Below are 57,671 nucleotides of genomic sequence, written 5' to 3' on the forward strand. Positions count from 1 at the left end.
CCGCAGGAAAGTTTTTGCTCGCGTCAGCGAGCCCGTTGATGTTTACCATGAGCCTCCGTTCGGCAGGAGGCAGGCCATGCAACTAAAGTTCAGTCACGTCGATGTACTCGTCAATAACCTCGAAGAAGCCTGTGCGTATTACGCGCAGATTTTAAAGGCGAGAATCTCCAGGACGCTGGTGTGGGAGCGGGGCGGCCTGCATGTGCGTTATGCGATTGCGTTGATCGGGCAGGAGCGTTTCATGCTGGTTCAGCCTTTGGCCGGGAATCTGCGGGAGCTCCTGGATAGCGCAGGCGAGGGCATGATCTACCGTCACTGCTATTCGACCCCCGACATCGAAAAAGCCTACGACGAACTGGTCGCCGAAGGCGTGCAGCCAGAAGATGAAAACGGTAAACCGCTGGCCCGCGAACACCTGCAATCGCCGGCAGGGGCGCGCATCATCTGGCTGCCCAAACGCTTTGGCCACTTCTCGATCGAAATCCTCGAAGAAAAAACGCTGGAGGCGTTTATCAAGGAGGCGTTTGCCTGACGTTTTTCCTCTTGTGATACGCCACGACTACCCCGTATAAGAGCGACTTTCACTTCCGATATAAGAAAAGGGTGCACGCATGAGCAATGCCTGGAACGAGGGATATTTCACGGACGAAGGCTACACCTACGGGTATAGCCGGGAAATCAATCCGGTTTTCCAGCGTTATTGTCTGCTGTTGCGCGGTTTCGCCACGCTGGAGAGCACCGACGGTTACCACTGTGAACTGGGCTTTGGTCAGGGCGTTTCGATCAACATCCATGCCGCAGGCAATCCGGGTTCTTATGTCGGCACCGACTTCCACCCGGGCCAGGCGTCCCATGCCATCGCACTGGCTAAAGACTGGGGCAGCGATGCGCGACTGTATGACGACAGCTTCGAGCAGTTGCTGGCCCGCCATGACTTACCTCAGTTCGACAGCATCAGCCTGCATGGCATCTGGACCTGGGTCAGCCGCGATAACCACAAGTTGATCGTCGAGTTCGTCCGTCGTCATCTCAAGCCTGGTGGTCTGCTCTACGTCAGCTACAACTGTTTCCCGGGCTGGTCGCCTCAGGCACCGTTGCGCCAGCTGTTTAGCCTGCACGACCGTTTCGCCAGTCAGGCCTCTGCGCGTCCTGATCAGCGTATTGACGCCGCGTTGCAATTTTCCGAAGCGCTGCTGGCTGCAAATCCTAAATATGCCAACTCCGCACCGGGTCTGGACGCCAAGCTCCAGAGCATCAAGGGTCAGGACCGCCAGTACGTCGCCCATGAGTATTTCAACCGCGACTGGAACTGCATGTATTTCACCGACGTGGTGGATGCCCTGGCGCCCGCCAAGCTCGATTACGCCACGACAGCGGTGCCGCTGGACTCCGTCGACCCGCTCAAACTGAGCGCCGAAGGCATGGACTTTCTGGAAGGTATCGACCATCCCGTCATGCGCGAGCAGGCGCGTGACTACTTTGTGAACCAGAGTTTCCGTCGTGATCTCTATGTGCGTGGCGCCAACAGGCTGTCCGCCTCCGAACACCGCGAGCGCATGCTCAGCACGCGCTTCGTCCTGTTACAGGCGGCTGAAAGCGTGCCGGCGAATGTCACCGGCCCGGCAGGCGCAGCCACGTTGCAGGCAGAGATCTATGGCCCGGTACTCGCAGCCCTGGCGGATGACGCCTATGTGCCGAAGACCTTGCGGCACTTGCTGGATCTCGTGCCCTCGTTGACGTACGGCGACGTGGAGCAGGCCCTCAATGTGTTGATCGGCATGGGGGCCGTAGCGCCCTGTCAGAGCGAAGCGAATGAAAAACTGGTGCAGGCCCGCTGCAATACCCTCAACCTGCAGCTGTGCAAGCGTTCGTTGTATGGCAACAAGATTCAGACCCTGGCGAGTCCGGTGACCGGTGGTGGCGTGACGGTCAGTCGCTTCCAGCAGTTGTTCCTGATATCGATCAAGCAAGGCAAAAAACACCCGGCTGAATGGGCGCAGCTGGCATGGAGCATCATCGGCGGCCAGGGCGAAGGTCTCCTCAAGGACGGCAGGGCCCTGACCACCGCGGAAGAAAACCTTGCCGAACTGACCTGGCAGGCTCAAGCGTTTGCCGAGAGCACGCTGATCATTCTCAAGGCGCTGAAAATCGTTTAGGCACGAGATTTGAAGCAAGACAGGCGACAGGACGGGATCCTGTCGCCTCTTGCTAATGACGGCGTTGCCATGGGCGGTGCCGATATGGGCTTTTGTCGGGTTTGTGTGGCAGTCAGGCTTGGATGGATCGAATGGAATTATCAGATCTTCGGCATGAGCAGGGCGCTTCGATCGACGAGCAAGTCAACACTGATCGATTGTATCAGTTGTTTCGCCAATCCGTTTCAGCCGTTATCGGCAGCTACCTGGCCGCGCTCATGCTCTGCGGGCTGTGTTGGGACCGTTTTGAGCAAGCCTGTATTTTCTGGTGGCTCGGCCTGCTGACGGCGTCTACGTTGTTGCGCGTCTCGATGTTTGTCGCCTGGTTTCGCAGCGATGAGAGCGAGCGGACACCCAAGCGCTGGGAGCGCAAATACTGGGCAACCCTGGTGTTGTCTGCCGGGATCTGGGGCGCGGGCGCGTTGATCATCATGCCGGCCGACGACCTGTTGGCGCAGGCATTGGTCATGCTCTTCACGGTCGGGATGTCGGTCAGCGCGGTGTCCTGTTATTCGGCCTATCGGTACATGACGCTGGTCTCCATGGCGCTGGTGTTGCTGCCGTGTACGTTCTGGCTGCTGTTTCAGCCGTCCACGCTTCAAGTGGGCATGGCGTTGGCCGTCCTGGTCTTCGCCTCTTTCGTCGCCCGTGCTACACGCAAAATGTCCGAAGCGCTGGAGGCCGCCTTTCGCCTGACCCGGGAAATGGAGCGGGCACACAATATCTCAAGGCTTGCCGCGCGGACCGACGAGCTGACCGGCTTGAACAACCGGCGGGCATTTTTCGAGCGGGCGCAGCAACTGTTCGATGAATGCCGACGGCGCCAGTCGAACCTGTGTGCCGTGATGCTGGACATGGATCATTTCAAACACATCAATGACACCTACGGCCACCAGGTCGGGGATCGTGTTCTGCAGCAGATGGGTAGCATCATCTGTACGTACTTTCGGGACACTGATGTGCATGGCCGGTTGGGTGGCGAAGAGTTCGCGATCCTGCTTCCGGACACCTCGATCGAGGTGGCGGTGGAGCTGCTGGAAAACCTGATCGTGACCATGCCCAGAAGCATGACGGGCCCGGTTCATCGCATCACCGCCAGCCTGGGCGTCGCTTCGATGCAGAACGAAGACTCGGACCTGCACAGCCTGATGAACAATGCCGACAAGGCCTTGTATCGAGCCAAGGCCCTGGGGCGCAACCAGATCGCGGTGGCCGAGCCGGTTTAGTCGATTCGCGTCAATGCGACGAAACATAAACCGAAGGCGAGGTCGGCGCAGGCAACGCATACGTTGCCTTCATCCACTCGATCTCCGCCTGCGGTGTCCTGCCGAAGAAACGTTTGAACTCACGACTGAACTGCGAAGCGCTTTCATAGCCGACACTGAACGCCGCCGCTGACGCGGTCATGGCGTGGCGCAACATCAACAGTCGCGCCTGATGCAGGCGTGTCGACTTCAGGTATTGCATGGGTGAGGCGTCCGTCACGCTGCGAAAGTGCAGGTGGAAACTGGGCACGCTCATGCTCGCTTCGCGGGCCAGTTGCTCGACGTCCAGGCGTTCCTGATAGCTGCTGTGGATCTTGCGGATCGCCCGCGTCACCTTGCCGAAGTGTCCCTGTCGATTGAGTGCGGCGCGCATCGAGCCGCCTTGTTCGCCGGTCAGGATGCGGTAATAGATTTCCCGCAACAGCGACGGCCCCAATATCTGCGCTTCGCCCGCATTGCTCATGGCTTCGAGAAAACGTAGCGTCGATGAGCGCAGGCGGTCGTCCATCGGCGAGGCGAACATGCCCTTGGGAGGCGCATCACTCGGGCCGTGAACTTCATCCACCTGCTGCATCAACTCGCTGGCCACCTGGAAATCAAGTTGCATATAGATCGCGAGCATCGGCTCGTCTTCAGAGGCATCGGTCTCCATGGTGAAGGGGATCGGAACCGACACCACCAGGTAATGCTGGGCGTCATAGACGTAGACGTCATCGCCCAGATACCCGCGCTTCCGGCCCTGACAGAGAATCACGATGCCGGGGTCGTACAGCACCGGCGTGCGGGTCAGTGGCCGGTTCGAGCGCAGGAAGCGCACGCCCTCCAGCGCGCTGAGGTTGTAGCCCTCGACCGGTGCCAGGGTTTCCATGAGCTGCACCATGCGCGAAGTGCTCGGGTCGGCCTGTTTCATTGCGTTCTCTCTGTGGGCCGTTCAATGGTCGGTGGAGCGGGTCAGCGCTTCCCATTGGTCGATCTCGCTGGCGGCACGTTTCAGCTTGTCGCGCACCAGGCTCAATGCATCGCTGCCCAGCAACAGATGCGCTGGCGGAGCAGGGCAGGCGATGATCTGCAACATCGCCTGCGCCGCTTTGCGCGGATCGCCGAGCTGCTTGCCGCTCTTGTCTTCGCGGGCCTTGCGCACCGGATCGAAGCTGGCGTCATAGTCGGCGATGCTGCGGGGAGTGCGCTGCATCGAGCGACCGGCCCAGTCGGTCCGAAATGAACCCGGTGCGACGGCGGTCACGAAGATATTGAACGGCGCCAGTTCCTTGCTCAGGGTATCGGAGATGCCTTCGAGCGCAAACTTGCTGCCGCAGTAGTACGCGATACCCGGCATCGTGATCGTGCCGCCCATCGACGTGATATTGAGAATATGACCCGCCCGCCGCTGACGAAAGAACGGCACAAACGCCTTGGTCACGGCGACCGCACCGAACACATTCACGTCGAACTGGCGGCGCATGTCCTCCAGCGGCGATTCTTCGAAAATGCCTTCGTGCCCGTAGCCGGCGTTGTTGATCAGCACATCGACCGGGCCGTGGGTCGCTTCGACGGTTGCCACGACGCTCTCGATCCGGTCGAAATCCGTGACATCCAGCAGCACGCCGTACGCATTGTCGATGGACAGCGCCTGAAAGGCTTGCAGGTCGGCTTCGCTGCGCACGGTGCCGATGACGCGGTGACCGGCAGCCAGCGCTTCCTTGGCCAGTGCGTGGCCGAAGCCGCTGCTGACGCCGGTAATGAAGAGGGTTTTGGTGTGGTGCATGACGTACTCCGCAAATCAGGTGTGCCGTCATGGTAGCCAGCGAGAAATCGTTCACCTATGCCGGTTTGTCTTCGACCCTTGCCTAATCCTCTCAGCGGCGATCAGCCCCGCGGTTGTTATCGCGGGGCTGATCAAAGGACTCACGCCTGATCCATCGCCTCGGCCACGCCCTGATCCTCACCCAGAAACCCGCCACTCTGATGCTGCCACAGCCGCGCATAGGTGCCGTTTTTCGCCAGCAGTTCGGTGTGGGTGCCTTGCTCGATGATCCGTCCCTCATCCATGACGATCAGTCGATCCATCGCCGCAATCGTCGACAGTCGATGGGCGATGGCGATCACGGTCTTGCCCTGCATCATTTCATCGAGGCTTTCCTGAATGGCGACTTCGACTTCGGAATCCAGCGCGCTGGTCGCTTCGTCCAGTAGAAGGATCGGAGCGTTCTTGAGCATCACCCGGGCGATGGCGATGCGTTGGCGCTGGCCACCGGAAAGCTTGATGCCGCGTTCGCCCACCAGCGTGTCGTAGCCGGTGTGGCCCTGGCGGTCGCTGAGCTGGTTGATGAAACCGTCGGCCTGGGCGTTGGCGGCAGCGCGCTGGATTTGTGCGTCAGTCGCGTCCGGTCGACCGTAGGCGATGTTGTCGCGAATCGACCGGTGCAGCAGGGACGTGTCCTGAGTGACCATGCCGATCGCGCTGCGCAGACTGTCCTGTGTCACCTGCGCGATGTTTTGCCCGTCGATGCGAATCTCGCCGCGATCGACGTCGTAGAAGCGCAGCAGCAGGTTGATCAGCGTGGACTTACCGGCACCGGAGCGGCCCACCAGACCGATTTTTTCCCCCGGCTGGATGCTCAGGCTCAAGCCGTCGAGCACTTGGCGTTCGCCGTTGTAATTGAAGCTCACGTTGTCGAATTCCACGGCGCCGCCGGAAGGTACCAGCACGCCGGCGTCCGGCGCGTCCTGCACCTTGGGGCCACGGGTCAGGGTGTCCATGCCGTCCTGCACGGTGCCGATGTTCTCGAACAGCGACGTCATCTGCCACATGATCCAGTGCGACATGCCATTGATGCGCAACGCCATCGCCGTGATCGCCGCCACGGCGCCGGTGCCGACTTCGCCCTGATGCCACAGCCACAAGGCGTAGCCGCCGGCGCCCATGATCAGCCCGACCACCAGCGCCTGATTGACGATCTCGAACTGACTGACCAGACGCATCTGACGGAAGCCGGTCTGTTTGAAGTCCTCCATCGCCGCCCGCGCAAAGTGCGCTTCACGTTTGGAGTGGGAGAACAGTTTCACCGTGGTGATGTTGGTGTAGGCATCCGAGACCCGCCCCGTCATCGATGACCGCGCATGTGCCTGTTCCTGCCCGACCTGGCCCAGGCGTGGCACGAAGTACAGCATCGCCAGCCCGAACAGCGCGACCCAGGCAATGAACGGCAGCATGAGTTTCAGGGCGAAACCGCCGGCCAGGGCGATGATCGCAATGAAGTAGACGCCGATGCCCGGTGCGATTTCGATAACGGTGAACAGCACCTCGCGCACGGCCAGCGCTGTCTGCATCACTTTGGTCGTGACCCGGCCGGAGAACTCGTCGGAGAAGAACGAAAGGCTCTGCCGCAGCATCAGTCGATGGAAGTCCCAGCGCAGGCGCAGCGGCAGATTGATCGCCAACACCTGGTGCTGAACCATGGTGCGCAGCGCTACCAGCCCGACGCTGGTCAGCAACACGATGCCGATGCCCCACAGCACGCGGCTCTCCTGGCCGTTCACATCGCCGCCGGCCTGCCAGGCCGAGAGCAGGTCCACGACCTGACCCAGAAAGGAAAACAACCAGGCTTCGTAGATCGACACACCGGCACTGAGCAGCGCGAGCGCGAGGATATAACCGCGAGCGCCGCGGGTGCAGGCCCACAGGAATCGCGCCAGACCGACCGGCGGTGGCGGCGCTTCGTCGGGCGGGAAGGGGTCGAGCCGTTGTTCAAACAGGCGAAGCATTGTGGGTCTCCGAAATGATCAATTGCGGGGATTCTGCCATTTAACGACGCTCTTGAGGGTTTGCAGGTTCCCGGGGATGTCCTCGTTGAGGGAAAACCCTCATTGCCGGAACACCGTCGCGTTACTAGCATGGGTCTCGGCAATCGACCCATTCGATGGAGAGCACCATGGCTACCACGCAGACTGACGACAAGCGCCCGACCCCCGATCCGGCCGAGGACAACGCGTTTTTCCCCTCGCCGTATTCCCTCAGCCAGTTCACTTCGCCCAAATCCGATCTCAGTGATGCCGAGTACCCCAACCGCTACAAGGGCGGACGCTGGAAGGTCCTGATGATCGGCGCGGACGAGCGCTATCTGTTGACCGACAACGGCACGATGTTCTCCACGGGCAATCACCCGGTTGAAACGCTGCTGCCGATGTATCACCTCGACAAGGCCGGTTTTGGCTTCGACGTCGCGACGCTGTCGGGCAATCCGGTCAAGTTCGAATTCTGGGCCATGCCCTCGGAAGACGCCGAAGTGAAAGGCTTCTACGAGCAATACCGCGATCAGTTCAAGCGCCCACTCAAGTTGTCGCAGGTGATCGAAGAAGCGCTGGGCGAGGACTCGGATTACATCGGTGTGTTCATTCCCGGCGGGCACGGTGCGTTGATCGGCCTGCCGGAAAGCGAGGACGTGAAGAAGGTCCTGCAATGGGCCGTCGCCAAGGACAAATTCGTCATTACCCTGTGCCACGGCCCGGCGGCGCTGCTGGCGGCTGGCCTCGGTGAAACAAAGGAGTCGTGCATCTTCAACGGCTACCGGATCTGCGCGTTTCCCGATGCGCTGGACGCTACAACCCCTGACATCGGTTACATGCCCGGCCACCTGACCTGGAAGTTCGGCGAGCAGTTGCAGGCGCTCGGAGTGGAAATCACCAACCAGGGTATTTCCGGGGCGACGCTTCAGGATCGCAAACTGTTGACCGGTGACAGTCCGCTGGCGGGCAATGCGCTGGGCAAACTGGCGGCGGCCGCGCTCCTGAAAGAGGTCACGTCGGGGTGAGCCCCGCACCTGCCGATGCACTCTTGCGCGCCGCCCTCGACATCGAGGCGGCGCCCACGCTGGTGGCGATCCAGAAGGCCGTCCGCAGTTTCGCCGGGGCCTATGGTTACGATCGATTCGTTCTGTTCTCCGCCACCTCGGCGTCGGAGGACGTGGTCGAGCGCATTTACTGGGTGGAAGGCGACTGGTTTGGCGACGGCATCGCTGTCGACGCCCAGACCTACGTTCAGCGCTGCCCCGTGACTCGCCACCTGCTGGACACCCGCGAATCGTTTTTCTGGAGCAAGGTGCAGGAGGAGAGCGGCGAACTGTATCGGGTGGTTCGCTTGCCAAGCGGCCCGGGCGTGCATGGCTTGCAGATTCCAGTCTTCGGCCCGCAGGGGCTTGAAGGCGCCATGAGCCTGGGTGGCGAGCAGATCGATGCGTCGGCGCGGGTTCGTCTGGCGCTGGGCATGCTCGCTAGCGTGGCGTTTTACTCTGCACGGCGCTTGCTCGAAGCGCCGCGGGACGAGACGGCCGGAAAACTCTCGACCCGCGAGCGCGAAGTGCTGGCGTGGGTCGCTGCCGGTCGCCGGCAGGCCGACATCGCTGCCACCCTCGGTCTGTCCGGGCGCACGGTGGAAAATCACCTGCGTTCGGCCCGTCGGCATCTGGGCGTGGCAACCACCGCCCAGGCCATCAAGATTGCCATTCGCAAGGGTGAAATAAAGGGGTGAGGTTCTCACTCTGCCGGTCCCGTGCTTGAACGGCGGTGCAAAACTTCTATGATGCAAAGGGCCTGCGCCGGCTGTCTGTAACCGGTGCCGCCCCCTACGTTTTTTAGAGAGATCGATCCTCGTGGAGTCTTTTCCGGACGCATTGCACGAATCCCTCACGACCCAATTCATTTTCGGTCCTTTCTGCGTCGTTCCAGGCAAACGGCTGCTGACCCGCAACGGGGTGGCGGTCGAGATCGGCGGGCGGGCGCTGGACCTGTTGATCGCCTTGCTTGAGCAACCGGGACGGGTGCTGTCCAAGTACGACCTGATCGACAAGGTGTGGCCCGACAGCGTGGTGGCCGAAGGCAGCCTGCGCTTTCATATGACTGGGCTGCGGCGGATTCTCGGCGATGGTGAGGAGCAGGCGCGTTACATCGCGACCCAGGTGGGCGTGGGTTATGCCTTTGTTGCGCCGCTGGAAAGAAAACAGACCGCTGTTCAACCGGCGCCCATCGTGACCCGAGCCATCGAGGGCGTGTGCAGTCTGCCGCCCCGGGCCAGACTGATCGGCCGCGAAACCGATCTGCAACTGGTCATTGACCACATGCAGCAACCGAGGTTGTTCACCATCGTCGGCCCCGGCGGCGTCGGCAAGACCAGCCTGGCCATCGAGGTGGCGCACCGCATCGCCGCCCAGGGCTATGAGCGCGTCAGCTTCGTCGATCTGGCGCAAGTGGAAGACTGCGCGCTGGTGCCGTCGGCACTGGCCCGATCACTGGACATCCCGGTGCAGGCGGAAGACCCGATGTTTGTCCTGCTCGCGCATTTGCGTGAACAGCGGTTGATGCTGGTGATCGACAACTGCGAACACCTGATCGACGCGGTATCGACCCTTCTGGAACAGATCAGCGATACCGCGCCGGATGTTGGTGTTCTGGCCACCAGTCGCGAACCGCTGCGGGTACGTGGCGAATACGTGCACTGGCTCAATCCGCTGGAATTTCCCCGTGAGCCGCAACACCTTTCCGTTGAGGAACTGCTGGCATTCCCGGCCATCAAGCTGTTTGTCGAACGTGCGTCTTCGAGCAATGCTGCGTTGCTGCTGGAAGCGGACGGAGGGCAAATGATTGCGGACATTTGCCAGCGGCTGGAGGGCATGGCGCTGCCGATCGAACTGGCGGCGATGCGGGTCGCCAGCCACGGATTGAAGGCCACCCACGCGCTGCTCGGCGAGCGTTTTTCGCTGGGCTGGTCGGGGCTCAGAACTGCCGTGCCGCGCCATCAGACACTGCGCGCCATGCTCGACTGGAGTTATGGCCTGCTGTCGCCGCAAGAGCGTCTGGCGCTGGAGCGGTTTTCGGTGTTCATCGGGCCGTTCTCCCAGGAAGCTGCCGCTCAGGTGGTTGCCGAATCGCAACACGAAAGCGCCACGGCGGCCGCGATCCTCGATGATCTGGTGTGCAAGGGACTGGTCACGGTCGATCACAGCGACTCGACGGATTCGTATCGCTTGCTGGAGATGACGCGCGCCTACGCCCGGGAGAAATTGACGGCGCGAGGCGAGACCGAAGTCAATGCGCTGGCGTTCCGGCACGCGGCGTTTTACATGGACCTGCTCGGGCATCTGGGGACTTCGCCCGAAGAAATTTTCCGTCATTCGGCGCGTCTGGCCAGCCAGTTGGGCAACGTTCGTGGTGCGCTGGAATGGAGCTTCGGCCCCCAGGGTGATCCGGGGCTGGCGTTGCCGCTGGCGGCCGCGAGTGCGCCGTTGTTCCTGCATTTTTCATTGCTGGTCGAGTGCCGCACCTGGTGTTCCCGGGCGGTGGAACTGCTGGAGCTGGGGTACTACGGCACGCCCACCGAAATGGAACTGCAAGCCGCGCTCGGTCTGGTGCTGATGTTCACCCGAGGCAACAGTGAAGCCGCCGAAAAAGCCTTGCTTCGGGCGCAGGATATTGCCGTCGCGCTGAACGACTACGGCTCACAATTGCGACTGCTGGGCCGCTTGCAGATCTTCTACGAGCGCATCGGTGATTTCCCTTCGTCGCTGGCCTGGGCAGAGCAGGCAGCGGTGGTCGGCAACATCCTCAACGAGCCCGCCGCCATCGCGATTGCTTCATCGCTGACCGGCATCTCCCATCATCTGCTCGGCAATCAGCGTCTGGCCCGCCAGGAACTGGAAAGCTCGCTGCGCAACAGCTTGCCGTCCCATCCCAGCAACACGATTTACTACGGCTTCGATCACCGCAATCGCACGGGGCTGGCGCTGGCGCGTTCACTCTGGCTGCAGGGCTATCCCGATCAGGCGCGGCGTTGGGCCGAGCAGATAGAGGCCGAAGCCTCGGCGCTGCAGCATCCGGTCACCTACTGCATCGCCATGGTCTGGATCTTGTGCATCTATATCTGGACCGGTGATCTGGCGAAGGCCACCGCGAGCCTCGAGCGGTTCAGCGCCATCGCCGAAACCAACGCTCTCGGCCCCTACATTGCCGCCTGCCACGGGTTGCGCGCGGCGATCGCCATCCGCGCCGAAGAGCCGGGGGAAGCAGTCGCCATGCTGGAAGAAAGTCTGGCGCGGTTGCGGGGCATGCGTTACGAACTGCTCACGACCTCATTCGAAATCGCACTGGCCGAAGGCCTGATGCTGGTGGGCCAACACCCCAAGGCACTGACCCTGGTCGACGGCACCATCGATCACTGCCGGCGAAGCGGTGATGCCTTTGCACTGCCAGAGTTGCTGCGAATCAAGGCCGGTATTCTCAAGGTCATCCAGGCCGATGATGTTCAGGCCATGCTGGCGGTTCTTGAGGATTCCATTGCGCTGAGCCGAGAGCAGGGCGCCCGGGCGTGGGAGTTGCGGTCATCGATGGATCTGGCCCGGTTCTGGCTTGAACAGGGTCAACCGGATCAGGCCCGGACGTTGCTCGGTGCTTGCCGCGAGCGGGCTTCGGAAGGCTTCGACAGCCTTGATCTGCGTCGGCTGGAAAGTTTCTGGCAGAGCCTGCCGGTCACGCCGGCGTAATCAGGGCGGCCATTTTCACCAGGTCCGCCAGCGAACGGGCCTTCATCTTGCGCATCACCTTGCCGCGATGGGCCTTGACGGTGATTTCGCTGATGTTGAGGTCAGCGGCAATCAGTTTGTTCAGCCGCCCGCTGACCACCGAAGCCATGATCTCCTGCTCGCGCGGCGTCAGGGTCTTGTACGCCTCGAGCAGTGAGCGCAGGTTCTTTTCTCCCTCCAGCGCCATGCGACTGCTTTGCAGCGCATCGGCCATCGCTGTGAGGATCACTTCGTCGTTGAACGGTTTGGTCAGAAACTCCACCGCGCCGGCCTTCAAGGCCCGTACCGTGCGCGGAATATCGCCGTAGCCGGTGATGAAAATGATCGGCATGTTGTGGCGTTCATCGGCAAGGGCGGTCTGCAGATCGAGGCCGCTCAGGTCGGGCAGGTTGATGTCCAGCACCAGACAACTGGGCACCAGCGCCCGGGGCGCGTCGAGAAAATCCTGCGCGGACTCGAACAGCCGTGGCTGCCATCCGGCGAAGCGGATCATCAGCTCCAGCGACTCGCGCACGGAAATGTCGTCATCGACAACGAATACGACGGGCGTGACATCACTCATCGGTAATGCTCCACGGGAAGGGGCGATTGCGTTGTTCGCGTTCAACATGTCGATTCCTTGTTCTGGTCGGCTTCACGCTCAGTCGAGGGGCAGGGCGGCGCTCAGGGCCTTGAGCAATTGGGCTTCGCTGAACGGTTTGAACAGGCACTCCACGGCGCCACTGTTCAGCAGCTTCGCCTGTTCGCTGGCGTCGCCGTGCGCGGTGATGAAAATCACCGGAATGCGATAGTCACGGCGCAGCAGCTCCCGTTGCAGTTCCGGGCCCGACATCCCCGGCATGGCCACGTCGAGAATCAGGCAATGGGTCAGATCCAGATAGGGCGATGCCAGAAACGCCTGCGCCGAGGCGAATGCCTGGACGGCAAAGCCGAATTCCTTGATCAGGTCAGGCAGTGATTCACGAACCGATTCGTCGTCATCGACCACCGATACGAGCAAATGCGTACCCATCAATCATCCTCCACGGTGCGATCGGCGAGGTCGCGGTTATCGGTTTGCGGCAAGTCCGTCGAATTCGGGATAGCAAAGGTAAACGTCGTACCCGGGCCGTCGTTGGCGGTGGCCCAGAGTTTGCCGTCGTGGCGCTCGATGATCGAGCGACTGATGGACAGACCGACGCCCATGCCCGAGCTTTTGGTGGTGTAGAACGCATTGAAAATGCGCTCGATGTCCTGCGGATCGACGCCGTTGCCGCTGTCCTTCACCGCCAGGTAAACGCTCTCGCCCGCCCCAAGGCCGGTGCTGACGATCAATTGCCGGGGCCGACCGTGGATCGCACTCATGGCCTCGGCGGCATTCATGATCAGGTTGAGGATCACCTGCTGAAGCTGGACCCGGTCACCCCTGACCAGCGGCAGCGCTTCGGCAAATTGCGGATGCAGCACCACGCCGTTGCGTTGCAGCTCGCCCAGCAGCATGGCGATGACTTCCCGTGCCGCGTCATTCAGATTGACGTCTTCAATGGTGATGCTTTTTTTCGAGAACAACGCTCGCAATCGGTTGATGACGTCGGCCGCGCGGTTACCGTCGCGAATGGTGCGGCGCGCGGTTTCCCTGGCGCCGTCGACATTCGGCGGATCCGCACCAAGCATGCGCAGGCAGGTGCTGGCGTTGGTGATGATGCCGGCCAGCGGTTGATTGACCTCGTGGGCGATCGACGCCGTGACCGCGCCGAGGCTGGCGACTCTGGCTAGGTGCGTCAGTTCCGAGCGCGCCTTGCTCAAGAGGACCTCCGCCCGCTTGCGGTCTTCGATGTCGGTGTTCTCGCCGTACCAGCGCACGAGCAGCCCGGTGTCATCGCGCTGGGGCACGGCGCGGATCAGAAACCAGCGGTAAATGCCGTCGAAGCGTTTCAGCCGGGCCTCGTACTCACCCGCGTTGCCCGATTGCAGAATCCCTTGCCAATAGACTGCCAGGCCCGGTGCGTCGTCCGGGTGGATGGACGCCGTCCAGCCATGGCCGCAGGCCTGTTCGAGGGACATGCCGGTGTAGTCGCACCAGCGTCGATTGACGAAGCCGACGCTGCCTTCCGGCGAAGCACTCCAGACAAAACCGGGAACGGCATCGATGATCCCGCGCAGACGTTCTTCCGAAGCGCTGACTTCGGCGAGGGCACTGGCGATCAAGGCCTTGTCCCGCCGGCGCTCATCGATATCGACCTGCAAAACGCACCAGCGTGTGATGGTGCCTTCGCTGTCTCTGATCGGCAGGCCGCGCACATGGAACCAGCGATAGACACCGTCGGCGCGTCGGATGCGATGTTCGACTTCATAGGGCGTGCCGGTGTCGACTGAATGCATCCACGCGGCGATGACCGAGGGCAGGTCGTCCGGGTGCACGGTCTCGCTGGCCTGCCAGTTTTTCAGCTCGTGGAGCGGGGCGCCGATGTAATCCAGGATGGGCCGGTTGACCTGTTCCAGCTCACCGGAAGGCGTCATGAAGGCGACCATGGCCGGGATGCTGTCGATGATGGCTTCGACCCCGGGCATGGGCATGATTGCGTCACTGGCGCGGTCTGGACCGTCCTCGATGACGCGCTCCTGCTCGTTCGTCATACCGATTCTCATTGTGTGCAGTCACCGTTGAACAAAGATGCGCCTTCTGCTGGCACTCGCCCATCATACTTTGGTGTCGCCCGTAGCGAATATCGACCGCCACCGCACACTGCGACGGGCATCACAGTGGCGCTTTTGTAAGCCACTGTATCTACGGGCCCTCAAGCCATACAAGCATGCAAATGAGCCTGTTCGCGAAACGGCGCGGATACACCACCCGCTCACTCTTGGCCCTGGTTTCAACGTCCTTCGATGTTGAATGAAAGCAACGTGACGTCCGCGCTCCTGCCACCCGAAAGGCAGCAGGACTGGTCGTCCCGATGACAGGGCAGAACATTATGAAAGCAGTGGTCATCCAGGCCTTTGGCGGGCCTGAAGTCTTGACGGTGCAAGACATTCAGCTGGCAGAAACGGGGCCCGGACAGGTCTTGGTCAAGGTCATGGCGGCGGGCATCAATTTCATGGACACCGGTGTCCGGCGCGGGCTCGGCGGCGCCTGGGCGTTGCCTCTGACGCCGGGTGCGGAAGGCGCCGGCATCGTCCTCGCCACCGGTCCGCAGGTGACGGAGTTCGGAGTCGGCGACCGCGTGGCCTGGCATTACGTGCCGGGCAGCTACGCCGAACAGGTGATCGCCCCGGTCAGCCAGTTGGTGCCGTTGCCCGATGAGATCGACTTCGCCACCGCCGCCAGCCTGATGATGCAAGGCCTGACTGCCAGCAATCTGGTGGACAAGGTGCATGCGATCCAGCCGGGTGACGTGGCATTTGTGCACGCGGCGGCGGGTGGCGTGGGGCTGATGCTGACCCAGTTGATCAAACTGCGGGGCGGCAGGGTCATTGGCCGGGTGTCTCACGCCGACAAGGTGGAGGCGGTGCTCGCGGCCGGGGCTGACTATGTGGTGATCGGGCGGGCGCACAACATTGCCGGACAGGTCATGCGCCTGACCGACGGGCAGCGGGTGAATGCGGTGTACGACGGCACGGGCGCGGAAGGCTTCGCCGACTCGCTGGAGCTGCTGGATTATTTCGGCACCCTGGCCTTGTACGGGCCGTTCATGAACCCGATCCCGCCGATCGATATCTTCAGCGTGCCGCGCAGCATCAAGCTGACGTATCCCTCGGTCATGCACTACGTGCGCAACCGCGAGGTGCTGCTGGAAAAGTCCCGGCAACTGTTCGCGTGGGTCAGCACCGGCAAACTGAAAAGCTTTATCGGCCAGCGTTATTCACTGGAAGACGCGCAACAGGCCCATCGCGATATCGAGTCGCGCAGCACGACGGGCAAGCTGATCATTGTTCCCTAGTGCCACGCCAGATCAGCAGGGCCGCCAAGAGCTGACTACTGGCGAAGAAAGTGAACAGCTCTTGTGCGGTCCATCGGGCATCCAGCAGCAAACCGGCGACCACCGGCGAAATGATCGCTCCCAGACGTCCCATCGCCAGCACCACGCCGACGCCGGTCGTACGGACCGATGTGCAGAATGCTTGCGGGGCCAGAACATACAGGGCGGCGACCGCACCATTGAGCATCAGGCCAAGGGTGACGGCCACGAGTGCCGCCAGACCGGGCACGTGCGAGGACGGCACCATCAGCGGCAGCAGTGCTGCGTTGAGCAGTAGAAAACCCGACAACAATCGGCGGCAGCCGAAACGATTGGCCGCCAGTCCCAGCAGCAGGGCGCCGAGCATGCCGCCAAACGCCAATAACATTCCGACTTGGGCGCCTTGCCGATCGGTAAAACCGTTGTGGACCAGCAGAGTCGGGGTCCAGCTCATCACGAAGTAAAAGCAGAACATCAGCAGAAAGAGTGCCAGCGCCAGTGATGTGGTCTGTTGCCGCTGACCGGGCGCAAACGGTCGGCTGGCGTTGTCAGGCGACGCAGGAGCGACAGGCGCGCGGTGCTTGAGTGCCAGGAATGACGGCGACTCTCGCAGCCAGAAGACGCCGGCCAGCGCGGCCGTCAGCGTGATGCAACCACCACCCAGAAAGACAAACCGCCAGCCCGCGAAGTCATTGAGCAAATGTGCCAGCACTCCGCCCAGACTGGCGCCCATGGCAAAGGCGAGGGATTGCAGGGCGATCGCCAGATTGCGCCGCTGCGGACTGGCGTGTTCGAACGTCAGCACGTTCGCCCCCACCAGCACCGCCCCGGTGCCGATGCCGGTCAGCAGACGCAGGAACATCAGCACGTGATGATCCGGACTCCAGAACGACAGCAACATACCCAGGCCACTGAGCAGCAGGCCGGCGAGCAGTAACGGCCTGCGCCCGAAGCGGTCGGCCCTGGGCGCGGCGAGCAGCGAACCGAGCGCCATCCCGACCAGGCTTGCGCTCAACAACAGGCCCAGTTGCGCGCCGTTCAACGCCCACTCCGCCGCAACCCGGCTGGCGGTGAAGGCCATGGCCATCACGTCCAGCCCGTCGATCACGTTGAACAGCATGCACAGCCCGATCACCCACCACTGCGAAGTGGTTGATGGCGTGCCGCTCAGGCGTTCGAGCGCTGTTTCCCCACGCATCCGCAATCCTTGTTCCGTTTTGTCATTCAAATGGGCCGTTTCCCCGCCGCATTCTGCCCGTTAACCGCTGCTGAATTCGAGCGCGATTTTGCGCGCCAGGCAGCGCGTCATACCAAGGTATCGACCGACACCATCGTGTAATCGCCCCGGTGCCAGTCCAGTGGTCTGATCCGATTGGCGATGCCTTTCGAATAATGACTACAAGGAGATCCATCATGGTTGCGCTTTCGTCCGGTCTTACCTGGCGCCATTGCCTGGCGTCATCCATCAGGGGCGGTGTGCTCGGCCTTGCCGTACTCGCGGGCAGCAGCGGCGTCTGGGCCGCGACCCCGGCAGCCGATCCGTCGCAAGCCATTCGCCCGTACACCATCCATGTGGACGAAGCGAAACTGAGCGATCTGCGCAAACGCATCGCCGACACTCGCTGGCCGGACAAGGAAACGGTCAGCGACGTGTCCCAGGGTGTGCAACTGGCGCAGGTCGAAGCACTGGTCAAGTACTGGGGCAGTGGCTATGACTGGCGCAAGGCCGAAGCGAAGCTCAACGCCTTGCCCGAGTTTGTGACCACCATCGACGGCGTCGACATCCAGTTCATCCATGTGCGCTCGCGCAATCCCAATGCGATGCCGCTGATCCTCACCCACGGCTGGCCGGGTTCGCAGTTCGAATTCCTAAAGACCATCGGCCCGTTGACCGATCCCGTGGCGTATGGCGGCAAGGTCGAGGACTCGTTCGATGTGGTGATCCCGTCGATTCCCGGCCATGGATTTTCCGGCAAACCGACCGAACTCGGCTGGGGCCCTGACCGGGTGGCGAAGGCCTGGGATGTGCTGATGAAACGTCTGGGTTACAGCCATTACGTGTCCCAGGGTGGCGATCATGGTTCGGTGATTTCCGATGCACTGGGTCGTCTGGCGCCGCCCGGTTTGCTGGGCATCCACCTGAACATGCCGGCCACCGTGCCACCGGAACTGGTCAAACCGATCAACAGCGGCGACCCGGCCCCGGCCGCGCTGACCGCGCCGGAAGTGACGGCCTTCAACTCGCTCAGCCAGTTCTTCGGTCGCAACGCCGCCTACGGCGCGATGATGGTGACCCGGCCGCAGACCATCGGTTATCTGCTGGCCGATTCGCCTGCCGGCACGGCAGCGTGGATGTACGAAAAATTCGCCGCATGGACCGACAGCGATGGTCAGCCCGAGAAAGTCCTGAGCCGTGATGAAATGCTCGACGACATCAGCCTGTACTGGCTGACCGACAGCGGGGCGTCGTCCTCCCGTTTCTACTGGGAGAACAACAACAATAACTTCAGCGCCGCCGCGCAGAAGACTGCCGACATCAAAGTCCCGGTGGCGATCACCGTGTTCCCCCACGAAATCTACCGCGCGCCGAAAGTCTGGTCGCAACGCGCCTACCCATCGCTGGCCTACTTCAGCGAAGTCAGCAAGGGCGGTCACTTCGCAGCATGGGAGCAACCGCAACTGTTCAGCGAAGAACTGCGCGAAGCCTTCCGGCCACTGCGTGCTGATGCGCAGAAAACCGCTGCTCAGGCAGTGCGCTAGTCCTTCAATCCGCAAGCACTTCAACCCCAAGCCCGGAACCACCGCCCGGCGGTTCACGAGGGAGACTCGGCATGACTGACTCTAACGCTGTAACTCAATCCCGGCGCGTGCTCGCCGTTTCGATGCTGGCGCTTGCGCTGGGCATTACCTCGGCATACGCAAACGCAGCCGAAGTGCCCGCCGGCAAGATCGACGCCATTACCGCCGGCACCAATGTTTCGTTCGGCGCGCTGAAACACGTCAAGGCCGGATTGCTGGACGTGTCCTACGCCGAAGTCGGGCCCGCCGACGGTCCGGTGGTCATCCTGCTGCACGGCTGGCCCTACGACATTCACAGCTACACCGACGTGGCGCCAGCTCTGGCGCAGAAGGGCTATCGGGTGCTGATTCCTTACGCGCGCGGCTATGGCGACACGCGTTTCCTGTCTGCCAAAACCGTGCGCAACGGACAGCCGGCGGCGCTGGCGAAAGATCTGATCGACTTCATGGACGCCCTGAAGATCAAGCAGGCCGTACTTGGCGGCTACGACTGGGGCGCGCGCACCGCCGACATCGTCGCGGCGCTCTGGCCCGAGCGGGTGAAGGCACTGGTGGCGGTGAGCGGTTACCTGATCGGCAGCCAGGACGCCGGCAAGACGCCGCTGCCGCCGGCTGCAGAGTTGCAGTGGTGGTATCAGTTCTACTTCGCGACCGAGCGCGGCCGTCTGGGTTACGAAAAGAACACCCATGACTTCGCCAAACTGATCTGGCAACTGGCCTCGCCGAAGTGGAGCTTCGACGACGCGACCTACGACCGCAGCGCCGCCGCGTTGCAGAATCCGGATCACGTCGCCGTGTCGATCTTCAACTACCGCTGGCGCCTGGGCCTGATCAAAGGGGAAGCGCAATACGATCCGCTGGAGAAAAAACTGGCGGCATTCCCCTCCATCGGCGTGCCGACCATCACCCTCGAAGGCGACGCCAACGGTGCGCCGCACCCACCGGCCGAGGCCTACGCCAAACGCTTCACCGGCAAATACGAGTATCGGCTGATCAGCGGCGGCATCGGCCACAACCTGCCGCAGGAAGCGCCACAGGCGTTCGCTCAGGCGGTGATCGATGCCGATCATCTCTGACTGCTGGCCTGAGGGGATCCGACGATGAAACTCAACCATTGGGCCGTGTTGCCGGCGGCCATTGCGCTCGCGGCACTGGCGGCCACCGGTGTCGCGTTGGGCGAGGCCGATGACGGCGATGCCTCGCCGATCTACGGCGTGAAACTGCCGAAAAACTATCGCCAGTGGGCGCTGATTGCCCCGGCCCAGGAAGCCGCGCCGCTGGATGAACTGCGTGCGGTGCTGGGCAATGACCGGGCGATCAAGGCTTACCAGAGCAAGACGCTGCCGTTTCCCGACGGAACGGTGCTGGTGAAGCTGGCGTGGAAGCACGTGCAGTCGCCGGAGTTCGAGCCGGCCTCGATTCCGGGGGCGGCCACCACCGTTCAGGTGATGGTCAAGGACTCGCGCAAATACGCTTCGACCGGTGGCTGGGGATTCGGCCGGTTCATCAACGGCAAACCCGCCGATGAAGCCCAGCACCAGACCTGCTTTGCCTGCCATCAGGCGCGGGTGCAGAACCACGATTTTGTCTTCACCCGATACGCCCCCTGAATCCGTCATACGAGGAACATCCAAATGAAAAAAACACTGACTGCACTGAGCATTGCCGTTGGCCTGTGCCTGGGTGCCAATGCCTTCGCCCAAACCGCCAAACCCACGGTCGTGCTGGTGCACGGCGCGTTTGCCGACGCATCGAGCTGGAACGGCGTGGCGAAGATTCTCGAGAAGGATGGCTACACGGTGATCGCCGCCGCCAACCCGTTGCGCGGCGTCAAAAGCGATGGCGCGGCGGTATCGGCGTTGCTGAGCAGCATCCAGTCGCCGGTGGTGCTGGTCGGTCACTCCTATGGCGGCAACGTCATCAGTGATGCGGCAAACGATCATGCCAATGTCAAAGCGCTGGTGTATGTCAGCGCCTTTGCCCCCGAAGCCGGTGAAACCGTCGCCGGGCTGGCCGGCAAGTTTCCCGGCAGCACCCTCGGGCCAACGCTGGCGCCACCCGTTGCGCTGGCCGATGGCGGCAAGGACTTGTATATCCAGCAGAGCAAGTTCCACGACCAGTTCGCCGCTGACGTCCCCGCTGCACAAGCGGCCCTGATGGCCGCGACCCAGCGCCCGGTCACCGAAGCGGCGCTGAACGAGCAGTCCGGCACGCCGGCCTGGAAGCACATTCCGTCGTGGTACATCTACGGCGACAAGGACAAGAACATCCCGCCTCAGGCGATGGCGTTCATGGCCAAGCGTGCAGATGCCAAGGCGGTTGAAGTGGTCAAGGGCGGCTCTCACGTGGTGATGGTGTCGAACCCGGCACCGGTGGCGCGGCTGATTGAAAAGGCCGCTGCGGCCAACTGAAAGCCTGCGACGTGCCGAGGCGCGTCGCAGGTCGGTCACCCCCGGCTCAGGCAACGGACACCTGCGGCGATGTTGCCGGTGCCAGTCTGAGCAGGGGGGTGATGCCGAGCATCAACAGCAGTACCGCGAACAGCAAGGTGTACGCCGGGCCATAGTGTCCGGCGTATTCGCGCAGGGCACCGAACAGCAGCGGCCCGAGCGCGGCGATCAGGTAACCGATGAACAACATGAACACCGTCCACAATCCGGCCTGTTCGCTGGTGCTGGCGTGATCCAGCGGCAAGGTCATGGCCACGGTGAAACCCATGCCCAGGCCGATGGCCGCGAGCACCACGTAGAGCATCGGCCAGTACGCTGGCAGGAACGCCATGCCGCCCACCCCGAGCAGGGCCAGCAACGCCGACAGCCCGAGCAAACCGCGCCGGTCGTGGGCCTTGCCCGGAATCAGCCCCGCACCCACGCTGGCCACGGCGAACACCGCCGTAAAAATGCCCAGCAGGACGCCCGGGGAAACACTCGATGTAGCCGCTTCCACCGACGCTGGCGCCATCCAGGCGAAGAGGGCGTAGACCACGAATTGACCGGCACCGAAATTCAACGCGATCAGCCACGCCTGCGGATTGCCCCAGGGCAGGCGTTTGCTCTGGTTCGACGGCGATTTCACCGCTGGCACCGGGGTCGTAAAACGCCGCGCCATCCATACCCAACTGGCGATGGCGGTGAGGCACAGCACGCTCCAGAACCCGGCGCTGACCCGCCAGTCCTGCGCCAGCTCGGCAATCGGCGCGCTGAGCACCGCCGCGAGAGTCGCTCCCAGACTCAGGCCACCGGCGTAGATGCCCATGAACAGTGCCGGGCGTTGCGCAAAGTGGGTCTTGATCCACGCGCCGGTCATCGCGCCGGCAACCGCAATGCCGATGCTGGCGAAGAACGTACTGCCGAGCAGGAAAAATGCATTCGGCGAGATTGCCCGCAGCAAGGTCGAGGCGCCCAACAACGTCAGTGCGACCACCACACTGCGATCGATCCCGTAGCGTCGGGCCAGGCTCGGAACCACCAGCGCGAACACGCCCATGCAGATGTCGGGAATTGAAGTCAGCAGCGCGGCCTGGGTGTAGCTCAACTGGAAGTGCTGCTGGATCAGCAACAGAATCGGCCCCACCGAAATGATCGGCGGACGCAGGGCGATGGACAGGATCAGCAGGCCGATCACCGCCGTGACGCTCTGCTGGTGGCCGGAGAGATTGCGGGTGATTGCCATGGGGAAGGCCTCATTGATGAACAATGAGCGCAAGGCTAACAATGGGCTGGCCATGGCAAATGCCAGGATTTGTCGCCAAAGTGACAATCGCCGCTTTAACACGATCAAGGTCTGTTTCAGGAGAGTCCAGCCGATGAAACGAGAGGTGCGCAAGGTCATCGCCCAGCGTGAGTCCCCGCTGCGCAGCGAACGTTATCCCGACTATCAGGACGTGCCGCGCGTAATGACCGTGCTGGTGCGCGATCAGTCCACCGGCGAATACAACGAGCCACACGTGCATCGGCACGGGCAATTGCTGTATGCCTCGAACGGCGTGATGCGGGTGGCCACCGAGCGCGGGTTGTGGATCCTGCCGCCGAAGCGGGCGCTGTGGATTCCGCCCGGGATGATCCACGACCAGTTGATGCTGAGCGCGGTCAAGATGCGCTCGATCTACATCGAGCCGCAGGTCTGCGCAGGGCTGGGCCATCATTGCAAAGTGCTGGAGATCCCTGGACTGCTGCGCGAGTTGATTCTGGCCCTGGCCGAGCAGCCGATCGAATACCCACAGGAAGGCCGTAACGCACACATCGTGGCGTTGATACTCAGTGAATTGCAGGGAGCCCGGACGTTGCCGATCGAAGTGCCGTGGCCGATCGACCGGCGACTGGTCACGGTGTGCGAGGCGATTCTGCAGGACCCCGGACAAGACCACTCGATCGGCTATTGGGCAGACCGGGTCGGCGCCAGTTCGCGCACGCTGATTCGCCTGTTCGTCAATGAAACCGGTCTGAATTTCCGCCACTGGCTGCAGCAGGTGCGGCTGGCGACCGCCATCGACCGGCTCGACAAGGGACAGTCCGTCGGGGTGATTGCCCGGGATCTGGGCTACGCCAGCCAGAGTGCCTTCAGTGCGATGTTCAGGCGGGTGATGGGCGAATCGCCCCGTGAATTTCTCGTCCGCGATTAGGGCGTTTTGGCGATTCCGATACCTTCGTATTCTGTCGTCGAAGGGAGGCGGGTGGTATCAATGACGCTGCTGTTGCAGGTGCATTGAACACCCAGCCTCGTTCCGCGAGGAACCTTCGAAGAGTGAGAATCCTGATGCTTTTATACCTATCGACCTGGTCCGAAATAGCGCAATTCCTCGAACGCAGCCGCACCATCGTCATCCCGATCGGCTCCAACGAACAGCACGGGCCGACCGGCCTGCTGGGCACCGACTGGATGTGCCCGGAAATCATCGCCCATGAAGCGCAGAAAAGCGCCGACATCCTGATTGCCCCGACCTTCAACATCGGCATGGCGCAGCATCACCTCGGGTTCCCCGGCACCATCTCGCTCAGGCCTTCGACCTTCATCGCCGCCATCGCCGACTGGGCCCGTTCGCTGGCCGCCCACGGCTTTGAAAAGATCTTTTTCCTCAATGGCCACGGCGGCAACATCGCGTCAATCGAAGCCGCGTTTTCGGAGCTGTACGCCGAAGCGAGTTTCGCCCGACGCAAGGCCGGGTTCGCCCTGAAGCTGTGCAACTGGTGGGATCTGGAAGGAGTGAATGAGCTGGCCCGTGATCAGTTCCCGACCGGTCACGGCATTCATGCGACTCCTTCGGAAATCGCCGTGACCCAATGGGCGTATCCCGATTCCATCAAGTCGGCCGACTACTCGCCGCAGGTCGCCAATTGGGGGCCGATCCGTGAAGCGGCGGATTTCCGCGCCCGTCACCCGGACGGCCGCATGGGCTCGGACCCGGCGCAGGCTTCGCCGGAAAAGGGTCGGCAACTGGTGGAAATGGCCGCTCGCGGTCTGGTGCAGGAGGTGCAAGCCTTCAGCCGCGAATCACTACCCGACTGAACCGTCGCCCTGATCAACGCCCGGATTTTCCGGGCGTTGCTGTTTCAATACCTTGGGAATATCGCCATGTGGACTATCCGTCACAGCTACATCGATGGCGCGTTCGTGCCCGTTCAGGGCAGCGAAACGATCGAATGCATCAACCCGGCGACGGAGTCCGTCATCGGTACGGTCACCCTGGCCAATCGCGACGATGCCAGGCAAGCCATCGCTGCCGCACAGCGTGCGCAAGCCACGATGGGCCGCACCTCGAAAGCCGAGCGCATCGACATGCTCAGGCGCCTTCAGGCGGCGGTGCTGGAAAGCACCGAAGACATACGCGACACCGCCATCGAGGAGTACGGCGCACCGTTGGCTCGTGCGCAATGGGTCAGCCAGTACGCTTCGCAATCCTTTGCCAATGCGGCGCAGGTGCTGGAGAACTACGAACTGGTCCGGCCTGTGGGGCGTGCAAGAGTCGTGATGGAACCGGTCGGGGTGTCGGCGTTGTTCGCCCCCTGGAACAGCACCGCCGGTACGGTATGCAGCAAACTGGCGGCGGCGATTGCCGGCGGATGCGCCTCGGTCATCAAACCGAGCGAACTCAGCCCGTTGCAGACTCAGGTGCTCGCGCTCGCCTTGCACCGTGCGGAACTGCCCAACGGGGTGATCAATATTGTTCTGGGCCGTGGGACCGATGTGGGCGACGAGATCAGCACCAGCCCGCACGTCGCGAAAGTTTCGTTCACCGGCTCCACCGCCACAGGAAAACTCATCGCCCGCGCCGGCATCGAGACCATAAAACGGGTGAGCCTGTCGCTCACCGGCAAGTCGGCGTCCATCGTGCTTGACGACGCGGATCTCGAAGCGGCCATCCCCATGGCCCTGAATGCCGCCTTCATGAACAACGGGCAGGCCTGCGTCGCCGGCACGCGGCTGTTGGTACCGCGCACGTTCTTGCCGCAGGTGATCGAACGGGTGAAAACCCTGGTCGACGCGACAGTGGTCGGCGATCCCCGGGACCCGGCTACCGCCATCGGCCCGTTGGTCAACCAGGCGCAGTTTGATCGCGTGCAGGGCTTTATCCGGCGCGGGCTGGAGCAGGGCGCGCGATTGATCGTCGGCGGGGAAGGTCGGCCTGAAGGGCTGAGCAAAGGTTATTTCGTGAAGCCCACGGTGTTTGCCGATGTCAGCAACGACATGGACATCGCCCGGGAAGAGATTTTCGGCCCGGTACTGTCGATCATCGCCTATGACGATGAGGAAGACGCCATCCGCCTGGCCAATGCCAGCGTCTACGGTTTGCAGGCGTATGTGTTCACCCGCGAGGTCGAACGTGGCCGACGCATCGCTGCGCGGCTGGAGGCCGGTTCGGTGTTGATCAACCGGATCGCACCGGAGTTGCTCGCGCCGTTTGGCGGGGTCAAGCAGTCGGGGATCGGCAGGGAATTCGGGATATCAGGACTGGAAGCGTTTCTAGAAGCGAAAAGCATCGTAGAGGACTGACAACGGCAGCAGGGCAAACAGGATCAATCCTGCTTGTCCTGCTTGCCTTGCTTACGCCATTGCGGATCAGCCCAGCGCTTCGATAGCCTGCGCAACGCCTGCACCGTAAGCCGGATCGGCGCGGGTGCAGTTATCTATGTGGCGTTGTCGGGTCTGTGCACTGGCGCCATGGATCGAGCGCGCGGTGTTCTCGAACAAAACCTGTTGCTGGGCGGGGGACATGGCCCGGAACAGCGCACCCGGTTGCGAGAAGTAGTCGTCGTCCTCGCGGTGATTCCAGTGCCCGGCGCTGCCTTTGAGGGCCAGCGGCGGTTCGCTGAAATCCGGTTGCTCGGCCCACTCGCCATAGCTGTTGGGCTCGTAGCCGATTGTGCTGCCCGCGTTCGCATTGGTGCGCATCTGGCCGTCCCGGTGATAGCTGTTGACCGGGCAGCGCGGGGCGTTCACCGGGATCTGATGATGATTGACGCCGACGCGATAGCGCTGGGCATCGCCATAGGAGAACAGGCGCGCCTGGAGCATTTTGTCTGGTGAGAAGCTGATGCCGGGCACCACGTTGGCCGGGTTGAAGGCCGCCTGCTCGACGTCGGCGAAGTAGTTGTCGGGGTTGCGGTTGAGCTCCAGCACGCCGACTTCGATCAGCGGGTAATCCGCGTGAGGCCAGACCTTGGTCAGGTCGAACGGGTTGATCGGGTAGGTCTCGGCGTCCAGTTCCGGCATCACTTGCACGTAGAGCTTCCATTGCGGGAAGTGGCCTTCCTCGATGGCGCTGTACAGGTCGCGCTGGGCACTTTCGCGGTCATCGCCGATCAGGGTCGCGGCTTGTTGGTCGGTGAGGTTCTCGATGCCTTGTTGGGTCTTCCAGGTGAATTTCACCCAGAATCGATCGTTCGCCGGGCTGATGAAACTGAAGGTGTGGCTGCCGAAACCGTGCATGTGGCGGTAGGTGCGCGGCAGTCCGCGATCACTCATGACAATCGTGACCTGGTGCAGCGCCTCCGGCAGCAAGGTCCAGAAATCCCAGTTGTTGCGGGCGCTGCGCATATTGGTACGCGGGTCGCGTTTGACCGCATGGTTGAGGTCGGGGAATTTCAACGGATCGCGCAGAAAGAACACCGGCGTGTTGTTGCCCACCAGATCCCAGTTGCCTTGCTCGGTATAGAACTTGATGGCGAACCCGCGGATGTCACGCTCGGCGTCCGCCGCGCCACGCTCGCCGGCCACGGTCGAAAACCGGACGAACACATCGGTGGTCTTGCCCACGCTGGAAAACAGTCTGGCCTTGGTGAAACGGGTGATGTCGTGGGTGACCGTGAAGGTGCCGAACGCGCCCGAACCCTTGGCGTGCATGCGCCGCTCGGGGATGACTTCCCGATCGAAGTGCGCCAGTTTTTCCAGCAACCAGACGTCCTGCAACAGCATCGGGCCTCTCGGGCCGGCCGTCTGTACGTTGTTGTTATCAACCACGGGCGCGCCCGCAGCAGTCGTCAGCTTGTTCATGCGCAACTCCTGGCTTTTGTCGGTTTCCCGTCATCACATCAAAAGCCCCGGGCGCGATCTATTGCACCATGGTGTCGCCGGATAGCACCAAGGTGTGGTTGGAATGGATTGCGTTTTGGTGTCGGCAAAAGACGGATCAGGCGAGGGTGATGCTGACCTTGATGTTGTTGCGCGTGGCCTTGGAGTAGGGGCAGTTCTGGTGCGCTGCGTCGATCAGTTGTTGCGCCACTTCGGGATCGATCTCCGGCAGTGACACAGCGAGTTGAGCCTGCAGGAAAAAACCTTGTTCCCCGTGGACCAGGTCGATTTGAGCATCGACCCCGGCCGTTGTCGGAAAACCGATCTTGCGCGCGTTGCAGGCATGGCGCAGCGAGCCGAGGAAGCAGGCCGACCAGCACACGGCGAACAATTGCTCGGGGTTGGTTCCGGTGCCGGGCGCGCCGGGTGGAGAAAGCTTGAGATCCAGTCGGCCATCGTGACTGCGTCCTGTGCCCTCGCGGCCTCCCGTGGTGCAGGTATGCGCGGAGTAGAGGATTTTTTCGATATCGATCATGGGCATTCCCTGAAGAGCATTTCACAGCGAAAAGGGCGGTTCATGTTGCCCGTGTGGGTTCATGACATTCACGTGCAGACGCACCCGCCAGCGCGTCGGCCGTGGCCACGGCGTCAGTGCCGCGATGGCCCAGGTTGTCGAGCAGGATCGTGCGGGCGATCTCGATCAGCCAGGCGCGAAACGGAAAGCTCGGGTCATGGGCGGCCTGTTCCTGATAGAGCGCCCTGAAGGCTTGCTGAACGAGGCCGCCGGTGTCTTCACGACGGATCCGCCCGGCCTGCACCTGACCTTCGTAAAAGGCGATGAGCAACGGCGTCACCGTCGCGAACAGCTGTTGCGCCTCACCCCGGCCATGCCTGACGGCGCCCGCGACCAAGGCATACAGTTCGTCGTTGCCGAGCCGGTCGGCCTCGCACAGGCAATTGTCGCGATAACCTTCAGCCATGGTCGAATCCCTCGCAAAACCATCGTTCGACTGAGCGAGGCGAGCGAAAAGGTTCGCAGGTGGCCTGGCGTTCAGCGGTGAGATTCAAGCCTGCCTTCAGCGCTGAATGACTGCCAGTTATGCGTTGTTAGCGCTTGTTAGCGTTCGTCTGTTGCAGCGCTTGAAAGGATGATTTTTCCGCTGGCCGATCAAGGCCCTGCGCGGGTTTTTCATGCCCTTTGTCTGGAAGAAATGGCGGGGCGGTGTACGAGCATTTTTGACATCCCTGTCTCTTTGCCACCGTCACAATGACGTAGGAAACAGCTGATATTTATTTCACCGAATTCCTACATTTCGTTTGCCTCACCAGCAAAAAACGTGGTTATTATCCGCCGGCGCTTCGGGTCACAAACCCGGCGCCAGAAGATTGCCGTGCGTCTACAGACCCGGCAGTCGCAGCCGATCGGGACCACCCTGGCGCTGTCATCCCCGCGCAGGTTGTTCCTCGTCGTTGACCCTCAAATGGAAGTCGAGGTTTCAATTGGTCACGCGGTTTGCAATCGACGATGCAATGAACGGTGCGACGGATGTCGCCAGTGATTCAGCCCACTTTCCCGCTGCCTGCGCCGACCGCGCGGCGGTGTTCTTCTCCAGCCTGTCTCCCCCCGGATTTCTGCGTGTGCCCTCGTTCAACGCGAGTCTGCACGCGCGCGCCGCGCCATCCTCCTGAATTCGAATGACCGTACCGGCACCTGATGCCGGGGCCTGACTGGCAGGGCACGTGCTGTCCCTGCCTGATCACAAAAATAATGTAGTCATGGACGGTAGCCTCCGATGCTCGACAACACTTCCTTGCGTGGGACGAATCCCGCGCAGCCCGACGTTTGCTCCTTGAAACCGTTCGATGCGGACCTGTGCGTGCACGGTCTGTTTGAAGCGCAGGTGCTGCGCAACCCCGAGGCCATCGCCGCGCGTTGGCAGCAGGAGACGCTCAGTTACCGTGAACTGAACACCCGCGCCAACCGGCTGGCCCATCACCTGCGCAAGCTCGGGGTCGGGCCGGACGTGCGAGTCGGGCTGTGTCTGGAGCGTTCGCTGGAGATGTTGGTCGGCGTACTCGCGGTGCTCAAGGCCGGTGGCGCCTATGTACCGCTGGACCCGGCGTATCCGCAGGCGCGGCTGGCGCACATGCTGGCCGACAGCGCACCGCCGGTGGTGCTGACTCACGGCCAGGCGCGCGATGTTTTGCGGGCGGCGCTCGAACAGTTGGCGACTGCACCCGCGATAATGGATCTGGCCGACGACAGTGATTGGGCTTCGCGCTCGGCAGACAACCTCGATTCTCACTCAATCGTCCTGACACCCCGGCACCTGGCTTACGTGATCTACACCTCCGGCTCCACCGGCACCCCGAAAGGCGTGATGGTCGAGCATCGCGGACTGGTCGCCGTGAGCGCCGACTGGGCGCAGCTCTATGCTCTGGGCGAGCCGATCAACCACCTGCAGATGGCTGGTTTTTCCTTCGACGTGTTCAGCGCCGACCTGATTCGTGCATTGGGTTTTGGCGGCACGCTGGTGCTGTGTCCACGAGACACCCTGATGGACCCGCCGGCTCTGTATCGCCTGATGCGTGACGCGCAGATTGGTTTTGCCGACTTCGTGCCGGCGCTGCTCAATCCGCTGCTGGCGTGGGTCGAAGAGACCGGCCACGACCTGTCGTTCCTGCGCACCGTGGTCTGCGGCTCCGACATCTGGACCGCCCACAGCGCGCGGCAATTGCGCAGGCTCTGCGGTGATCGCGTGCAGATCGTCCAGGCCTATGGCGTGACCGAAGCGAGCATCGACAGCACCTGTTTCGAGTTCACCGAAAACAGCCAGATCGACGCGGTGCTGCCCATCGGCCGGGCACTGCCCCATACCCGGATTTACCTGCTCAATGCTGACGGCAAATCGGTTGCCGAGGGTGTTGCGGGCGAGTTGTACATCGGCGGCGTCGGCGTGGCGCGCGGTTATCTGAACCTTCCGCAACTGACCGCCGAGCGTTTCCTCGACAGCCCGTTCGTGGCAGGCGAGCGCCTTTACCGCACCGGGGATATGGCACGTTACCGGGTCGACGGCCAACTGGAATTCCTCGGCCGCAACGATTCCCAGGCCAAGTTGCGCGGCCTGCGTCTGGAACTGGGGGAAATCGAAACCCGGCTGGCGGACATCCCGGGTATTAGGGAAAGCGTGGTGTTGCTGCGCCAGGACAGTCCCGGTGAACCGCGTCTGGTTGCCTACTACTGCGAAAAACCGGACACGACTTTGAGCCCGCGTTCCCTGCGTGAGCAGCTGCAAGTCAGCCTGCCGGACTTCATGGTGCCGACCGCCTTCGTGCGGCTCGACGCGTTGCCGCTGACCGCCAACGGCAAAGTCGACCGTCCCGGTTTGCCGGCACCGGATGTCGAGGCATTCGATCAGCAGGAATACCAGGCACCCCAAGGCTCGCTGGAAACCGCAATCGCCGCGATCTGGGCCGACGTGCTCGGCATCGAGCGGGTCGGGCGTCAGGATCAGTTCTTCGCCCTCGGCGGTCACTCGCTGCTGGTGATGCGCGTGCTGGCGCAGGTTCGCCACACGCTGGGGCTGGAAGTCGCGCCTTCGACGCTGTTTGCCGCACCGGTTCTGGCGGAGTTCGCCGAACGGCTGCAAGCCAGTCAGGCTGAGGCTCGTCCGGCCATCACGGCCCTTGAACGCGCGGGCGCGCAAACGTTGTCGTCTGCTCAGCAGCGCCTGTGGTTTCTGGCACAGATGGAGGGTGGCAACGCGGCGTATCACATGCCGCTGAACCTGCGTTTGCGCGGTTTGCTGGACGTGCCGGCACTCGAACGCAGCTTCAATCAACTGGTAGCGCGCCATGCTGCGCTGCGTACCACGTTCATCGCCGTTGAAGGGGAAGGGCGTCAATTGGTTTCGCCGCCGGCGCACAGCGTCCGGCTGACGGTGACTGACATTCAAGGGCACGATGCGCAAGAAGGCCTGACCCGCTTGATCGACGAGGAGGGCGCCAAGCCGTTCGACCTGAGCCGGGGCCCGCTGATGCGGGTTAGTCTGCTGCGGCTGGCGGCGGATGACCATGTGTTGCTGCTGACCCAGCACCACATCATCTCCGATGGCTGGTCGATGGGCGTGCTCACCCGCGAACTGGGCCAGCTGTACGCAGCGGCGTTGCTGGATCGCGACGATCCGCTGCCGCCCTTGCCGGTGCAGTACGTGGATTACGCCGTGTGGCAAAAGCAATGGCTGTCCGGCGACGTGCTGGAGCAGCAGAGCCGTTACTGGCGTGAAACCCTCACCGGCGCGCCGGTGCTGCTGGAGTTGCCGACGGATCACAAGCGTCCGCCCGTGCAGGATTATCTCGGCGGCTTCGTCCCGCTGGTCTTTGACGCCACCCTGACCGCACGCCTGAAAGCCTTGGGCATGCAGCAAGGCACCACGCTGTTCATGAATTTGCTGGCCGGTTTTTCGCTGCTGCTGTCGCGCCTGTCGGGGCAGAGCGATGTGGTGATCGGCGTGCCATCGGCCAACCGCCCGCAACAGGAACTGGAAGGGCTGATCGGTTTCTTCGTCAACACCCTCGCGCTGCGCATGACTCAGTCGGGTACGCCGTCGGTGGCGCAATGGCTGCAACAGGCGCGGCGAGTGGCGCTGGACGCTCAGGAACATCAGGACTTGCCCTTCGAGCAAGTGGTGGAATTGCTCAATCCACCGCGCAGTCTGGCCCACAGTCCGCTGTTCCAGGTGCTGTTTGCCTGGGAGCAGGATCAGGATTCCGATCTGCTGCTGACCGGGCTTGAAGTCACGCCGGTCGAGAGCAGTCATCACGTGGCCAAGTTCGATCTGCAACTGGCGCTCCATGAGCGCGACGGGCAGATCGTCGGTGGTCTGGAATACGCCTCGGGCCTGTTCGAGCGCAGCACTGTCGAGCAGTTCGGCGAGTACCTGCGTCGGGTGCTGATGCAGATGGTCGAGGGCAGCGAGCAGTCGCTGGCGAGGATCAAGCTGCTGAGCGCCGAACAACATCAGCAGATCGTTCATGACTGGAACCGCACCGCGCGGGATACCGTGTCGTTGCCCGGTTGCGTGGCGCGCTTCGAAGCCCACGCCCGGCAAACGCCCGACGCCGTGGCGCTGCTCGCCGACCGTGAGCAACTGAGTTACGGCGACCTGAATCGCGCCGCCAACCGCCTCGCGCATTACCTGATTGAGCAAGGCGTCGGCCCCGAGCATCGCGTCGGCCTGTGCCTGGAACGCTCGCCGCAAATGGTCATCGGTCTGCTGGCGATTCTCAAGGCAGGCGCGGCGTACGTGCCGTTCGACCCGGCTTATCCGAGTGAGCGTTTGGCGTTCATGTTCAGTGATGCCGCGCCAACCTTGCTGCTGACGCAATCGAGCCTGATGGCCGGGTTGCCGGCCAACGAGGCGAAAATCTGCTGCCTGGACACCGACGCAGCGCAATGGGCGCAACACCCGACGGATGATCCGCACGTCGCGGTGAGCCCGGAAAACCTCGGCTACGTGCTCTACACCTCCGGCTCCACCGGCCGCCCGAAAGGCGTCGCTCACAGCCGTTGTGCGCTGGACAACCTGATTGCCTGGCAGCTCGATCAAGCGACTGCACCGCAACACGTGCTGCAATTCGCCTCGCTGAATTTCGACGTCTCGTTCCAGGAAATCTGCAGCACGCTGTGCCAGGGCGGCAGCCTGTTGCTGATGACTGAAGACAGCCGCAAGGACCTCGCCGCGCTGCGCCCGACCCTGGTGGCCGAAGGCGTGCAGCGGGCGTTCCTGCCATTTGCCGTGTTGCAGCAACTCGCCGGTCTGACCGAGGCCGAGGCACCGATGCCGGCCGGCGGCTGCGAGATCATCACCGCCGGTGAAGCCCTGCAAATCAATGACGAGCTGCGCGGTTTCGTCCGTGGGCTCGGTGGCGGGCAACTGCACAATCAATACGGGCCGACCGAAACCCATGTGGTCAGCCAGTTCAGCCTTGACTGCAACGAGGCCGAATTTTGGCCGGACGCGCCGCCCATCGGTCGTCCCATCGCCAATGCGCGGCTGTACGTGCTGGACGAGCATCTGAATCCGGTCCCGGTCGGCGTGGCGGGCGAGTTGTACATCGCCGGCGCCTGCCTGGCTCGTGGCTATCTGAACCGCCCGGACCTGACCGCCGAACGCTTCCTGCCGGACCCGTTCAGTGCCGAACCGGGCGCGCGGATGTACCGCAGCGGCGACCTCGCGAAATTCCAGTCCGACGGCAACGTGCAATACCTGGGACGCATCGACCAACAGGTGAAACTGCGCGGCTTTCGTATCGAACTCGGCGAGATCGATAGCTTGTTGCATCAACAACCAGGTGTGCAGGAAGCCGCCGTGTTGCTGCGTGAGGACGTGGCTGGCGACAAACGTCTTGTGGCTTACGTGGTCGGCACTGCGACCAGTGAATTCCTGCGAGCCGAATTGCAACGCCAGTTGCCCGAGCACATGATCCCGAGTGCCTGGGTGCGGCTCTCGCAATTGCCGCTGACCCGCAACGGCAAGCTCGACCGACAAGCGCTGCCGGCGCCGGAACGCAGCGCCGGGGCGACTTACGAGGCGCCGCGCAACGACATTGAACGGCAAATGGCCGAGATCTGGGCCGAAGTGCTCAAGTGCGAGCGGGTCGGCATCCACGACAACTTCTTCGACCTCGGCGGCCACTCGCTGCTGGCGACGCGGATGATCTACGCGATCAACCAGCGGATGGGCGCGCAATTGTCCCTGAGCAGCCTGTTCCAGACACCGGCGTTGCTGGATCTGGCGGCGCAGGTTTCGCGTGAAGAGCAGAGCGCTGAACCGGCGTTCATCCAGATCGAGCCGGATCGCGGCAATCGGCATCAGCCATTCCCCCTGACCGATATCCAGCAGGCCTACTGGTTTGGTCGCGAAGCCACGGTCAGCCTCGGTGGCGTCAGTGCCCACGGTTACGAAGAACTGCGTATTCCCGAATTCGACGCCGAACGTTTCGAGCTGGCGCTGAATCGCATGATCCTGCGCCACGACATGCTGCGCGTGGTGTTCCTCAGCGACGGCACGCAACAAGTGCTGGCGCAGGTGCCGACCTATCGCATGCCCCGCAGCGACCTGCGCGGTTTACCCGCTGAAGTGGCGCAACGCACCCTTGAAGCAACCCGCGAACGCCAGTCCCATCAGGTGCTGGACGCCAGTCGCTGGCCGCTGTTCGAGTTCAGCCTGTCGCTGCTCGATGACGGCATCACCCATTTGCACATCAGCCTCGACGCGCTGATCGTCGACGCTGCGAGCACGCAGATTCTCGCCCGCGAACTCATGGCCTTCTACGTTGATCCGACGCTGGACCTGGCGGAACCGGGCCTGACTTTCCGCGACTACGTGCTGGCCGAACAGCAACTGCGAAGCGGCCGCCGCTACGAACAGGCGTTGAGCTACTGGCGCGAACGGGTGACCACTCTGGCCCCGGCACCGGACCTGCCGCTGGTGCGCCAACCCGAAAGCATCGCCAACCCGCACTTCACCCGCCGCGACCGCGACATGTCGGCCGCGCAGTGGACGCAGCTCAAATCCGTCGCCAAACAGTTTGCGGTGACGCCGTCGGTGATGCTCCTGACGGCCTTCAGCGAAGTGCTGGCGCTGTGGAGCCGCACGCCGCGTTTCACCCTGAGCCTGCCGCTGTTCAACCGTATGCCGCTGCACACCGATGTCGACGAAATCATCGGTGATTTCACTTCGCTGGTGCTGCTGGAAGTCGGCATCGACGGAACACAAACCTTTACCGACAGGGCCCGCGCGGTGCAGGCGCAACTGTGGCGCGACATCGACCATTCGGTGGTCAGCGGCGTGCGGGTGCTGCGCGAATTGTCCCAGGCCCGGGGTGTGCAACAGACGGCGATGCCGATCGTGTTCAACAGCACGCTGTCGGAAGCAGCGCCGGAGCTGGCCGAATTCAATCTGGCCGACGCGTTGAATGCCATACACATGCACAGCATCACCCAGACCCCGCAGGTGTGGCTCGACCACACGTTGCTGGAGCTGGAAGGGCGCCTGTTGTTCAACTGGGACAGCATCGACGAGCTGTTCCCGCAAGGCATGATCGAGCAGATGTTCGTCGCCTATAACACGCTGCTCGACAGTCTGTGCGAGCCGCAAGCATGGACAGCGAACACGCCGCAGTTGCTGCCGCAGGCACGGTTGCCGGCACCGGTCGACATTCAACAAACGCTGCCGTTGATGCACGAACTGTTCGAACGTCAGGCCCTCGCCACACCGGATGCACTGGCGGTAATCGGCGCGCGACAGCTGACGTACGCCCAGTTGCGCAATGAAGCCCGACAACTCGGCGCCCGATTGCAAACGCAGGGTGTGCTGCCGAACCGGTTGGTTGCGGTGGTCATGGAGCGCGGTTGGGAGCAAGTGGTCGCGACCCTGGCGATTCTGTATGCCGGCGGCGCTTACCTGCCGATCGAACCGACCCAGCCAGCGGAGCGATTGCGGCATATTCTGGAGCGGGCCGAGGCGAGTCTGGCGCTGACCCAACCGGCGCTGCTCGACAAGATCGAATGGCCGGCGCAGGTAACGGCCATTGCCGTGACCGATGAAGTCTCAAACGATCTCTTGCCACTCCAACCCGTGCAGCTAAACGAAAGCGACCTCGCCTACGTGATCTACACCTCCGGTTCCACCGGGCAGCCCAAAGGCGTGGTGATCGACCATCGCGGTGCGGTCAACACCTTGCTCGACATCAACCGGCGCTTTGCCGTCGGCCCGAGCGACCGCGTATTGGCGATCTCGTCGCTGAGCTTCGACCTGTCGGTCTATGACTTCTTCGGCACCCTCGCCGTGGGTGCTGCGGTGGTCATCCTCGAACCGCAACTGTCACTTGATCCGGCGCACTGGGCGGCGTTGATCGAACGTCATCACGTCAGCCTGTGGAACTCGGTGCCGGCGCTGCTCGGCATGCTGGTCGAGTACGTGGAGGGCGAGGGCGGCGCGTTGCCTGCCAGCCTGCGGGTGGCGATGCTGTCCGGCGACTGGATTCCCCTGACGTTGCCCGAGCGGGCCTGGGCTTTGCAGCCGAAGCTGCAGCTGATCAGCCTGGGCGGCGCCACCGAGGCGTCGATCTGGTCGATCTATTATCCGGTGAAGCACGTCGACCCGGCCTGGCGCAGCATTCCCTACGGCAAGGCCCTCGATCATCAGCGCTTCTACGTGCTGGATGAAGCGCTGCAAGTGCGCCCGACCTGGGTCGCGGGGCAGCTGTACATCGGCGGCATCGGTCTGGCCAAGGGTTACTGGCGCGATGAAAAACTCAGCGCAGGCAGCTTCTTCGATCATCCACTGACCGGCGAACGGCTGTATCGCACCGGCGACCTGGGGCGTTTGCTGCCGGACGGCAACATCGAATTCCTCGGCCGTGAAGATAATCAGGTCAAGGTCCAGGGTTATCGCATCGAGCTGGGCGAAATCGAAGCCGCGCTCAATCGCCATCCCGGTGTGCAGAGCGCGGTGGTGCGGATTCTTGGCAGCACGCTGGGCGAGAAGCGTCTGGCGGGCTACGTGCTCAAGGCCGATCCGGCGTTGCAGGCCAGCGATTTCAGCGCCTACCTGAGCGACAAACTGCCGGCCTACATGATTCCGGCCTCGTTCACCTTCGTTGAAGCGTGGCCGTTGTCGTCCAACGGCAAGGTCGACAAGAAACGCCTGCCGGAACCGGAGCAAATCGAGGAACAAGGTCCGGCACTGGAAGTCGACGGCCCTCAGGAACAGCGACTGGTCGAAATCGTGCAAGACGTGCTCAAGCGCGAGTCCATCGCCGCCAACGCCAACCTGCTGAACCTCGGCGCGACCTCGATCGATATCGTGCGGATCAGCAACGCCTTGTCCGGCGCCTTGCAGTTCCGTCCTCACGTGGCGCAACTGCTGGCTCAGCCGACGCTGCTGCATCTGCTTGGCATGTACCGCCAGAGCCGGGCGCGGCAGGATCTGCTCGGCAATGTTCAGCAGGCCCCGGAGCCCGCGCAGGACATCCTCGAAGATCCGCAGCAGCGAGCGCAGTTCAAAGCCGAACAGCGTGGGCGCCGCGACTTCGCTCAAGCCTTGCCAGCAGTGGCACTGGATCTGCCGCAAGACCCGGCCTTCGCCCGGCGTTTGCGCGATTACCGCTCGGTGCGTCAATACGATCTGCAACCGATCGCCACCCAGGCCTTCGCCCATGTACTGGCAGCGCTGGCCCAAGGGCAACTCGACGGCGAAGTGAAATACCAGTTCCCGTCGGCGGGCGGGCTGTACCCGATTCAGGCGTACCTCTACGTCAAAGCGGATCGCGTGCTCGGCGTGCCCGGTGGCGCGTATTACTACGATCCCCGCCAGCATCGTTTGCTGGCGCTCCAGAGCGGATTGCTCGACCCGGACACCTACGACTACTTCGTCAATCGTCCGGTGTACGAGAACGCCGCGTTCTCGCTGTTCTTCATCGCCGACATGGCCGCGATCCGCCCGCTGTATGGCGAGCGCAGCCGTGATTTCTGCCACATCGAAAGCGGCGCGATGGCCCAGTTGCTGAGCATGACTGCCGTCGAGCACGGTCTGGGCCTGTGCGGCATCGGCTCGGTCGAGGAACAACAACTGACGACGCTGTTCGATCTGGGGCCAAGCCATGAGTTGATCTACTCGATGATCGGCGGGCTGCGCACGGCCGATGAGCAGCACCGCGCGCCGGTCGAGGCGTTTGCCATCGAGCCTGTGACCGCAAGCCTGGACGACGAAGACATGGAGGAGTTCGAAGTATGAATGCCGATCAATTGCTGGCGTTGTTCGCTCGCCATGGCGTGGTGCTCGAGGTGGACGGTGACAGGCTGCGCTGCAAGGCGCCGCGCGGGTTTCTCACCGAAGAACTGACCCAGGCGCTCAAGACTCACAAACAGGAACTGATTGCCTTGCTTGGCGGGCACGATGACGCGGCGATTCCCCGCCGATCCGGCGAGCACGCGTCCTGGCCGCTGTCGTTCTCGCAACGGCAACTGTGGTTTCTCGATCAACTGGAACCCGGCAACCCGTTCTACAACGTGCCCACGGCGGTGACGCTCAAGGGCCGGCTGGACGTAGCGCAACTGGAACGGGCGCTGAACCAACTGGTGGCCCGCCACGAAGTCCTGCGCACGACGTTTTGCAGCGTGGACGGCGAACCGCGTCAGGTGGTGCACCCGTCGATGCCGCTGTCGTTGTCGGTGACGGATTTGTGCCAGTTGTCTGCCGACGAGCGCGAGCAGCAAGTGCGATTCGCCGTCGAGCAGGACGCCCGGGCGCCGTTCGATCTGGCCACCGGCCCATTGCTGCGGGCGTCGTTATTGCGCGTGGCTGACGAAGAACATCTTTGGCTGTACAGCGTGCACCACATCATCGCCGACGGCTGGTCGATGGGCGTGATCCTGCATGAAGTCGCCACGCTGTACGGCGATTATCTGCGTGGCGGAATCCCGACGCTTGCGCCGATGCCGGTGCAATACGCCGACTACGCCTGCTGGCAGCAACAGCGCATCGGCGGTGCGGCGCTGGAGGCTCAGCTCGATTACTGGCGTCGCACCCTGGACGACGCGCCGCTGCTGTCGACCTTGCCCACCGACCGGCCGCGCCCGTTGGTGCAGCGTTATGTCGGCGCCACGTTCAGTACCTCCGTCGATGGCGGCACCTTGCGCGAACTCACGGCGCTGGGCCGGCTAACTCAGGGCACGCTGTTCAACGTGCTGTTGGGCGCTTTGGCGGTCTTGCTGTGGCGCCACAGCGGTCAGCAGGATCTGTGCATCGGCACACCGTTCGCCAACCGCAATCGTCCGGAAGTCGAGCCGCTGATCGGCCATTTCGTCAACACGCTGGTGCTGCGTCAGCGCCTGAATCCGCAGCAAACGTTCGCCGAACTGCTGCGTGAAGTGCGTGGCCAGATGCTCGACGTCCACGCCCACCAGGACGTGCCGTTCGACCGCGTGGTGGAGGCCGTCAACCCGCAGCGCGATCCCGGCCATTCGCCGTTGTTCCAGGTGATGCTGGTGTTGCAGAACACACCGGGCAACGCGGTGCAGATGCCCGGTCTGGAACTGGCACCGTACGGCACCAGCAGTGCCACGGCCAAGTTCGATCTGGCATTCGAATGGGTCGAACGGGCAGGGCGGCTGGACTTGCTGGTGGAATACAACACCGACCTCTACGACATCGCAACTATCGAACGCTTGAGCGGGCACTACCGTTACTTGCTTGAGCAGATCGCCGCCGACGCCAAACAACCGATCAATGCCTTGCCGTTGATGAACGAGGCTGAGCGTCAGCAGGTGCTGGTCGACTTCAACCGCGCCGCGCCACTGACGCAAACGGCGCCCTGCGTGCATCAACTGGTCGAAGCGCAGGCCGCGAGCAACCCTCAGGCCTGCGCGGTGGTATTCGAGGGTGAATCCCTGAGCTACGCCGAACTCAATGCCCGGGCCAACCGACTGGCGCGGTATTTGCGCACCTTGGGCGTCGGCCCGGACGTGCGCGTGGCGGTGTGCATCGAGCGTTCGCTGGAATTGCCGGTGGCGCTGCTGGCAGTGCTCAAGGCCGGTGGCGCCTACGTGCCGCTGGATCCGGATTATCCGCTGGGACGCCTGAGCCATATGCTCGGCGACAGCACGCCGGCGGTGCTGCTGACCCTCGGTTCGGCGCACGGAATCTTGCGTCAGGCCGTGCAAGGCCCGAACTGGGAAGCGCCAATCCTCGACCTCGAAAAGGACGCTGCGAGCTGGGCGTCGTTGCCTGCCGACAATCTCGATCCACGCAATGTCGGCGTTACCCCTGACCATCTCGCCTACGTGATCTACACCTCGGGCACCACCGGGTTGCCCAAGGGCGCAATGGTCGCTCACCGTGGCTTGAGCAACCTGCTGCTGTGGTGTTTGCAGGTCTGCGGCGAAGCGGGAGCGATGCTGCACAAGATCCCGTTCGGTTTCGATGCGTCGGCGTGGGAGACCTTCTGGCCGCTGGCAACCGGCGGAAGGCTGGTGATCGCACGGCCCGGCGGGCATTACGAACCGGCGTATCTGGCCCGCGAGGTGCGCGAGCAGCAGGTCACGGCGCTGGTGTTCGTGCCGGCGATGTTGCAGCTGTTTCTGGAGGTCGACGAGGTCAGCCAGTGTGGGTCGCTGACCGATGTGTTCAGCGGCGGCGGTGAACTGCCGTCAGCGCTGGCGCGGCGTTTTCAGGAACGTCTGCCCCATGCGCGGCTGCACAACGTCTACGGCCCGACCGAAACCACGGTGATCAACAGCATCTGGACCCTGGAGCCCGGCGCCGAGGTGCCGGCCCGGCAATTGCCGATTGGCCGGCCGATTTCCAACAACCGTTTTTACGTGCTCGATGACCGCGATGAACCGGTGCCAGTTGGCGTGACCGGGCATCTGCACATTGGCGGTGTGGGTGTGGCCCGGGGTTATCTGGGGCTGGCGCAGCTGAGTGCCGAGCGTTTTATCGACAATCCCTTTGTCGCGGGGGATCGACTTTACCGCAGCGGTGATCTGGCGCGTTATCGGCCGGACGGTCAGCTGGAGTTTCTGGGGCGCAACGACTTTCAGGTCAAGTTACGCGGCGTGCGCCTGGAGCTGGGCGAGATCGAAGCCCGGCTCGAAGCGTTTTCCGGCATCCGCAGCGCCGTGGTGCTGATGGTCGGCGAAGCAGCGCAGGACCAGCGGCTGGTGGCCTGCTGTGTGGTGGCCGACCCCGTGGACGAAGCAGCGGTGCACGCCCATCTGGCCACGACGTTGCCCAGAGCGGTGATCCCCGGCAGCTATCTGTGGCTCGACGCCTTGCCGCTGACTGCCAATGGCAAGGTTGATCGCACTGCGCTGACGGCATTGGCAGACGAAGAAATGGTCAACCGTCAGGTCAACCTGAGCAGCCCGCGCGACCACATCGAACTGGCGCTGTACCAGATCTGGAAAAGCCTGTTGCTGGCGCCGCAGATCGGCATTCGCGACAACTTCTTCAATGTCGGCGGCACCTCCATTGCCGCGATCAAGATGGCCCATGAGATCAGCCAGCAGTTCGCCGTCGAAGTGCCGGTGCGCGTGGTGCTCAGCTACCCGACGATCGAGGCGCTGGGCGGCTGGCTGCGGGTCGGGGCCAATCCGGCGCTGGCCCAGAGCAACCTGATCGAATTCCGTCGTGGCAGCGGCCAGCACAACGTGGTGTGCATTCACCCGGCGGGCGGCACGGCGTTCTGTTACCTGTCGCTGGCCAAAGTGCTGCCGGATGAAACCGGCGTTTATGGCGTGCAATCGCCGGGGCTGAATCCGGGCGAGAGCACCGAGCCGACAGTCGAAGCGATGGCCGAGGCCTACTTGCGCCAGATCGAACCGCTGACACAGCAACCGCTGATCCTCACCGGGCTGTCGTTCGGTGGTCTGGTGGCCTATGAAATGGCGCGACGGTTGACAGCGGCGGGGCATCGTCAGGTGACGGTGGTGCTGCTCGACACCCAAGGCAGCGACGCCCCGGGTTTCCGCGAGCAGATCGGCACCGTGGACATGGCCGAGTTCCGCGACAAACTGGTGCGTTTCAACGGCATGTACCCCGGCATCGAAGACGCCCAGGTCGAACGCTACTTCAACATCTACAACCACAACCGCCTGGCCATGGCCGCCTATGAATGCGCGCCGCGCGCCGGTCGCGTGGTGCTGATCCAGGCGCGAGAAGATTTCAGTCGCCATCAATTGCATGAGCTGCGCGGCTTCTGGCGTCGCCGCGCCGGCAGCGGATATCTGGCGAAACTGGTCAGCGGCGGGCACTGGGACATGCTCGAAAGCGCGGAAATCCATCGGGTCTCGCAAATCATCCGTCAGGAGCTGCAACGCTTCGACGCGCAGGAGGCGAAATGATGAGTGCGTCCAAAGACATGCCGTTGCTTGCGCGTTTTGCCGAGCAAGTACGGCGTAATCCGCAAGCCCCGGCGGTGATTGATCAGTCGGTTACGCTGACTTACGCCGAACTGGCCAGCGGCAGCGAACGCATCGCCCGTGGGTTGCTGGCGCGCGGTGTCGAACCCGGTCAGTCGCTGGCATTGTGCATGCCGCGTTGCTGGCAATGGTTGGCGGCGATTCTTGGGGCGCTGAAAGTCGGCGCGGTGGTGGTCCCGCTGGATCGAGCAAGCCCGCGCAGGCGTCGGGAGTTGATGCAGGCGGATGCGGCGTGTGTCGGCCTGATTACCCTGGATGAAGAACCGCTGTGGTCGCCTTCTTTGTGGCAAACCGGCGTCGAGGCCTTGCTCGATCAGCCGGACGCTCCGCCGCAAACGCTGGCCGAAGACTTCGCCGAGGTGATGTTCCTGTTCTACACCTCGGGCACCACCGGCACGCCAAAAGCGGTCGAGGTCGGCGAGCGCGGCTTGCTGCGGCTGGCGCACAGCGACGGTTATATCGAGATTCGCCCGACGGACCGCTTCGCCTGCCTGTCCAACCCGGCATTCGACGCGTGCAGTTTTGAACTGTGGGCGCCGCTGCTCAATGGCGGTTGCTGCGTGATGATCGCCGACGAGGACGTGCTGGACGCGCGACGTCTGGCCGAAGTGCTGGAGCGGACTCAGGTCGACAATCTGTTCATGACGGTGTCGCTGTTCAACACCTTGATTGCCGAGTGGCCGTCGTGTTTTTCCAGCGTGCGGCAGGTGCTGATCGGCGGTGAGCAGATCAGCGCTGCCGCCGTGCGCGGATGGTATCGGGCCAATCCTGAGAGCCGCTGCCGGATTTTCAACGTCTACGGCCCCACCGAATGCACCACGTTTGCCTTGTGCTGGCCGATCACCCGCGACTTTGCTGGTGACTTGGCGCCCATTGGCCGACCGCTGCCGGATACCGGTGTGCAGGTGCTGGATGAGCAGCAACGGCCGGTGCCGGCGGGCGAGGTGGGCGAGCTGTATTTGAGTGGCAGCGGTGTCGCCCGTGGCTATCGCAACCGGCCCGAAGAAACTGCGCGCCAGTTCGTTCGTTTGCCTGACCTCGACGGTGGTGCGCGGGTGCATTACCGCACCGGTGATCTGGTGCGGCGCAATGCCGAAGGCTTGATCGAGTACCTGGGGCGGGTCGACCGGCAGGTGAAGATTCGCGGCTTCCGGATCGAACCGGGGGAGGTGGAGCAACGGCTGCTGGAGTATCCGGGTGTGGCGCAGGTGTATGTCTGCACTCGGCGGCAGGCGGCTGAAGATCATCAGTTGCTGGCGTTCATCGTGCCGCGCGGGGATCTGGACTATCACGCCTTCGAAACCCATCTGCGGGCACAACTGGCGCCGTATATGCGGCCGCATCAGTTATTCCTGCTGGAGCGCCTGCCGTTGACGGCCAATGGCAAGGTCGATCGTGACGGGTTGCTGGCCAAAGGGTTGAGTCCGTGGCATCCAGTCCGGGCGGCTACGGATGCCGAAAGCGTTTCACCGGCGCTGGACTGGTTGTTGAGTCAGGCCCGCTCGCTGCTCGGCCAACCGGCCCTGAGTCCGCACGACGACTGGCTGGGCAGCGGCGGCGATTCGCTCAAGGCCATGCGCCTGCGTTCGGCAATTCGTGTCCGTTGGCAGCGCGAGATCGCGCTCGACAGGGTGCTCAACGAGCCGTTCTCGTCACTAGCCGAACAACTGACCGGTGAAACGAACTGCGATTCGATCTACCCGCCTGCGCCTCGGATCAGCAGCGCCAAACGCCTGCCGGCCACCGCCGAACAGCGCCGCCTGTGGCTGTTGCAACAACGTTCGCCGACTTCGACTGCCTACAGCGTGCCGCTTATTCTGCATCTGGCGGCAGGTGTCGAAGTTGCGGCACTGGCCGAGGCTTTGGGGCGTCTGGTGCAGCGTCATGCGGGTTTGCGCACGGCATTCGTGGCGGGTGCCGATGGACTGGATCAGGTAATCGCCGAGCAGGGTTCGACCTGTCGCACCTTCGCGGTCGGGCATTTCACCGAGACCAACTGGCAGGCCTTCGCCGAGCTGGTGTTCGCCGCGTCGTTCGACCTGACCACCCCGAATCTGTTTCAAGCCTGGCTGCTGCCGTTAGCCGATGGCAGCTGCCGGCTGTTGCTGAATCTGCATCACATCATCGTCGATGGCTGGTCGGTGAACCTGCTGTTCGACGACCTGGCGCAGCTTTACACCGATGTCCTGCAAGGCCACGACAGCCCGCAACCGTCCGCCCGATTGACGACGCTGGAGTTTGGCCAGTGGCAGCGTCAGTGGAGCGTCGATCCTCATTATCGCGACCAGCGCCGTGCCCTGGCCGAGTTGCATCGCCGTCATGAAGAGCCATCGCCTGCATTGATACCAATGCGCGAAATCAGCCCGGACGCCCGGTTGCACCGTGAACCCTTGGGCACCCTGCGCAGCGCTGCCCTTGAACGCTTTTGCACCCAACAACGACTGACCCGTTTCGAAGTGCTGTTCAGTGTCTTCGCCTGGAGCCTGTACGCCCTGACCGGCTGCGAGCAGCCACGGATCGCCAGCCCGGTGTCCAACCGGCCGCTGGCGGAGTTCGAAGACACCGTCGGCATGTTTGCCAACACCGTGCTAATCCCCACTGCCGTTGAAAACGCATCCACGCTGGGCGAGCAGTTGCGCAAGCAGACCGCCACCGTGCGCGAAGTGCTGGCGTTGCAGGACGTGGCGCTGGCGGATCTGGTGGAAGACCTGCGGCTGTCGTCGAGCCCGTTGCTGTTCGATTTCATGTTTGTGCTGGAAAACACCGATTACGCCGCATTGGCCGACTCGAACCTGCGCGCCACGCTGGAATTCAACGAGCAGTTGCACGCCAAGTGCCCGCTGACGTTGTTGATGGTGGGCAGCGGTTCGCAACTGGAATGCTGGTGGGAATATCAGTGCAGCTACTTCGATGCCGAACAGATGCGGGCGGTGAACGCGCTGTTCCGCCGAGGCCTGGACCTGTTGCTGGAAAGCCCGACGGCCAGGCTCGATGATTTGCTCGGTCCGTATCGACGCAGCCTGCCACCGGCCAGCGAAGGTCCGCAGATTGCGCTGCCGTTCAACACAATGGCGGACGGATTCGAACACCAAGTGCATTGCACGCCTGAGGCAGTTGCGCTGGTTCAAGGACAGCACCGCCTCACCTACAACGAACTAAATGCGCTGGCCAATACTCTGGCGGCCACCCTGATCGAGCGTCATCCGGTGCCAGCCGGGAACGCACCGCTGCATGTCGTGCTGTTCCTCGACGCCTCGGTGGAACACATCGTCGCCTTGCTGGCGCTGGCCAAACTCAACCTGACCGCTGTGCCGCTGGATCCCGCTTATCCGGTGGCGATCCAGCGTCAGGTGCTGGAGCAGGCGCAACCGCATTGCGTGCTGTTCAGCGACACGACGGCGGCCGCGCTGGATGACCTGAACGCCGGACGATTCACCACGCATCGAGTCGATCTGCACGCCGATGCCGGCTCGTTCGAACGCCCACGCCACGCCGGTGAACGGCCGCTGTACACGCTGTTCACCTCCGGATCCACCGGCACGCCCAAAGGTGTGCAAGTGTCCGAGCGCACCCTGTGCAACCTGCTGCAATGGCAGCGCACCGAAGGGCAGTTGCCGGCGAAAGCGGTAACGCTGCAGTTCTCGATGCTGTCGTTCGATGTGTCGTTTCAGGAGATTTTCAGCACCCTGTGCGGCGGTGGTTGTTATCACCTGATCACGCCGCGCTGGCGTCAGGATGCCGAGGCGTTGCTGGATTACATGGTCGAAGCGCGGATCGAGCGCCTGTTCCTGCCATACGTGGCCTTGCAGCATCTGGCGCAAACAGCCGTGACTCGGGGTATTTACCCGTCGGCGTTGCGTGAGGTGATCACGGCCGGCGAGCAGCTGCTTTGCACGGAGGCGCTGCGCAACTGGTTCGGCGGCATGCCGCAGGCCTCGCTGTTCAACCACTATGGCCCGACTGAAACCCACGTGGTCAGCGCCTTGCGCCTGCCGCCCGTGGCGCGGGACTGGCCGTTGCGCGCGCCGATCGGTCATGCCGTCGGCAATGCGTGGTTGCTGCTGGTCGATGAGCACGACTGCCCAGTGCCGATCGGCAGTCGCGGCTATCTGCTGGTGGCCGGGCCGATGGTTGCCCGTTGTTATCTGGCAGACCCTGCACTGAACGCCGCGCGGTTTGTCGAGCTGGCAGACGGCTGTTTGTACTACCGCACCGGCGATCTGGCGTGGGCCGATGCCCAAGGCTGCCTGCATTACCTCGGACGTGACGATCAGCAGATCAAACTCAGCGGCCATCGTCTGGAACTGGGGCAGATCGAGGCAGCGCTGATGCAGGTGCCGGAAGTGGTCAACGCGGTGGTCGCGGTTCAGGCCGATCCGCCACGGCTGATCGCCTGGCTGCAACTCGATGGCCAACCTGCAACGTCGCAAGCGCTGGATCGTCAGGTCGCGCGGCGGCTGCCTGCCCATGTGCGGATTGATGAATACCGACGGGTCGACCGCTGGCCACGCACTCCCAGTGGCAAGATCGACCGCAAGGCCTTGCCTAATCTGGGCGAGGCGTTGGAGCGGCGCAACACGCCACAACCGGTTGTTCAATTGACCGCACTGGAGCGGCAACTGAGCGAGTTGTTCCAGGCCGTGATCGGCCGTGACATCGAGCCGGAGCAGACCTTCTTCGAGGCCGGCGCCACCAGCCTCGGCCTGATGCGTTTGCATGGCCGTTACGCCGAAGAGCTGCCGCACAAGGTGACGATGGCCGATCTGTTCGAACACGTCACGGTGCGGCGTCTGGCGGCGCATCTGTCGACTGCACCGGTGGCAGCGGCGGAGCGTGTACGGCAGACCGATGCGGGTCATCAGCCGATGGCGATCATCGGCATGTCGGTCAATGTGGCCGGGGCGCAGAACCTGTCCGAGTTCTGGGCGATGGTGCAAGGCAACGAGCTCGGCATCGAGCACTTTGCCGCCGAAGAAGGCCTGGTCGGTGCCCGCAGTCAACTGGCGGGCATGCTCGACTTCGATCCCGAGTACTTCGGCATCAGCCGCCAGGAAGCGCGGCTGATGGACCCGCAACAGCGGCATTTGTTGATGGCGTGCGTGCAGGCCCTGCAACACGCGGCCATCGTCCCGTCGGCGGACGGCCCGCGCATCGGCCTGATCGCCAGTTGCGGCGAAACCACCTACTTCCAGCAGATGCTGCGCGAAACTGCCGAAGGCGATCTGCCGGACGGCTTCCAGCTGGCGCTGCACCACGACAAGGATTTTCTGGCGACCAAAGCCGCGTATCACCTGGACCTCAACGGCCCGGCCCTCAGCGTGCAGGCTGCTTGCGGCAGTTCGCTGATCGCCGTGCACCTGGCCAGTTCGATGCTGCGTCAGGGCGACAGTGACGTGATGCTCGCGGCCGGGGTGCTGATCGACCCGACCTTGACCGAGGGTTACCGGCATCGCTCGCAGCACATCTTCTCCGCCGACGGTCTGTGCCGTCCGTTCAGCGATGATGCCAGCGGCACCCTTGGCGCCAGTGGTTACGGCGTGGTGGTGCTCAAACCGCTGGCCAAGGCGCGGGCCGATGGTGACCGGATCTATGCGTTGCTCGAAGGCTCGGCGTTGAACAACGATGGTCGGGCCAAGATGAGTTACACCGCACCGTCGGTGGCCGGGCAGAGCGCGGTCATCCGCGATGCCTTGAGCCGCGCCGGGTTGACCGGTGCCGACATCGGCTACATCGAGGCCCACGGTACCGGAACTTTGTTGGGCGATCCGATCGAGGTCGCGGCGTTGACCAAGGCTTTCGGTGACGCACCGGCCGGCCATTGCGCGCTGGCTTCAGTGAAAAGCCAGATCGGTCATCTGGGCGCGGCGGCGGGGGTGGTCGGACTGATTCGTGCCAGTCTTGCGGTGTTCCATGGCGTGCTGCCGCCGAACCTCGGATTTGGCCGGATCAACCCGCAGATCGATCTGGAGCATTCGCCGTTCTATGTGCCGACCACGTCCCGGCCATGGCCGGAAGGGCGGCGGCGACTGGCCGGAGTCAGCAGTTTCGGGATTGGAGGGACCAATGCGCATGTCATCGTCGGCGCTGCGCCCATGGCGCAGGAAAGTATCGAGGAAACGTTGCCGCTGCTGATGATCTCGGCCCACAGCCGCGCGGAGTTGCTGCGCGACATCGCGGCGATTCGCGAATATCTGCAAACCAATCCTGAGCAGCACACCGCGTTGCTGCGGCACTTGCAGTCAGGTCGCAGGCAACTGCGCTGGCGCTTCGCGATGGTCTGCCGGTCGGGTGACGACATTCCATCGCAGCCGACAGCGATCAAGGAAGTCACGGTCTCAAGCGCGCAGGTGATCGCCCGTGATCAATCGCCGCAGGAACTGCTGGACGCCTGGTATGAAGGCGCGAATATCCAGTGGCCGCAGCGCTCGGCACCGCCGCCCTGGGATTTGCCGCCGTCGTCGTTCGATCTTCAGCCGTATCGTTTCCAGACGCCTGTAGCTGCCCAATCTGATGCGCCAGCCCTTGAGCGACAACCGCTGGCGGACTGGTTCCACCAACGTCAGTGGGTGCGCACTCGGCGCTTGAGTGGGAACGCCACGGCTGGAGCCCGTGAAGTGCTGATCCTCTGCAGCCATGACGCGCCCGAATCGACATTGCTCGCGAGCCTGAACATTGTCTATCGACGAGTTATTCAGGTACGTGCCGGCAACGGCTTCAAACGCTTGAGCCCGGACCGTTTCGAGCTTGATCCGCTGGACACCGAAGCCCTGAACCGGTTGCTCGCCGAGGTTGCAGAACCTGAACTCGGCGAACTCGACTGGCTGCATGCCTTGCCGCTGGCGGTGTCGGGCGCGGTCAGCGAGCAAAGTCTGGATCTGGCGCAGTGGGCCTGTCTGGACACGGTCAGCGCATTGATGCAGGCCTGGGGGCAGACCGCGCGCACGACACGCCTGCGACTGTGGTTGATGTCATGGCAGGCGTGCCCGGTGGACGGCGCGGTTCAGCGTCCCGAGCTGGCAGCGCTGGCCGGCATCACCGAAGTGGTGCCGCAGGAATACCCGGTGCGTTGCCACTGGCTGGATTTGCCGTCGTCGCGCCTCGAAGCGCAGGCCTGCGAGTTGGCAGCGCTGCTTGGCGATCCGGTTTCATTGCCTCGGCGAATGGCGATGCGCGACGGTTACCTCTGGCAGCCACGCTTGATGCCTCAGCCATTGACCGGCCCAACAACCACATCAGGGCTTCTGCCGGAAGACGGCACGTTTCTGGTACTGGGCGGCAGCGGCGGCATCGGCCGGACCTTGTGCGAACACCTTCTACAGGCACCCGCGCGCCGTGTGGTGCTGATCTCGCGCCAAGGGCAATTACCTGAGTCACTGGCGGCCTACGCGTCGCGTATCGACTGCATCAAAGCAGACATTGCCGACCTGCCACGCTGGCCGCAGATCCTCGATCAACTGGCCGTTCGTTACGGTCGCCTGAGCGGGGTGATTCACGCGGCGGGCGTCGGTGCGGGCAGTCTGATTCGCCACCGTGATCCTCGGAAAATGGCCGAGGCGATGGCCGCCAAGACTCGCGGCATGCTGGCGGTCGAAGCCTTGATCGAGCACCTGACGCCGGGTTTTGTCCTGTACTGCTCGTCGATGTCGGCACTGTTCGGCGGCGCGGGGCATGTGGATTACGCGGCGGCCAGCGGGGTGCTCGACGGCTTCACCCACTATCGCCCGAACCCGGCTGACACTTGCCTGCGCCTCGGAATCAACTGGGACATCTGGCGCGACATCGGCATGGCCACCACCAGCAATGGCGGGGACGCCGCGCATCTGGAGCATCTGACGGTGGGGTTGTCGGCCGAAGAGGGCTGTCGGGTGTTCGATCTGGCGATGGCGACGCAGTTGCCGCAGCTGCTGATTTCCACCACCGGCATCGACACGGCACGGCGGTTTTATCCGGTTCGTCACGGTGCTGTGGCTACCCCGGTCGAGGCGCCGAAGGGCGTGGATCTGTCGGTGCGCTTGCGTGATTGCCTGTGCAAATGGCTCGGTGTGGCCGAGCTGGAGGACGACGATTCGCTGTACGACCTGGGCGCGGATTCGCTGACGCTGCTCGACCTGATCGACGAACTGCAAGCAGCGACAGGCGAGGTTTTCCAGCTGTCGCAATTCAGCCACAAGGTCAGCCTGAGCGAGGTGCTGGGACTGGTCTCGACCGCTACGGTTGAAGAAGTGCCCCACGGCTGGCGCGACGCAGTGCGGATCGATCAATGGCATGCCGGTGCCGGCCGCGACTGGCTGTACCTGATCCACCCGGTGGGTGGCGATGTTCAGGCCTATCGGGAACTGGTGTCGGCGCTGCCGGCGGAACTGGGCGTGTGCGTGATCGCGGATCCTGCGTTGCGTCTGCCGCAGTTGCCGAACATCAGCGTGGAGGAGCGTGCACGCTGGTATCTGGAGGCAATCAAGACCCACCTTCCGCACGGCTGCGCCTGGCGGCTGGCAGGCTGGTCCTTCGGCGCATGGGTGGCGCAGGCGCTGTGTCATCAGGCCCAGGCTGACGGATTCAGACAACCGTTGTTGTACCTGATCGACCCGCCCGCGCCGGATGCCGGTGCGGAACTGGCCGGCATCGACGAGCAGACCATCGAGCAGGTGTTCCAGCGCGAATTTGCCCAGCGCTGGCCAGCGGTCGAAGGGCAGGGCATGGCTGAGGAACGTCAGACCTATCTGCAACGGTTGACTGTGTGCTGCCGCAACAACATGACCAGCATGCTCGACTTCCAGCCGCCGGCGCTGGCCACCACCGCGGTACGGCTGTTTATCGCCGGGCACGCCAATCCTTACGGGCTGGGCAACGACTGGAACCCGGACGACCTGCAACGCAACTGGCAGGCCTTGCTGCCGCAGTTGCGCAGCTGGCAAACCCTGGATACCGATCACTACGGCATCGTGGCGTGCCGCTGGGCGCGGTTGCTGGCCGAAGTCATCGGTACGGATGAGCTTTCGCCATGAATGAACCGATCTTGATGCCGCGATGGTGGCTGGCCCTGACCAAGGTGTTGTGCGAAGCCGAACCGGAGGAGGCCTTGCGTCTGCGCTTGAGCCGACTCCACGGACAGGTGCCGTTTCAGCTGTTTCATCTCTGGCAGGCCGACGTGGTCATGCCAATGCTCTGCGAAGCCTTGCCGGAGCATCAGCAAGCGTTGTTCTCGTTGCAAAGCCTGCATCAGCGAGCGGCGCTCGGTGTGATCGGGCGTCAGGGCGAATGGCGGGCCGCGCTCAAACCGGTGTTGCTGACGCTGTATCGCAAGGCCTATGCCTATGACGCGGCGTACGCCCAGGCCCACGCCAGTGCGCTGACCTACGGCCTCGCACCGGCCAACACCGCCATGATTGCCGAGCACTTCGGTGATGCCGAGGCGTTCGCCGAGTACTACGCGCAACTGAATACCGAGGCCGCTGCCACCGCGTTTGCCCAGGTTCATGCCAGCGCCAACGCCGAAGTGTCGGCCCGGGCCTTCGCGAAGGACGACGCAGACACCTGCGCGCAGATTTGCGGGGCATCCGTGCGGGTTTACGTCGGGGCCTGCGCTTCGAGCGACGAACAGAGGCATGCCGCACTCAACCATCTCGCCGCCGGGCTCGAGCGAAGCCTGGCCACGCTGCAATCCCGTTCAACAGGAGAACGACATGAATGACGCACAACTGCAATTCGATGTGGTGATCAACGCCCAGGGCCAGTATTCCCTGTGGCCGGCGGGCAAGCCGATGGCCAGCGGCTGGAGCGAGGCGGGGATGCGCGGCGAGCGCCAAATCTGTCTGGATTACATCAACGAACACTGGATCGACATGCGCCCGCGTTCGCTACGCGAGCAGTCCTCTGCGTCGTTCCAATAAAAAGGTGAGGGAACATGGATCAGTTGGCACTCAAGGCAATCGAGCGCATCGCCGCAGAACGGCGCGCGCCGTATCAGCACATCACGGTCGAGCGGATCACGCCGATCATCGGCGCCGAGATCGGCGGCGTCGATCTGTCGCAACCACTGAGCGACGAGCAGTTCACGGAAATCCGCCGGGCCTTTCTGGAGAACCACGTGGTGGTGTTCCGCGATCAACACCTGACGGTGGACGAGCACAAGGCGTTTGGCCGGCTGTTCGGTGAGCTGCGGGCGCTGCCGGTGGAGGACATCGACGGCGATGACCCGGAGCTGGTGGTGATCCGCGCCAATGCGCAATCACGCTACGTGGCCGGCGAAACCTGGCACACCGACGGCACCGCCGACCTGGCGCCGTCCATGGGCTCGATGCTGTACGTCAAGGAAACCCCGGCCATCGGCACGGGCGGCGATACGCTGTTCGCCAACATGCACCTGGCGCTGGAAATGCTGTCGCCGACGATGCAGCAGTTTCTTGGCGAACTGACGGCGATCCACGACGGCGCGATCCCATGGAAGGGTTATGAGGCGCCGGCCAACCTGCCGAAAACCGAACATCCGGTGGTGGTTCGCCACCCGGACACCGGGCGCCAAACGCTGTTCGTCAATTCCGGGTTTACGTCGCACATCGTCCAGTTGTCCGGCGGCGAAAGCCAGGTGCTGTTGAACATGCTGTTCGATCTTGTGGCGCGGGAGCCGGTCCTCAGCTGTCGCGTGCGCTGGTCGCCGAATACCTTGGTGTTCTGGGACAACCGTTGCACCCAGCACCATGCGGTCTGGGATTATTTCCCGCATTCGCGGTATGGCGAGCGGGTGACGATTCTGGGGACGCAGCCGAAGGCTTGATGAACCTGAAAATCCCCCTGTGGGAGCGAGCTTGCTCGCGAAAGTGGTGTGTCAGTCGACATTGATACTGTCTGACACGACGCATTCGCGAGCAAGCTCGCTCCCACAGGTTCGGGTCTAAATTCCTCGATTGAGCAGTTGCTCGACGATCAGCTCGCCGAACGCCAGATTCCCGTGCAGCGGGTCATCCACTTCGCAATACGCCGAACGCTGAAAACCCTGCTCATCGTTCGCCGCTGCGCGCACGTCGATCAGCTCGATGCCGAGTCCTTGCAGGCGCTCGATCAGCAGCGCCTGCGCCGCCATGAACACTCGCGAATCGGACAACTCCGGCACCCGCTGCGGCGGCAGCACCGCGAACACTTTAAGGTTCATCGCCCTGGCCTGTTCATAGAACGCCAGCGCAGGTCGGGACAGGGTATCGACAATGGATTCGAACAGCGGTCCGGCGAAAAAACCTTCGTCGAATTCGCCGTCCGGTGTCTGGTAACACGTCCAGTTCGGCGCGGTGGCGAGGTAGTGCAGGCTCAGGCCAATGGTACTCACCAGCGGCACCCCGACCTTCGCCAGTTGTGGCACTTCGAACGGCTCAAGGGCCTGGCGATACAGGCGCTCCATCTCGGCCTCCCGAAACACCACGTCATGGCGGGTCAGGCTGAAAAAATCCACCGCAAAATCCCGGCCGGTGCCCAGCGGGCCGCCACTGAACGGCAGCTCGCGGGCCTGCGCCGCCTTGCCGATGACGCCGGCATGGGAGTCGCCCAGCAGCAGAAACCTAGGCGTAGTAATCGAGCACGGCGTCTTCACAGACAAGCTCCTCGCTGGACACGCAGGTGGAGGGAACGCTGGCCAGCGTCTGCACCGGTTGAACCGCATCGAGCCCGGCGAAAAACTGCTGCATGACGAACGCCACGCCTTCGAGTGTGACTTCCCGCTGGTTGGGTTGGTAGAACGCACCCTTGAACGGTGTACCGGTGATGATTTCGTAGGAGGGAAAATAGTCGACGTCGTGCAGGTCTTCGCACAGCTGCCCGGCGACGGCGCGCAGGACCGATTTGGAATAGGTGGTGGCGCTCAGCACATGCTCGCCCGTGGCCGTCGCCGTCAGGGGCACCGGTGACACGGTGAGCAGCAGGCGCAGTTGCGGGTTGATCGAACGCATCAGCTCCAGCGCCCTGACCATGTCGCCATAAGTGTCCATGAAACCGAAATTGCAGAAGCGGTGCAGCTGCGGATCGAAAGTGCCGCGCACGGTGCCGGGGCACACGGGGTACACCAGACCGGTCTGGCGGTTCTGCCAGGCTTCGGTCAGCCCGAGGGTAAACACGAACACGTTGGCCCGGCGCAGGGCGGTGCGGATGGCGTCGAGGGTGGCTTCGCGCGATGCGAACAGCGCGTCCTCGCTGGCAAAGCCGTCGGGCTCCACGGCGGGGCGGAACGGGTCGAAGAAACGCCCGTCATGGGCCCAGGTTTCGTCGGGGGGCAGGCTCACGCCCAAGGCCCATTCGAGCCATTGGCACAGCATCGCCGGGGTGTACAGGTTGCCGGTGCGAAACGAGAACACCCCGTAGTTGTGGGTTTTCCAGTCGGCTGCGGGCAATTCGGCAGGGGCCGGTTCCGCGTCCAGCCAGTTCATGCCGCGTTCCACCAGCGCCCGGCCGATGTGCTGGGCGAAACACGAGCCGGCAGTGACGATGGCGTCCTTGTTGCCGATCTCGAAGTGTGGCGTCCACAGTTGATCGATGTTCAGCGCGGGCTTGTCAGCCACGGCGGTGCGCCAGAAAGCGCGGGGTGGCAGGCATTGATAAGGATTCACGACGAGGGCCTCCTTGGCGGTCGCTGATAAAACGGGGTCAGCTGATTTGATAGCGGTAGATCAGGTCGTCAAACCACCGATCTCCAATCTGATAGGCCTGCGGCACGCGGCGCTCGAATACAAAGCCGCATTTCTCCAACACCTTGCAGGACGCGATATTACCGTCGGTCACGGTCGACTCCAACGAGTCCAGGCCGATGGCGGCGGCATAGTCGATGATCGCCTGCCGCGACTCGGTGCCAAAGCCTTTGCCCTGATGTTCCGGCAGCAGCAGGCAACCCACCTCGGCATGCCCCGGCGACAGGATACGAAATCCGGTCACGCCCAGTTCCTGCCCGCTGGCCCTGTCGGTCACCACCAGACACAACCAGTGATCCGACTGCGGCCCCCAGGCCGGAAGCCGATGCTCGAAGCCTTTGCGCACCTGGTCCTCGGCAATCTCACCGAACACGTATTGCATGGTTTGCGGCTCGGAATGCAGCCTGAGGAACAGCGGCCAGTCGGATTCGACCATCGTGCGCAGGTCCAGGCGTTGCGTGGTGAGCTCGAGCATCCGCTGCTCCTTGCAAGGGCGGAAAGGGAAGACGGTTTTTTACTGGGTGTGGGGCGAAAGATCAATGGTTTGATCCGGCGTGTTTCGCAAAGCCGATCTTGATCGCCACCAGCAGCGGCGCCGCCACCGCAAACAGCAACGTCACTGCCATGAACGCACTGTCGAAGGCGATCACCAGCGACTGCTCCGACACCGTCCGCCCCAGCAGACTGGTCGCGGCACGGGCCACCGCCGCAGGCTCCATACCTTTGCCCGTCAGCCAGGCGCCCGTGGTTGTCAGCCGTTCGATGAGTGCCGGGCTGCCCGGCGTGACGCTGCTGCCCAGGATCACGGCGTTGGCGGCGTGGCCGTGCTCGATCAGCGTTTGCAGCCCGGCCACGCCGATCAGCCCGCCCAACTGGCGGCCGGTATTGAACAGACCGATGCCGGCCGCCAGATTGCGGCTGTTGAGGTGAGTGAACGCGATCAGGGTGATCGACAGAAACAGAAAGCCCAGCCCGAGCCCGCGCAGGAGGATGGCGCCCATCATGTCTGCGCTGCCGCTTTCGCGGGTCGAACCGGACAACAGCCACATGGCAATCATGATCATCAGGATGCCAAACGGCACCGTGGCAAACGGCGCCACGCCGCGCTTCTGCATCAGCCAGGCCGCGATCAGCAGCGCGCCGACAAACAGTGCGCCGCTGGGCAACAGCAGCAGGCCGGCCTCGGTCAGGGTGAATCCGAGAACGGACACGGCGAATGCCGGAATCAGGTAGGCGCTGCCGAACAGCGCTGCCCCCGCGACGAAGCTGACGATAAAGGCGAACGAGAAATCGCTCGACCTGAACAGACTGAAGTCGAGCACGCCTTTGCCGTTGCTTAACAGTTGCTGGCCCAGAAACCCCAGCAGGGCTGCGCTGCCGACCAGCGTCAGCCAGACGATGCGTGGCGCCTCGAACCAGTCCCAGCGTTCGCCCTGGCTGAGCACGTAGGTGAAGCAGAGCAGGGCGGTGGCGCTCAGCAGCACGCCCAGACCGTCGAATGGACGCAGGCTGGCTCGGGCGGGTGTCGGGGTGACGGTGACGAGTAAAAGTCCGCTGGCCACCAATGCCAGCGGCACGACGCTGAGGAAAATCCACGTCCAGGATTGACTGTCGACCAGCCAGCCTTGCAGGGCGGGCGTCAACGTGGCGGAAGCGACCACTGCGCCGATGGCGAACAGCGCTTGCAGCGCGGGTTGCAGGTGGCGCCGGTAGCTGCGAAAGATCAGCATCTGGCCGGCCACCAGCAGCGTGCCGCCGGCAAAACCCTGAAGGATGCGCAGCGCTATCAGCAGGTCGAGCCACGTGCTGCCGGCAGCGATGGCGCAGGCCAGCCCCATGGCCAGGGTCGCAGCGACGATGACGTTGCGCGGGGCGAAGCGCGCCAGCAGCCACGACGCCGTAAGGAAACCGATCAACTTGAACCCGGTGTATCCGATGTCCAGCCAGGCAAATTCGTCAGGTGTGGCAGCGGTGTCACCGATGATGTCGTTGCGGCCCAGCACCAGCGCGGTGCCCGCAATCGCTTCGGTGAGGCTGGCGAGCAGAATGCCGATCATCAGCAGCACGCCGGGCCGGGCTGCGGCAGACCGGTTCATGAGCCGTCTCCACGCTCCACATCGACCCGCGCCGACAGCCCCGGCACGATGCGCCCCGGCAAAGGGTTGTTGGCGAGGCGGATTTTCACCGGCACCCGCTGCACCACCCGGACGAAATTGCCCGTTGCGTTGTCGGTCGGCAACAGGCTGAAGGCCGAGCCGCTCCCGGGGGCAAAGCTGTCGACCACGCCCTGCAGCGCATCGTCGGGATAGCCGTCGACGGTGATGCGTACCGGCTGACCTAGCTGGATATGCTCTAGCTGAGTCTCTTTGAAATTAGCCACGACCCACACATCCTGCACCGGAACGATGTCGAGCAAGGCCACGCCCGGCGTGACGTAACGGCCGACCCGCACCTGACGGTTGCCGACCACCCCGGTCACGGGCGCGCGCACCACGGTGCTGTCGAGGTCGATCCGGGCCAGATCCTGCGCCGCCTCGGCCTGCGCCATGGCCGCGAGGGCCGCGCCGCGCTGGGCCAGCAGCACGGCGAGGCGTTGGCGCTGAGCCTCGACCGACGCCGAAGCAGCGTCCACCGCCGCAGAGGCGCGCGTCTGGGCCGCCGCCGTCTCATCGACCAGCGCCATGCTCACGGCATTGCTGGCGATCAGTTTGCGGTTGCGGTCGTGGGTTTTGCCGGCGA

36 protein-coding genes (1 of these 36 running past the window's edge) are annotated in these 57,671 nt (G+C 63.2%); 20 read left to right on the top strand and 16 right to left on the bottom strand.

What is annotated here, in order from left to right; genetic code table 11:
* Window positions 1–76: 76 nt before the first annotated feature.
* The 3 genes from PMI24_RS23815 (at window position 77) to PMI24_RS23825 (ending at window position 3,421) form a co-directional block, all read left to right on the top strand.
* Window positions 77–532, top strand: a complete 456-nt coding sequence (locus PMI24_RS23815; protein ID WP_007958521.1) for a VOC family protein — start codon at window positions 77–79, stop codon at window positions 530–532.
* Window positions 533–611: 79 nt separating this feature from the next.
* Window positions 612–2,156, top strand: a complete 1,545-nt coding sequence (locus PMI24_RS23820) for a class I SAM-dependent methyltransferase (RefSeq protein WP_007958522.1) — start codon at window positions 612–614, stop codon at window positions 2,154–2,156.
* Window positions 2,157–2,287: 131 nt separating this feature from the next.
* Window positions 2,288–3,421: a GGDEF domain-containing protein gene (locus tag PMI24_RS23825; protein WP_007958523.1), complete on the top strand. Its 1,134-nt coding sequence runs from the start codon at window positions 2,288–2,290 to the stop codon at window positions 3,419–3,421.
* Window positions 3,422–3,431: 10 nt separating this feature from the next.
* Here the strand turns inward: PMI24_RS23825 and PMI24_RS23830 are convergent, their stop codons facing one another.
* The 3 genes from PMI24_RS23830 to PMI24_RS23840 all read right to left on the bottom strand — a co-directional run bounded on the left by PMI24_RS23830 (window position 3,432) and on the right by PMI24_RS23840 (window position 7,225).
* Window positions 3,432–4,370: an AraC family transcriptional regulator gene (locus PMI24_RS23830; RefSeq protein ID WP_007958524.1), complete on the bottom strand. Its 939-nt coding sequence runs from the start codon at window positions 4,368–4,370 to the stop codon at window positions 3,432–3,434.
* Between the two features lie 21 nt (window positions 4,371–4,391).
* Complete coding sequence (locus PMI24_RS23835) at window positions 4,392–5,225, bottom strand: oxidoreductase (RefSeq protein ID WP_007958526.1); 834 nt, start codon at window positions 5,223–5,225, stop codon at window positions 4,392–4,394.
* Window positions 5,226–5,365: 140 nt separating this feature from the next.
* Window positions 5,366–7,225 carry an ABC transporter ATP-binding protein gene (locus PMI24_RS23840; RefSeq protein WP_007958527.1) on the bottom strand — a complete coding sequence of 620 codons (1,860 nt, stop codon included), beginning with the start codon at window positions 7,223–7,225 and terminating at the stop codon, window positions 5,366–5,368.
* Between the two features lie 167 nt (window positions 7,226–7,392).
* Between PMI24_RS23840 and hchA the strand changes: the two genes are divergently transcribed.
* From hchA to PMI24_RS23855, 3 genes are all read left to right on the top strand, one after another.
* Window positions 7,393–8,271: a glyoxalase III HchA gene (hchA, locus tag PMI24_RS23845; protein ID WP_007958528.1), complete on the top strand. Its 879-nt coding sequence runs from the start codon at window positions 7,393–7,395 to the stop codon at window positions 8,269–8,271.
* Entirely contained in the window at window positions 8,268–8,987 is a 720-nt protein-coding gene (locus PMI24_RS23850; RefSeq protein WP_007958530.1) for a PA1136 family autoinducer-binding transcriptional regulator, read from the top strand. The genes hchA and PMI24_RS23850 overlap by 4 nt, the downstream gene beginning before the upstream one ends.
* 121 nt (window positions 8,988–9,108) lie before the next feature.
* Window positions 9,109–11,991: an ATP-binding protein gene (locus tag PMI24_RS23855; protein ID WP_007958531.1), complete on the top strand. Its 2,883-nt coding sequence runs from the start codon at window positions 9,109–9,111 to the stop codon at window positions 11,989–11,991.
* On the opposite strand, the gene PMI24_RS23860 is transcribed toward PMI24_RS23855, so the two are convergent.
* The 3 genes from PMI24_RS23860 to PMI24_RS23870 form a co-directional block, all read right to left on the bottom strand.
* Window positions 11,978–12,592 (bottom strand): response regulator transcription factor, encoded by a 615-nt coding sequence (locus tag PMI24_RS23860; protein ID WP_007958532.1) that lies wholly within the window; start codon window positions 12,590–12,592, stop codon window positions 11,978–11,980. The two genes, PMI24_RS23855 and PMI24_RS23860, sit on opposite strands and share 14 nt — an antisense overlap.
* Before the next feature lie 78 nt (window positions 12,593–12,670).
* Entirely contained in the window at window positions 12,671–13,042 is a 372-nt protein-coding gene (locus PMI24_RS23865) for a response regulator (protein WP_007958533.1), read from the bottom strand.
* Window positions 13,042–14,646: a PAS domain-containing sensor histidine kinase gene (locus PMI24_RS23870; protein WP_007958534.1), complete on the bottom strand. Its 1,605-nt coding sequence runs from the start codon at window positions 14,644–14,646 to the stop codon at window positions 13,042–13,044. The genes PMI24_RS23865 and PMI24_RS23870 overlap by 1 nt, the downstream gene beginning before the upstream one ends.
* Before the next feature lie 338 nt (window positions 14,647–14,984).
* On the opposite strand from PMI24_RS23870, the gene PMI24_RS23875 reads away from it, so the two are divergent.
* A complete protein-coding gene (locus tag PMI24_RS23875) occupies window positions 14,985–15,950 on the top strand; it encodes a quinone oxidoreductase family protein (RefSeq protein ID WP_045121871.1) in 966 nt (321 codons plus the stop codon).
* Here PMI24_RS23875 and PMI24_RS23880 read toward each other — a convergent pair.
* Window positions 15,937–17,166 carry an MFS transporter gene (locus tag PMI24_RS23880; protein WP_007958536.1) on the bottom strand — a complete coding sequence of 410 codons (1,230 nt, stop codon included), beginning with the start codon at window positions 17,164–17,166 and terminating at the stop codon, window positions 15,937–15,939. The genes PMI24_RS23875 and PMI24_RS23880 overlap by 14 nt on opposite strands.
* A 215-nt stretch (window positions 17,167–17,381) precedes the next feature.
* Between PMI24_RS23880 and PMI24_RS23885 the strand changes: the two genes are divergently transcribed.
* The 4 genes from PMI24_RS23885 (at window position 17,382) to PMI24_RS23900 (ending at window position 21,178) form a co-directional block, all read left to right on the top strand.
* Complete coding sequence (locus tag PMI24_RS23885; protein ID WP_007958537.1) at window positions 17,382–18,728, top strand: epoxide hydrolase family protein; 1,347 nt, start codon at window positions 17,382–17,384, stop codon at window positions 18,726–18,728.
* Window positions 18,729–18,799: 71 nt separating this feature from the next.
* Window positions 18,800–19,843, top strand: coding sequence for an alpha/beta fold hydrolase (locus PMI24_RS23890; RefSeq protein ID WP_007958538.1), 1,044 nt, complete (start codon window positions 18,800–18,802; stop codon window positions 19,841–19,843).
* A gap of 24 nt (window positions 19,844–19,867) precedes the next feature.
* Window positions 19,868–20,377, top strand: coding sequence for a cytochrome P460 family protein (locus PMI24_RS23895; protein ID WP_007958539.1), 510 nt, complete (start codon window positions 19,868–19,870; stop codon window positions 20,375–20,377).
* A gap of 24 nt (window positions 20,378–20,401) precedes the next feature.
* Window positions 20,402–21,178, top strand: coding sequence for an alpha/beta fold hydrolase (locus PMI24_RS23900; protein ID WP_007958540.1), 777 nt, complete (start codon window positions 20,402–20,404; stop codon window positions 21,176–21,178).
* A gap of 46 nt (window positions 21,179–21,224) precedes the next feature.
* Here PMI24_RS23900 and PMI24_RS23905 read toward each other — a convergent pair whose 3' ends face one another.
* Window positions 21,225–22,439 carry an MFS transporter gene (locus PMI24_RS23905; RefSeq protein WP_007958541.1) on the bottom strand — a complete coding sequence of 405 codons (1,215 nt, stop codon included), beginning with the start codon at window positions 22,437–22,439 and terminating at the stop codon, window positions 21,225–21,227.
* 133 nt (window positions 22,440–22,572) lie between these two features.
* Between PMI24_RS23905 and PMI24_RS23910 the strand changes: the two genes are divergently transcribed.
* The 3 genes from PMI24_RS23910 (at window position 22,573) to PMI24_RS23920 (ending at window position 25,757) form a co-directional block, all read left to right on the top strand.
* Complete coding sequence (locus PMI24_RS23910) at window positions 22,573–23,388, top strand: AraC family transcriptional regulator (protein WP_007958542.1); 816 nt, start codon at window positions 22,573–22,575, stop codon at window positions 23,386–23,388.
* Between the two features lie 134 nt (window positions 23,389–23,522).
* Window positions 23,523–24,272 (top strand): creatininase family protein, encoded by a 750-nt coding sequence (locus PMI24_RS23915; RefSeq protein ID WP_007958543.1) that lies wholly within the window; start codon window positions 23,523–23,525, stop codon window positions 24,270–24,272.
* Between the two features lie 66 nt (window positions 24,273–24,338).
* Window positions 24,339–25,757: an aldehyde dehydrogenase family protein gene (locus PMI24_RS23920; protein ID WP_007958546.1), complete on the top strand. Its 1,419-nt coding sequence runs from the start codon at window positions 24,339–24,341 to the stop codon at window positions 25,755–25,757.
* A gap of 66 nt (window positions 25,758–25,823) precedes the next feature.
* Here PMI24_RS23920 and PMI24_RS23925 read toward each other — a convergent pair whose 3' ends face one another.
* The 3 genes from PMI24_RS23925 to PMI24_RS23935 form a co-directional block, all read right to left on the bottom strand.
* Entirely contained in the window at window positions 25,824–27,257 is a 1,434-nt protein-coding gene (locus PMI24_RS23925) for a catalase (RefSeq protein ID WP_007958548.1), read from the bottom strand.
* 136 nt (window positions 27,258–27,393) lie between these two features.
* On the bottom strand, window positions 27,394–27,810 hold the full coding sequence (locus PMI24_RS23930; protein WP_007958550.1) for an organic hydroperoxide resistance protein: 417 nt from the start codon (window positions 27,808–27,810) through the stop codon (window positions 27,394–27,396).
* A gap of 40 nt (window positions 27,811–27,850) precedes the next feature.
* Entirely contained in the window at window positions 27,851–28,255 is a 405-nt protein-coding gene (locus PMI24_RS23935) for a hypothetical protein (protein WP_007958552.1), read from the bottom strand.
* Window positions 28,256–29,068: 813 nt separating this feature from the next.
* Here PMI24_RS23935 and PMI24_RS23940 point away from each other — a divergent pair.
* Genes PMI24_RS23940 through PMI24_RS23965 form a run of 6 tightly spaced genes read left to right on the top strand, consistent with a single transcriptional unit; the run spans window position 29,069 to window position 53,038 of the window.
* Window positions 29,069–38,077, top strand: coding sequence for a non-ribosomal peptide synthetase (locus tag PMI24_RS23940; RefSeq protein ID WP_007958554.1), 9,009 nt, complete (start codon window positions 29,069–29,071; stop codon window positions 38,075–38,077).
* Window positions 38,074–42,186 carry a non-ribosomal peptide synthetase gene (locus PMI24_RS23945; RefSeq protein WP_007958555.1) on the top strand — a complete coding sequence of 1,371 codons (4,113 nt, stop codon included), beginning with the start codon at window positions 38,074–38,076 and terminating at the stop codon, window positions 42,184–42,186. Before PMI24_RS23940 ends, PMI24_RS23945 begins: the two co-directional genes overlap by 4 nt.
* The gene (locus PMI24_RS23950; RefSeq protein ID WP_007958558.1) at window positions 42,183–51,269 is read left to right on the top strand and encodes a non-ribosomal peptide synthetase; all 9,087 of its coding nucleotides are present in this window, start codon (window positions 42,183–42,185) and stop codon (window positions 51,267–51,269) included. The genes PMI24_RS23945 and PMI24_RS23950 overlap by 4 nt, the downstream gene beginning before the upstream one ends.
* On the top strand, window positions 51,266–51,955 hold the full coding sequence (locus PMI24_RS23955) for a hypothetical protein (RefSeq protein WP_007958561.1): 690 nt from the start codon (window positions 51,266–51,268) through the stop codon (window positions 51,953–51,955). Before PMI24_RS23950 ends, PMI24_RS23955 begins: the two co-directional genes overlap by 4 nt.
* A complete protein-coding gene (locus PMI24_RS23960; protein ID WP_007958563.1) occupies window positions 51,948–52,154 on the top strand; it encodes an MbtH family protein in 207 nt (68 codons plus the stop codon). The genes PMI24_RS23955 and PMI24_RS23960 overlap by 8 nt, the downstream gene beginning before the upstream one ends.
* 14 nt (window positions 52,155–52,168) lie before the next feature.
* Window positions 52,169–53,038, top strand: a complete 870-nt coding sequence (locus PMI24_RS23965; protein WP_007958565.1) for a TauD/TfdA dioxygenase family protein — start codon at window positions 52,169–52,171, stop codon at window positions 53,036–53,038.
* Window positions 53,039–53,155: 117 nt separating this feature from the next.
* On the opposite strand, the gene PMI24_RS23970 is transcribed toward PMI24_RS23965, so the two are convergent.
* The 5 genes from PMI24_RS23970 to PMI24_RS23990 form a co-directional block, all read right to left on the bottom strand.
* Window positions 53,156–53,845 (bottom strand): hypothetical protein, encoded by a 690-nt coding sequence (locus PMI24_RS23970; protein ID WP_007958567.1) that lies wholly within the window; start codon window positions 53,843–53,845, stop codon window positions 53,156–53,158.
* Window positions 53,814–54,854 (bottom strand): GSCFA domain-containing protein, encoded by a 1,041-nt coding sequence (locus PMI24_RS23975; RefSeq protein ID WP_007958569.1) that lies wholly within the window; start codon window positions 54,852–54,854, stop codon window positions 53,814–53,816. Before PMI24_RS23975 ends, PMI24_RS23970 begins: the two co-directional genes overlap by 32 nt.
* A gap of 37 nt (window positions 54,855–54,891) precedes the next feature.
* Window positions 54,892–55,407: a GNAT family N-acetyltransferase gene (locus PMI24_RS23980; RefSeq protein ID WP_007958572.1), complete on the bottom strand. Its 516-nt coding sequence runs from the start codon at window positions 55,405–55,407 to the stop codon at window positions 54,892–54,894.
* Window positions 55,408–55,468: 61 nt separating this feature from the next.
* Entirely contained in the window at window positions 55,469–57,028 is a 1,560-nt protein-coding gene (locus tag PMI24_RS23985; RefSeq protein WP_007958575.1) for an MFS transporter, read from the bottom strand.
* Window positions 57,025–57,671: the 3' portion of an HlyD family secretion protein gene (locus PMI24_RS23990; RefSeq protein WP_007958577.1), read on the bottom strand. Its footprint extends 445 nt past the window's final position; the window shows 647 of its 1,092 coding nt (coding positions 446–1,092); the start codon falls outside the window, past its right edge; its stop codon occupies window positions 57,025–57,027. The genes PMI24_RS23985 and PMI24_RS23990 overlap by 4 nt, the downstream gene beginning before the upstream one ends.

The sequence above is a fragment of the Pseudomonas sp. GM25 genome, from assembly GCF_000282255.1.
GTDB classification, from domain to species: domain Bacteria; phylum Pseudomonadota; class Gammaproteobacteria; order Pseudomonadales; family Pseudomonadaceae; genus Aquipseudomonas; species Aquipseudomonas aphyarum.

Bases quoted from the DNA above. Each gene is read 5' to 3' on its own strand.
- PMI24_RS23815 (WP_007958521.1), top strand. From the start codon at position 77: ATGCAACTAAAGTTCAGTCACGTCGATGTACTCGTCAATAACCTCGAA.
- PMI24_RS23820 (WP_007958522.1), top strand. From the start codon at position 612: ATGAGCAATGCCTGGAACGAGGGATATTTCACGGACGAAGGCTACACC.
- PMI24_RS23825 (WP_007958523.1), top strand. From the start codon at position 2,288: ATGGAATTATCAGATCTTCGGCATGAGCAGGGCGCTTCGATCGACGAG.
- PMI24_RS23830 (WP_007958524.1), bottom strand. From the start codon at position 4,370: ATGAAACAGGCCGACCCGAGCACTTCGCGCATGGTGCAGCTCATGGAA.
- PMI24_RS23835 (WP_007958526.1), bottom strand. From the start codon at position 5,225: ATGCACCACACCAAAACCCTCTTCATTACCGGCGTCAGCAGCGGCTTC.
- PMI24_RS23840 (WP_007958527.1), bottom strand. From the start codon at position 7,225: ATGCTTCGCCTGTTTGAACAACGGCTCGACCCCTTCCCGCCCGACGAA.
- hchA (WP_007958528.1), top strand. From the start codon at position 7,393: ATGGCTACCACGCAGACTGACGACAAGCGCCCGACCCCCGATCCGGCC.
- PMI24_RS23860 (WP_007958532.1), bottom strand. From the start codon at position 12,592: ATGAGTGATGTCACGCCCGTCGTATTCGTTGTCGATGACGACATTTCC.
- PMI24_RS23865 (WP_007958533.1), bottom strand. From the start codon at position 13,042: ATGGGTACGCATTTGCTCGTATCGGTGGTCGATGACGACGAATCGGTT.
- PMI24_RS23870 (WP_007958534.1), bottom strand. From the start codon at position 14,646: ATGACGAACGAGCAGGAGCGCGTCATCGAGGACGGTCCAGACCGCGCC.
- PMI24_RS23875 (WP_045121871.1), top strand. From the start codon at position 14,985: ATGAAAGCAGTGGTCATCCAGGCCTTTGGCGGGCCTGAAGTCTTGACG.
- PMI24_RS23880 (WP_007958536.1), bottom strand. From the start codon at position 17,166: ATGCGTGGGGAAACAGCGCTCGAACGCCTGAGCGGCACGCCATCAACC.
- PMI24_RS23885 (WP_007958537.1), top strand. From the start codon at position 17,382: ATGGTTGCGCTTTCGTCCGGTCTTACCTGGCGCCATTGCCTGGCGTCA.
- PMI24_RS23890 (WP_007958538.1), top strand. From the start codon at position 18,800: ATGACTGACTCTAACGCTGTAACTCAATCCCGGCGCGTGCTCGCCGTT.
- PMI24_RS23895 (WP_007958539.1), top strand. From the start codon at position 19,868: ATGAAACTCAACCATTGGGCCGTGTTGCCGGCGGCCATTGCGCTCGCG.
- PMI24_RS23900 (WP_007958540.1), top strand. From the start codon at position 20,402: ATGAAAAAAACACTGACTGCACTGAGCATTGCCGTTGGCCTGTGCCTG.
- PMI24_RS23905 (WP_007958541.1), bottom strand. From the start codon at position 22,439: ATGGCAATCACCCGCAATCTCTCCGGCCACCAGCAGAGCGTCACGGCG.
- PMI24_RS23910 (WP_007958542.1), top strand. From the start codon at position 22,573: ATGAAACGAGAGGTGCGCAAGGTCATCGCCCAGCGTGAGTCCCCGCTG.
- PMI24_RS23915 (WP_007958543.1), top strand. From the start codon at position 23,523: ATGCTTTTATACCTATCGACCTGGTCCGAAATAGCGCAATTCCTCGAA.
- PMI24_RS23920 (WP_007958546.1), top strand. From the start codon at position 24,339: ATGTGGACTATCCGTCACAGCTACATCGATGGCGCGTTCGTGCCCGTT.
- PMI24_RS23925 (WP_007958548.1), bottom strand. From the start codon at position 27,257: ATGAACAAGCTGACGACTGCTGCGGGCGCGCCCGTGGTTGATAACAAC.
- PMI24_RS23930 (WP_007958550.1), bottom strand. From the start codon at position 27,810: ATGATCGATATCGAAAAAATCCTCTACTCCGCGCATACCTGCACCACG.
- PMI24_RS23935 (WP_007958552.1), bottom strand. From the start codon at position 28,255: ATGGCTGAAGGTTATCGCGACAATTGCCTGTGCGAGGCCGACCGGCTC.
- PMI24_RS23940 (WP_007958554.1), top strand. From the start codon at position 29,069: ATGCTCGACAACACTTCCTTGCGTGGGACGAATCCCGCGCAGCCCGAC.
- PMI24_RS23945 (WP_007958555.1), top strand. From the start codon at position 38,074: ATGAATGCCGATCAATTGCTGGCGTTGTTCGCTCGCCATGGCGTGGTG.
- PMI24_RS23950 (WP_007958558.1), top strand. From the start codon at position 42,183: ATGATGAGTGCGTCCAAAGACATGCCGTTGCTTGCGCGTTTTGCCGAG.
- PMI24_RS23955 (WP_007958561.1), top strand. From the start codon at position 51,266: ATGAATGAACCGATCTTGATGCCGCGATGGTGGCTGGCCCTGACCAAG.
- PMI24_RS23960 (WP_007958563.1), top strand. From the start codon at position 51,948: ATGAATGACGCACAACTGCAATTCGATGTGGTGATCAACGCCCAGGGC.
- PMI24_RS23965 (WP_007958565.1), top strand. From the start codon at position 52,169: ATGGATCAGTTGGCACTCAAGGCAATCGAGCGCATCGCCGCAGAACGG.
- PMI24_RS23980 (WP_007958572.1), bottom strand. From the start codon at position 55,407: ATGCTCGAGCTCACCACGCAACGCCTGGACCTGCGCACGATGGTCGAA.
- PMI24_RS23985 (WP_007958575.1), bottom strand. From the start codon at position 57,028: ATGAACCGGTCTGCCGCAGCCCGGCCCGGCGTGCTGCTGATGATCGGC.